General features: G+C 72.6%; 48 protein-coding genes. 27 read left to right on the top strand and 21 right to left on the bottom strand.

Annotated features, from left to right (window positions below; all coding sequences use genetic code 11):
• Positions 1-263: 263 nt before the first annotated feature.
• Positions 264-1,133 (top strand): alpha/beta fold hydrolase, encoded by an 870-nt coding sequence (locus tag IF55_RS29665; RefSeq protein WP_030888280.1) that lies wholly within the window; start codon positions 264-266, stop codon positions 1,131-1,133.
• Positions 1,134-1,158: 25 nt separating this feature from the next.
• On the opposite strand, the gene IF55_RS29660 is transcribed toward IF55_RS29665, so the two are convergent.
• On the bottom strand, positions 1,159-1,422 hold the full coding sequence (locus IF55_RS29660) for a hypothetical protein (protein ID WP_030888275.1): 264 nt from the start codon (positions 1,420-1,422) through the stop codon (positions 1,159-1,161).
• Positions 1,415-1,783, bottom strand: coding sequence for a hypothetical protein (locus IF55_RS29655; protein ID WP_030888273.1), 369 nt, complete (start codon positions 1,781-1,783; stop codon positions 1,415-1,417). Before IF55_RS29655 ends, IF55_RS29660 begins: the two co-directional genes overlap by 8 nt.
• 333 nt (positions 1,784-2,116) lie before the next feature.
• Between IF55_RS29655 and IF55_RS29650 the strand changes: the two genes are divergently transcribed.
• The 3 genes from IF55_RS29650 to IF55_RS29640 all read left to right on the top strand — a co-directional run bounded on the left by IF55_RS29650 (position 2,117) and on the right by IF55_RS29640 (position 5,818).
• Positions 2,117-3,643, top strand: coding sequence for an FAD-dependent monooxygenase (locus IF55_RS29650; protein WP_048832700.1), 1,527 nt, complete (start codon positions 2,117-2,119; stop codon positions 3,641-3,643).
• 145 nt (positions 3,644-3,788) lie between these two features.
• Entirely contained in the window at positions 3,789-4,514 is a 726-nt protein-coding gene (locus IF55_RS29645) for a hypothetical protein (protein ID WP_030888266.1), read from the top strand.
• Complete coding sequence (locus IF55_RS29640) at positions 4,511-5,818, top strand: ATP-binding protein (RefSeq protein ID WP_211270051.1); 1,308 nt, start codon at positions 4,511-4,513, stop codon at positions 5,816-5,818. Before IF55_RS29645 ends, IF55_RS29640 begins: the two co-directional genes overlap by 4 nt.
• Before the next feature lie 80 nt (positions 5,819-5,898).
• Here the strand turns inward: IF55_RS29640 and IF55_RS29635 are convergent, their stop codons facing one another.
• The 3 genes from IF55_RS29635 to IF55_RS29625 all read right to left on the bottom strand — a co-directional run bounded on the left by IF55_RS29635 (position 5,899) and on the right by IF55_RS29625 (position 9,202).
• Positions 5,899-7,530, bottom strand: coding sequence for a hypothetical protein (locus tag IF55_RS29635; RefSeq protein WP_030888260.1), 1,632 nt, complete (start codon positions 7,528-7,530; stop codon positions 5,899-5,901).
• Between the two features lie 14 nt (positions 7,531-7,544).
• Positions 7,545-8,408 (bottom strand): ABC transporter ATP-binding protein, encoded by an 864-nt coding sequence (locus tag IF55_RS29630; protein ID WP_030888258.1) that lies wholly within the window; start codon positions 8,406-8,408, stop codon positions 7,545-7,547.
• A 119-nt stretch (positions 8,409-8,527) separates the two neighbouring features.
• The gene (locus tag IF55_RS29625) at positions 8,528-9,202 is read right to left on the bottom strand and encodes a bifunctional DNA primase/polymerase (protein ID WP_030888255.1); all 675 of its coding nucleotides are present in this window, start codon (positions 9,200-9,202) and stop codon (positions 8,528-8,530) included.
• A gap of 452 nt (positions 9,203-9,654) precedes the next feature.
• Between IF55_RS29625 and IF55_RS29620 the strand changes: the two genes are divergently transcribed.
• The 4 genes from IF55_RS29620 to purU all read left to right on the top strand — a co-directional run bounded on the left by IF55_RS29620 (position 9,655) and on the right by purU (position 14,670).
• Positions 9,655-11,043: an NsdA family TPR-like regulatory protein gene (locus tag IF55_RS29620; RefSeq protein ID WP_030888253.1), complete on the top strand. Its 1,389-nt coding sequence runs from the start codon at positions 9,655-9,657 to the stop codon at positions 11,041-11,043.
• Positions 11,044-11,231: 188 nt separating this feature from the next.
• Positions 11,232-13,130 (top strand): hypothetical protein, encoded by a 1,899-nt coding sequence (locus IF55_RS29615; RefSeq protein WP_037966472.1) that lies wholly within the window; start codon positions 11,232-11,234, stop codon positions 13,128-13,130.
• 26 nt (positions 13,131-13,156) lie between these two features.
• Positions 13,157-13,657 carry an SCO4402 family protein gene (locus tag IF55_RS29610; protein ID WP_078645475.1) on the top strand — a complete coding sequence of 167 codons (501 nt, stop codon included), beginning with the start codon at positions 13,157-13,159 and terminating at the stop codon, positions 13,655-13,657.
• Positions 13,658-13,797: 140 nt separating this feature from the next.
• Positions 13,798-14,670, top strand: a complete 873-nt coding sequence (gene purU / locus IF55_RS29605; protein WP_030888242.1) for a formyltetrahydrofolate deformylase — start codon at positions 13,798-13,800, stop codon at positions 14,668-14,670.
• A 13-nt stretch (positions 14,671-14,683) separates the two neighbouring features.
• Here purU and IF55_RS29600 read toward each other — a convergent pair whose 3' ends face one another.
• Together IF55_RS29600 and IF55_RS29595 are read right to left on the bottom strand one after the other, a co-directional pair.
• Complete coding sequence (locus IF55_RS29600) at positions 14,684-16,147, bottom strand: maleylpyruvate isomerase N-terminal domain-containing protein (RefSeq protein ID WP_398244826.1); 1,464 nt, start codon at positions 16,145-16,147, stop codon at positions 14,684-14,686.
• Positions 16,144-16,707 (bottom strand): sigma-70 family RNA polymerase sigma factor, encoded by a 564-nt coding sequence (locus IF55_RS29595; RefSeq protein ID WP_030888237.1) that lies wholly within the window; start codon positions 16,705-16,707, stop codon positions 16,144-16,146. Before IF55_RS29595 ends, IF55_RS29600 begins: the two co-directional genes overlap by 4 nt.
• A 478-nt stretch (positions 16,708-17,185) precedes the next feature.
• Between IF55_RS29595 and IF55_RS29590 the strand changes: the two genes are divergently transcribed.
• On the top strand, positions 17,186-17,545 hold the full coding sequence (locus IF55_RS29590; protein ID WP_030888234.1) for an STAS domain-containing protein: 360 nt from the start codon (positions 17,186-17,188) through the stop codon (positions 17,543-17,545).
• Between the two features lie 107 nt (positions 17,546-17,652).
• On the opposite strand, the gene IF55_RS29585 is transcribed toward IF55_RS29590, so the two are convergent.
• Complete coding sequence (locus IF55_RS29585; RefSeq protein ID WP_078645471.1) at positions 17,653-18,834, bottom strand: sensor histidine kinase; 1,182 nt, start codon at positions 18,832-18,834, stop codon at positions 17,653-17,655.
• A 555-nt stretch (positions 18,835-19,389) separates the two neighbouring features.
• On the bottom strand, positions 19,390-20,076 hold the full coding sequence (locus IF55_RS29580) for a response regulator (protein WP_048832697.1): 687 nt from the start codon (positions 20,074-20,076) through the stop codon (positions 19,390-19,392).
• Between the two features lie 287 nt (positions 20,077-20,363).
• Here IF55_RS29580 and IF55_RS29575 point away from each other — a divergent pair, with 287 nt between their 5' ends.
• On the top strand, positions 20,364-21,239 hold the full coding sequence (locus IF55_RS29575; RefSeq protein ID WP_157854506.1) for a DUF4344 domain-containing metallopeptidase: 876 nt from the start codon (positions 20,364-20,366) through the stop codon (positions 21,237-21,239).
• Positions 21,240-21,356: 117 nt separating this feature from the next.
• On the opposite strand, the gene IF55_RS29570 is transcribed toward IF55_RS29575, so the two are convergent.
• Positions 21,357-22,679, bottom strand: a complete 1,323-nt coding sequence (locus IF55_RS29570; RefSeq protein WP_030888222.1) for a helix-turn-helix domain-containing protein — start codon at positions 22,677-22,679, stop codon at positions 21,357-21,359.
• 218 nt (positions 22,680-22,897) lie between these two features.
• Here IF55_RS29570 and IF55_RS29565 point away from each other — a divergent pair, with 218 nt between their 5' ends.
• Entirely contained in the window at positions 22,898-24,211 is a 1,314-nt protein-coding gene (locus IF55_RS29565; protein ID WP_030888219.1) for an alpha/beta fold hydrolase, read from the top strand.
• Between the two features lie 177 nt (positions 24,212-24,388).
• On the top strand, positions 24,389-25,741 hold the full coding sequence (locus IF55_RS29560) for a M64 family metallopeptidase (protein ID WP_030888216.1): 1,353 nt from the start codon (positions 24,389-24,391) through the stop codon (positions 25,739-25,741).
• Here IF55_RS29560 and IF55_RS29555 read toward each other — a convergent pair.
• Complete coding sequence (locus IF55_RS29555; protein WP_048832694.1) at positions 25,738-26,481, bottom strand: TetR/AcrR family transcriptional regulator; 744 nt, start codon at positions 26,479-26,481, stop codon at positions 25,738-25,740. The genes IF55_RS29560 and IF55_RS29555 overlap by 4 nt on opposite strands.
• A 107-nt stretch (positions 26,482-26,588) precedes the next feature.
• Between IF55_RS29555 and IF55_RS29550 the strand changes: the two genes are divergently transcribed.
• Complete coding sequence (locus IF55_RS29550; RefSeq protein ID WP_037966469.1) at positions 26,589-28,061, top strand: MFS transporter; 1,473 nt, start codon at positions 26,589-26,591, stop codon at positions 28,059-28,061.
• Positions 28,062-28,227: 166 nt separating this feature from the next.
• On the opposite strand, the gene IF55_RS29545 is transcribed toward IF55_RS29550, so the two are convergent.
• The 6 genes from IF55_RS29545 to IF55_RS29520 all read right to left on the bottom strand — a co-directional run bounded on the left by IF55_RS29545 (position 28,228) and on the right by IF55_RS29520 (position 34,858).
• On the bottom strand, positions 28,228-28,998 hold the full coding sequence (locus tag IF55_RS29545) for an SDR family oxidoreductase (protein WP_030888209.1): 771 nt from the start codon (positions 28,996-28,998) through the stop codon (positions 28,228-28,230).
• 1 nt (position 28,999) lies between these two features.
• The gene (locus IF55_RS29540) at positions 29,000-30,199 is read right to left on the bottom strand and encodes an MFS transporter (RefSeq protein WP_078645458.1); all 1,200 of its coding nucleotides are present in this window, start codon (positions 30,197-30,199) and stop codon (positions 29,000-29,002) included.
• A 70-nt stretch (positions 30,200-30,269) separates the two neighbouring features.
• Entirely contained in the window at positions 30,270-32,036 is a 1,767-nt protein-coding gene (locus IF55_RS29535) for a thiamine pyrophosphate-binding protein (RefSeq protein WP_030888204.1), read from the bottom strand.
• Positions 32,036-32,914: a phytanoyl-CoA dioxygenase family protein gene (locus IF55_RS29530; RefSeq protein WP_048832692.1), complete on the bottom strand. Its 879-nt coding sequence runs from the start codon at positions 32,912-32,914 to the stop codon at positions 32,036-32,038. Before IF55_RS29530 ends, IF55_RS29535 begins: the two co-directional genes overlap by 1 nt.
• Positions 32,915-32,941: 27 nt before the next feature.
• A complete protein-coding gene (locus tag IF55_RS29525; protein ID WP_051776213.1) occupies positions 32,942-33,814 on the bottom strand; it encodes a fumarylacetoacetate hydrolase family protein in 873 nt (290 codons plus the stop codon).
• Between the two features lie 3 nt (positions 33,815-33,817).
• Positions 33,818-34,858, bottom strand: coding sequence for a beta/alpha barrel domain-containing protein (locus tag IF55_RS29520; RefSeq protein ID WP_157854502.1), 1,041 nt, complete (start codon positions 34,856-34,858; stop codon positions 33,818-33,820).
• 1,098 nt (positions 34,859-35,956) lie between these two features.
• Here IF55_RS29520 and IF55_RS29515 point away from each other — a divergent pair.
• From IF55_RS29515 to IF55_RS29500, 4 genes are all read left to right on the top strand, one after another.
• Positions 35,957-36,379 (top strand): nuclear transport factor 2 family protein, encoded by a 423-nt coding sequence (locus IF55_RS29515; protein ID WP_030888191.1) that lies wholly within the window; start codon positions 35,957-35,959, stop codon positions 36,377-36,379.
• 145 nt (positions 36,380-36,524) lie between these two features.
• On the top strand, positions 36,525-38,282 hold the full coding sequence (locus tag IF55_RS29510; protein ID WP_030888188.1) for a serine/threonine-protein kinase: 1,758 nt from the start codon (positions 36,525-36,527) through the stop codon (positions 38,280-38,282).
• A 266-nt stretch (positions 38,283-38,548) separates the two neighbouring features.
• Positions 38,549-40,171: a succinic semialdehyde dehydrogenase gene (locus tag IF55_RS29505; RefSeq protein WP_030888185.1), complete on the top strand. Its 1,623-nt coding sequence runs from the start codon at positions 38,549-38,551 to the stop codon at positions 40,169-40,171.
• Between the two features lie 61 nt (positions 40,172-40,232).
• Complete coding sequence (locus IF55_RS29500) at positions 40,233-42,041, top strand: GMC oxidoreductase (RefSeq protein ID WP_037966459.1); 1,809 nt, start codon at positions 40,233-40,235, stop codon at positions 42,039-42,041.
• Between the two features lie 583 nt (positions 42,042-42,624).
• Here the strand turns inward: IF55_RS29500 and IF55_RS29495 are convergent.
• Positions 42,625-42,921: a chorismate mutase gene (locus IF55_RS29495; protein WP_030888179.1), complete on the bottom strand. Its 297-nt coding sequence runs from the start codon at positions 42,919-42,921 to the stop codon at positions 42,625-42,627.
• A gap of 274 nt (positions 42,922-43,195) precedes the next feature.
• On the opposite strand from IF55_RS29495, the gene guaA reads away from it, so the two are divergent.
• From guaA to IF55_RS29470, 5 genes are all read left to right on the top strand, one after another.
• Positions 43,196-44,782, top strand: coding sequence for a glutamine-hydrolyzing GMP synthase (gene guaA / locus IF55_RS29490; protein WP_030888175.1), 1,587 nt, complete (start codon positions 43,196-43,198; stop codon positions 44,780-44,782).
• Between the two features lie 117 nt (positions 44,783-44,899).
• A complete protein-coding gene (locus IF55_RS29485) occupies positions 44,900-45,496 on the top strand; it encodes a Uma2 family endonuclease (protein ID WP_030888171.1) in 597 nt (198 codons plus the stop codon).
• A 91-nt stretch (positions 45,497-45,587) separates the two neighbouring features.
• Complete coding sequence (locus IF55_RS29480) at positions 45,588-46,184, top strand: Uma2 family endonuclease (RefSeq protein ID WP_030888169.1); 597 nt, start codon at positions 45,588-45,590, stop codon at positions 46,182-46,184.
• An 87-nt stretch (positions 46,185-46,271) separates the two neighbouring features.
• Complete coding sequence (locus IF55_RS29475) at positions 46,272-47,060, top strand: class II aldolase/adducin family protein (protein WP_030888166.1); 789 nt, start codon at positions 46,272-46,274, stop codon at positions 47,058-47,060.
• A 224-nt stretch (positions 47,061-47,284) separates the two neighbouring features.
• Entirely contained in the window at positions 47,285-47,830 is a 546-nt protein-coding gene (locus tag IF55_RS29470) for a DoxX family protein (RefSeq protein WP_078645451.1), read from the top strand.
• Positions 47,831-47,915: 85 nt separating this feature from the next.
• Here the strand turns inward: IF55_RS29470 and IF55_RS29465 are convergent, their stop codons facing one another.
• Positions 47,916-48,137: a hypothetical protein gene (locus IF55_RS29465; RefSeq protein WP_030888160.1), complete on the bottom strand. Its 222-nt coding sequence runs from the start codon at positions 48,135-48,137 to the stop codon at positions 47,916-47,918.
• A 53-nt stretch (positions 48,138-48,190) separates the two neighbouring features.
• The gene (locus IF55_RS29460; protein ID WP_037966452.1) at positions 48,191-49,498 is read right to left on the bottom strand and encodes a PspC domain-containing protein; all 1,308 of its coding nucleotides are present in this window, start codon (positions 49,496-49,498) and stop codon (positions 48,191-48,193) included.
• 234 nt (positions 49,499-49,732) lie between these two features.
• Between IF55_RS29460 and IF55_RS29455 the strand changes: the two genes are divergently transcribed.
• The 4 genes from IF55_RS29455 to IF55_RS29440 all read left to right on the top strand — a co-directional run bounded on the left by IF55_RS29455 (position 49,733) and on the right by IF55_RS29440 (position 55,182).
• A complete protein-coding gene (locus IF55_RS29455) occupies positions 49,733-51,679 on the top strand; it encodes a protein kinase domain-containing protein (RefSeq protein ID WP_048832712.1) in 1,947 nt (648 codons plus the stop codon).
• Positions 51,680-51,791: 112 nt separating this feature from the next.
• Positions 51,792-53,066 carry an ATP-binding protein gene (locus tag IF55_RS29450; RefSeq protein WP_030888153.1) on the top strand — a complete coding sequence of 425 codons (1,275 nt, stop codon included), beginning with the start codon at positions 51,792-51,794 and terminating at the stop codon, positions 53,064-53,066.
• 122 nt (positions 53,067-53,188) lie between these two features.
• On the top strand, positions 53,189-53,908 hold the full coding sequence (locus IF55_RS29445) for a LuxR C-terminal-related transcriptional regulator (protein WP_030888150.1): 720 nt from the start codon (positions 53,189-53,191) through the stop codon (positions 53,906-53,908).
• A gap of 158 nt (positions 53,909-54,066) precedes the next feature.
• Positions 54,067-55,182, top strand: coding sequence for an alpha/beta hydrolase (locus tag IF55_RS29440; RefSeq protein WP_030888147.1), 1,116 nt, complete (start codon positions 54,067-54,069; stop codon positions 55,180-55,182).
• A gap of 96 nt (positions 55,183-55,278) precedes the next feature.
• Here the strand turns inward: IF55_RS29440 and IF55_RS29435 are convergent, their stop codons facing one another.
• The gene (locus IF55_RS29435) at positions 55,279-56,367 is read right to left on the bottom strand and encodes a C40 family peptidase (RefSeq protein WP_030888145.1); all 1,089 of its coding nucleotides are present in this window, start codon (positions 56,365-56,367) and stop codon (positions 55,279-55,281) included.
• Positions 56,368-56,796: 429 nt separating this feature from the next.
• On the opposite strand from IF55_RS29435, the gene IF55_RS29430 reads away from it, so the two are divergent.
• A complete protein-coding gene (locus IF55_RS29430) occupies positions 56,797-57,150 on the top strand; it encodes a hypothetical protein (RefSeq protein ID WP_030888141.1) in 354 nt (117 codons plus the stop codon).
• The last annotated feature ends 228 nt before the right edge of the window (positions 57,151-57,378 follow it).

Raw genomic sequence — 57,378 nt, 5'->3', positions numbered from 1 at the left:
GGCTGCCAGGGCCCCGCCTCCCCATGCTCCCCCGAGGCGACCCGGAGCCCCGAGCTCCCAGGGTCTCCCCTCGCGGACCCTCATCCCCGAGCGGTCCGCCTCCCGGACGTTGTCTCCCCTGAGAGGCGGCGGCCAATCCTGGTCTCCCGTCACTCGAACGAGGGGTGTTGCTCGATATAACAGTGCGTTCGAATAAAGGTTCGATAGTGTGGGGCCGTTCGCGGTTGGAGCTGCCCGGGGGATGAATGGGGGTGCCAGGACTGATGGCGCGGCGTATCGACGTGACAGGGGCGGGCGGTGTGCGCCTGGCCGCCTGGGAGTTCGCCGACCCGCCCAAGGCGGACGGCCGGGACGGGGAGGGCGGCCGGTCCTCGGTGCTGTTACTGCACGGACTGATGGGCCGGGCCTCGCATTGGGCGGAGACCGCGCGCTGGCTCTCCACGCGGTACCGCGCGGTGGCGCTGGACCAGCGCGGCCACGGCCGCAGCGAGAAGCCGTCGGACGGCCCGTACACCCGCGACGCGTACGTGTCCGACGTGGAGGCCGCCGTCGAGCAGCTCGGGCTCGCGCCGGCCGTCCTCATCGGCCACTCGATGGGCGCCCTCACCGCCTGGCAGTTCGCGGCCCGCCGCCCCGACCTCGTCCGGGCCCTGGTCATCAGCGACATGCGCGCCTCCGCGCTCGGGCCGGCCTCGCAGAAGGAGTGGTCCGCGTGGTTCACGTCCTGGCCGGTGCCGTTCGCGACGCTCGCGGACGTACGCAAGTGGTTCGGCGAGGACGACCCGACCCTGGAGCGCCCCAAGCCGGCGCGCGGCGACTACTACGCCGAGGTGATGGCCGAGCGCGCGGACGGCTGGCGCCCCGTCTTCTCCCGCCGCCAGATGCTGGCCTCCCGCATCACCTGGGTCCGCGATGCCCACTGGGACGACCTCGCCCTCGTCGAGTGCCCCACCCTCGTCGTCCGCGGCCTCGACGGCGAACTCGGCCGCGCCGAGGCCCAGGAAATGGTCCGCGTCCTCCCCCGCGGCCAATACGCGGAAATCCCCGACGCCGGCCACCTCATCCACTACGACCAGCCCGAAGCCTGGCGCCGAACGGTCGACCCGTTTCTGGCCACTGTCGCGCCGAGCTGACCCGAAACGCGGCGGGCCGCCGCGGTCACAGCGGCCAGGGGGTGACGTGGGTGATGTACAGGCGTTCCTGGCGGACGACGATCAGGTATTCGAACATCCCGCACGGCAGGATTTCCGTCCGCATGGAGGGAGACCGGCCTTGGAAGGACGGGCCGTCGAGGTAGAGCGCGGCCGCCGCGCGCAGCAGTTCATCGGCGCGTTCCTCGATCTGGGCGATGAAGGCGAGGTCGGGCGTGTCGCCGATGACGGAGCACGAGTCCGGGAGGTACTCCCAGGCCCACTCACTCATCGGTGGCGCCGGTGATCTCGGCGCGGGCGAGGTTCATGACGGCCTTGATCTCGTCCATGGCGGCCTGCCAGGCGGGGGCGTCCCGGGGGAGGTCCTGGGCCGTGCGCTCGGCCGAGTGCAGGCGGCGAGCCAGGTCGGGGCGGCGTTCGATCTCGATGATGGCGGCCCACTTGAGCTGGAACATGGCGATCGGCCCGAAGCTGTTGGACTGGGTTGCCATCGTGAAGACGGTGTCCCGCTCGGTCGTCATCTCGGCCAGCCGGGACGGGGCGACCCGGGCCAGGGCGGCACGCAGCGCCGGGAAGGTCGTGTCCGGTCTCGGGATCAACTCTCCGCCGTCGTGTACGGGTTGCGAGCTCATGTCTCCTCCAAGGGGTGCCCGGCCACCGTACGGCAGTCGGCGCGGGGCGGGCGGACGGTGAGCGTATGGGGCCGGCTCGGCGCCGAGGATGTTCGGTCGGGCGCGAGAAGGGCCGCATGGGGTGTGAATTCGGCCGAGATGTGGTGCCCGCGCGACCGGGAGCCGGGCTCCGACCAGCGGGTACGCGGGGGCCGGAGCCTGGGCACAGGAGGTATTCGGTCGACTGGGGCCGGATCAATTCAACGGGCGTTGACGTGGGGTTGCGGGTGGGTGTGGACTGGGAGTCAACAGGCGTTGGCCAACGAGTGTTGACCAGTGAGGCAGGGAGGCGTCATGTCGGATCTGAGTGCGCGCGCTGTTCGGGACGGGCGGGGCGCGGAGGTGGTTGTGGTGGGGGCCGGGCCGACCGGGCTGCTGCTCGCCGGGGATCTGGCGGCGGCCGGGGTCCGGGTCGTACTGCTGGAGCGCCGCTCGGGGGAGTCCAACCTCTCCCGCGCCATCGCCGTGCACGCCCGCACGCTGGAGGCGCTGGACATGCGCGGCATCGCCGAAGACCTTCTGGGGACCGGCGAGTTCCTGCCCACGCTGCGCCTCGTGGGCACCCCGCTGGAGCTGTTCCGGCTGCCCACGCGGTTCGCCGGGGTGCTGATGACGCCGCAGTACGAGACCGAGCGGGTCCTGGAGGAGCGCGCCGTCCGGTTCGGCGCCGACATCCGGTACGGCGCCGAGGTCATGGCGCTCCGGCAGCACGGCGACGGCGTCGACCTGGACGTACGCACCGACACCGGCACGGACACGCTGCGCGCCGGCTATGCCGTCGGCACCGACGGCATGCGCAGCGCCGTGCGGCAGTCCATCGGGCTGCCCTTCCCCGGCCGCTCCGTGCTCCGCTCCGTCATGCTGGCCGACGTCCGGCTGGAGACCGTCCCCCGCTACTCGCCCGCCGTCGCCTCGGCCCCCCAGGGCATCTCCTTCATCGCGTCGCTCGGCAAAGGCTGGTACCGCGTCATCGCCTGGGACCGCGACGCGCAGCCCCCGGCCGACGCGCCCGTCGGCCTGGACGAGATCCGCACCGTCACCCGCGACGCGTTCGGCACCGACTTCGGCATGCACGACGCCCGCTGGACCTCCCGCTTCCACAGCGACGAACGCCAGGCCCCGCACTACCGCGTCGGCCGCGTCTTCCTCGCCGGCGACGCCGCGCACGTCCACTCCCCGGCCGGCGGCATGGGCATGAACACCGGCCTCCAGGACGCCGCCAACCTCGGCTGGAAGCTCGCCGCCGCCGTACGGGGCCGGGCCGGCGCCACGCTCCTCGACAGCTACGAGGCGGAGCGGCACCCCGTCGGCAAGCTCGTCCTGCGGCTCAGCGGCTCGATCCTGCGCGGCGCCGTCATCCGCTCGCCCCTCCTGCGCGGCGCCCGCGCCGCAGCGATCAACCTCGCGATGCAGGCCCCGCCCGTGCGGCAGCGCGCCGCCATGGCCGTCTCCGGCCTCGGCATCGACTACCCCGCACCCTCCGGCGCCCACCCCCTCACCGGCCGTCGCGCCCCCGACCTGCCGCTCGCCCTGGACGCGGGGGAGGAGAAGGGGCCCTCCCGGCTGTACGAGGCGATGCGCGAGGGCGGGTTCGTACGCGTCGTGCCGCGTGGTGACAGTGCTGACAGTGGTGAGGCCGGCGCCGGGAGCGGTGCGCCGGAGGGCGTACGGGTCACCGTGCGCCGCGCCGACGCCGCGCCGACCACCCTCCTCATACGCCCCGACGGGCACGTGGCCTGGGCGAGCGACCGGCCCGACCCGGCCGGGCTGCGCGCGGCCCTCGCCGCCCTCACGGGGGTGGGCGAGGGGCCGCTGGACTGACGGGGCACCAGCCTGAAGGGCTCCGCCTGCCGACGCGCCCCCTCCCAACGGCGTCGGTAACGAGCCCTCGCCGCCGCCGCGCACCACAATGGGGAGGCGCCCGAAGTGCCCCTTTCATCCGCACCGTCGTCCGCCGGGAAGTGCCGTGCCGCCTCTCCTCACCGCGTTCCTCCGGCGCCCGGCCGCCCTCGCCGCCGCGGTGGCGACGGCGGCCGCGGCGACGGCGGCGGCCGGGTGCGGGGCCGGGGCCGGCGGGGAACCGGTCAGCGCCGGCGGCACCGCCCCGGCCGCCGCCCCCTCCCCGCTGTGGCCCAGCCGCTCACCGGCGGCCGTGCCCACCGCCGAAGAGCCGGGGAAGGTGCCCTCGACCGCCGTGCCCGGCTTCCGCAGGGTGCCCTCCGAGAACATCCGGGAGGTCGACCCGCTCGCCGTGATCAAGGCGGAGCTGGCCGCCCACCCGGGCGAGGCCACCGGCGCCGACGGGATGGACGCGACGACCGCGCGCCGGCTGGCCGCCTGCTCCGCCCGCGGCCCCGGCTGCCCGCTCCTCGCCCCCGTCCACCGGGACATCACCGGCAACGGCAAGGACGACCTGATCCTCGGCTTCGAGATGGCGGACGGGCTGCTGGGGCTGCGCTGCTACACGTTCGTGCGTGGGGTGCTCACCCGCGTCATGGCCACCGTCGTCCGCCCCACCACCGTGGAGGTCGCGGGCGGCGACCTCATCGTCTGGGAGCCCTCGCCGACCCCCAACTACGCCATCCGCTCCGTGTACTCCTGGGACGCGCACCGCGACTACATGGAGCTCCAGAGCGACGAGATCCGCCGGACCGACGCCTCCGGCCGGCCCACGACCCCGGCGCGCCGATGACCGCCCCCGGCCGGCCGGAGCCCGGCGCGCCGCGCCGCGGTCGGCCGAAGTGGTTGCGGCTCGCCCGGCCCGGGTCCCTCTACGCGAAGTTCACGCTCTTCCTCGCCGTCATGTGCTGCGTCGTCGCCGCCGTGCTCGGCACCCTCGTGCACGTCATCGTCACCCGGCAGACCGTCCACCAGGCCCGTTCCGAGGCCCTGTCCCGGCTCGACACCGCCGCCCGCTCCTACGAGGCGGGCGACCGGCTGCGCCCCGAAGCCGTCCTCGACTCGCCTCAACTCCCCGAGCCCCTGCGGCAGATGGCGCTGCGCGGCGAACGCGGCACCGCGCTCGGCTCGTTCGACGGCGACCCCGCCATGTGGGCGGCGGGCCCCGCCGACGGGAAGGCGCTGACCGTACGGGTCGGCTACCGGCGCAGCGCCGAGACGATCAGCGGACTCGACCGGGCCATCGTGGTCTCCTCGGCGCTCGCCATCGTCGGCACCCTCGTCGTCGGGGTGTTCGCCGTCTCCCGCGTCACCCGGCGGCTGCACCGCACCGCCGACGTGGCCCGCCGGATCAGCGCCGGCGACCTCGACGCCAGGGTCGCCGACCCGCGCACCACCGATCCCACCCGGCAGCAGGACGAGGTGGCGGCCGTGTCCGCCGCGCTGGACGCCATGGCCGGCACGCTCCAGGCGCGGCTCCAGAGCGAGCAGCGGTTCACCGCCGATGTCGCCCATGAACTGCGCACCCCGCTCGCCGGGTTGCAGGCCGCCTCGGACCTGCTGCCGCCGGGGCGCCCGACCGAGCTGGTACGGGACCGGGTGCGGGCGCTGCGCGGGCTCACCGAGGACCTGCTGGAGATCTCCCGGCTCGACTCGCTGACCGAGCGCGCCGACCTGGAGGCGCACTGGCTGGGGCGGCTCGCCGAGCGGGCCGTACGGGCGTCCGGGCTGCCGGCCGAGGTGCGCGTCGAGCGCGACGCGCGCGTGATGACGGACCGCCGGCGGCTGGAGCGGGTCCTCGGCAATCTGCTGTCCAACGCGCACCGGCACGGGCGGCCGCCGGTGGTGGTGACCGTGGACGGGCCCGCGATCACCGTCCGCGATCACGGGGCGGGGTATCCGGCGTACCTCCTGGACCACGGGCCGCAGCGCTTCCGCACCGAGCCGACGGCCGCGCGGGGCGGCCTGCCCAAGGGGCACGGGCTGGGGCTGACGATCGCCGTGGGGCAGGCGCGCATCATGGGCGCGGAGCTGTCGTTCGCCAACGCGAGCGGGGCCGACGGGGGCGGGGCCGTCACGACGCTGCGGCTGCCCTGACGGGCCGACCGAACGGACCGGGCCCGGGCCCCGCCGATGCGGCGGAGACCCGGGCCCGAGGTGTGGTGGGGCTACCAGCCTCAGCCCTTGCTCACCGCCGCCAGGATCTCCGGGAGGCGCTTGGCCACCTGGGGGGCGGCCAGGCGCAGGCCGGTGTAGGCGGCGGCGAGACCGTAGGCCGCGCCCACGGGGAGGACGAGCCACAGCAGGCCGTGCGCGTCCGCGACGTGGAGCCAGATGGTGAGCCCGAGGACGGGGGAGGTGAGCAGGGCGCCGGCGAGCATGCCGCCCATGATGCTGAGGGAGGCGATGCCGGTCTGGCCGGGCGCCACGTTCTTGTTGCCCTCGGCGGGGATGGAGTACGGGGCCAGGGCCGAGGAGAGGCCGCCGGTGCAGACGAGGGCGCCGAGGAGGGCGAGGGCGAGGCCGTACGCCTCCAGGAACTCGGACCACTGGTGCAGGGCGGTCGCCGCGCCGACGACGACCGCGGAGACGTACGGGACGGCGACCAGCGCGATGGTCAGCGCCCGGGCCCGCAGCTCGACGTACGCGTCGCGCGGGGTGGCGATGGTCGAGGCGACCATCCAGAAGGCGGAGGTGTCCTGCCCGAACTGGTTGTACATCTGCATGCCGAGGAGCCCCGCCGCCCAGCACGCGGTGTAGACGCTGCCGCCGCCCTGCACCGCCGTGACGATGGGCAGCAGCAGGCCGACGCCCAGGGCGGCGGCCCAGGACATCTTGGTCTTGGGGTCGCGCCAGGCGTAGCGCAGCGACCGGAGCATGACCGTGCCCGTGCGCCCGGCCGGCAGCAGCCGCAGCGGGCCGCGCTCCGCCGAGCGGCGCCTGGTGTCCTTCTCCATGGCCTGGAGGGTCGACGAGTCCGGGGCGGTCATCAGGGTGGTCAGGGTGCGCTGCCACCACCACAGCAGCAGCACGAGCGCCGCCGCGGTCACGGCCAGGCCGGCGGCGGCCCGCCCGTACGAGCCATCGCTCGCGGCGTCCACGGCCTGCAGCGAGGAGGCGGGCGGCAGCCAGCGCACCACGGTGGCGACGGGTTCCAGGACGCCGAGCCCGTCGGGGCCGGTGAGCTTCTGGACGCCGAGGTTCACGCCCTGCGCGCCGATCGCGATGATCAGGCCGCTCAGGACGGCCAGGTCGCGGCCGCGCCGGCTGGTGAGCAGCCGGACGTTGGCGGTGGCGACGGCGCGCGCCAGCGCCACGCAGACCAGCCCCGTCAGCAGCACGGCGAGGACGCCGACGACGGTGGCGGCGGCGCCGTGCGCGAGGGCGATCACCGAGCCGACGGCGACGGCGAGGGTGAAGACGGGGCCGATGCCGATCATCGAGGTGACCAGCAGCGCCACGATGAGCGGGCGCGGCCGCAGCGGCAGCATGGCCAGCCGGGTCGGGTCGAGCGTCTCGTCGCCGGACGGGAAGAACAGCGGCATCGCCGCCCAGCCCAGCGCGACGAGCGTCACGAGCAGGACGACGAGGGCCGCCGCGTGGTCGTTGCCGCGCAGCGCGACGAGGCCCAGGACGACCAGGGCCGCGAAGAGCAGCGTGAGGACGAGCGAGACGACGTAGACGGCGGTGCGGCCGGAGGACTGGCGCAGCCCGTTGCGGAGCAGCGACAGCTTCAGCCGTACGAAGACGGGGGTCAGGGGCGGGGCGCCGGCGGTGGCCGGGGCGGGGCGGGCGGGGGCGGTTGGCATGGTGGGCGCTGCGCTCATCGGTTGCCGCCGCCCAGCCAGTCCAGGTTCTGCGAGCCGGCCAGCCGCCGGTTCGCGCCGACGAGTTCCAGGAACGCGTTCTGCAGGCTGTCCGCGTCGCCCCGCACCTCGGCCGTGGGGCCCTGGGCGCGGATGCGGCCCGCGGCCATGACCGCGACCCACGAGCAGAGCGACTCCACCAGCTCCATGACGTGGCTGGAGAAGACGACGGTGGCGCCGGAGCCGGTGTAGCGCTCCAGCACGCCGCGGATGGTCTGCGCGGAGACCGGGTCGACGCCCTCGAAGGGCTCGTCGAGGAAGAGGACCTCGGGGTTGTGCAGCAGGGCGCAGGCGAGCCCGATCTTCTTGCGCATGCCGGTCGAGTAGTCGACGACGAGCTTGTGCTGGGCGCCGGCGAGGTCGAGTACGTCCAGGAGCTGGGTGGCGCGCGCGTCGACCTCGTCGCCGGGGAGGCCGCGCAGCCGGCCGGTGTAGGCGAGGAGTTCGCGGCCGGAGAGCCGTTCGAAGAGGCGCAGCCCCTCCGGCAGCACGCCGATCCGGGACTTGACCGCCACCGGGTCCCGCCACACGTCGTGGCCGCCGATCTCGACCTGGCCGGAGTCGGGCCGGAGCAGCCCGGTGACCATGGAGAGGGTGGTGGTCTTGCCGGCGCCATTGGGGCCGACGAGCCCGATGAACTGCCCGGCGGGCAGTTCCAGGTCGATGCCCGCGACGGCGACCTGTTCCCCGAACTTCTTCCACAGGCCGCTGATCCGTACGGCGGCCGGGCCGACCGCCGCCCCCGAGCCCGTACCGGTCCTGCCCCCGTCGGCCGTGGCCGTATCGGTCCTGCCCCCGCCGGCCGCCGCGTCCTGAACCACTGTGCTGTCCCCTCGTTCCCCGTTGACTGATCGCAGGGGCGAGCCCGCCCCCTAGGGACCAACCCTAGGCGGAAGGAGCACAGCGCGTCACCGCGCGCACGCGGCCGGGGACACGGGGCTCAGCGGCCGCGCGCCGCGGCGGCCTCGCGCCCGCAGGCGTAGGCGAGGGCGCTGATCAGCTCCTCGGTGTCCGGCAGCCAGCGGTTGGCGGCGGTGGGCTGGCGGGCCCACTGCACCGAGCCGCGCGAGCCGACGCGGGTCGGCGGCGCCGCCACGTAGTCGCCCTCGCCGCGCGCCACGAGGTCCAGCGCCGCGGGCGACCAGCCCAGTTGCCGTACCAGGTCGGGGACCTTCGGGGCGCCGCCCGGCAGGACGAGGAACAGCATCCGGCGGCCGGGCGTGCAGGCGACCGGGCCCAGCCCGACGTCCATCCGCTCCATCCGGGCCAGCGCCAGGCACCCGGCGGACTCCGATACGTCGAGGGCGTCGAAGGTGCGGCCGGTCGGCAGCAGCACGGAGGCGGTGGGCCGCTCGGCCCACAGCCGGCGGGCGCCGACCGCGCTGCCGGTGGTCTGCGCGGCCCAGTCGGGGCGGGCCGGGTGCGCCCCCGGAGCGGGGCAGTCCAGGTCGCGGCAGGAGCAGTTCTCGCGTCCGTCGGCCGCCTCCAGCCAGGTGCCCGCGAAGACGTCCCAGTGCCGTTCTTCCGTGTACCGCACCGCGGAGTCGAGCGGCTGTTCGCCGCGGTGCGCCGGGGTGTGCGGGGCCGTTACTCCGATGGTCTTTTCCACGTTCATCACAACTCCCCTTCTCACCAGGGGTTACGGCCCGTACGGGGCGCGGGGGAGGTGCATCGTTACGGCACGTGGGGCGCACGGGTGCATGGCCGGGGGCGCAGACGGGGCCGGGCGGCCGCGGCGGGGTAGCCACCTGCGAGACGTTCGTCCGCACGGCCATCGGATCCACCACCGCACAGCCATCGGCACGGGCCCGACCGCCGGGCCCGGCCGTCGGCCACGGTCATCGGACACGACCGTGGGGCGACGGCTGCGGGCATCGGATACGGATATCGGATACGGCAATCGGATACCGACATCGATCGCGGGTTTCACCCCGGATCACCAAGCGCGGTCATTACGGGCAAGTCCCGCATTCTCCGGACATCTTCGGGGCAGTGATCTCGCCATACGGACTTCACAGGTGCGCGGCGTCCACCGGGGACGCACGGCAGTCACAGGGGGTACACACCATGGCCGCACGGCCACTCGTGGCGCGACAGCCGAACGAACGGCTGCAGGCGCTCATCCAGGAAGCCGGCTGCTCCAACGCGGGCCTGGCCCGCCGCGTCAACATGTGCGGCGCCGAACACGGCCTCGATCTGCGGTACGACAAGACCTCCGTGGCCCGCTGGCTCCGCGGCCAGCAGCCGCGCGGCCGGGCCCCCGCGATCATCGCCGAGGCGCTGGGCCGCAAGCTGGGCCGCACGGTCACCATCGACGAGATCGGCATGGCCAACGGCAAGAACCTCGCCTCCGGCGTCGGCCTCCAGTTCTCGCCGACCGTCGTCGGCGCCATCGAGCAGGTCTGCGAGCTGTGGCGCAGCGACGTGGGGCGGCGCGACTTCCTCAGCGGCTCGTCCGTCGCCGCCTCCGCGCTTGTGGAGCCCAGCCGCGACTGGCTGATCACCGGCGCGGACAGCCAGGTCGCCCGGTCGGTCGGGGCGCGCGTCGGAACGGCCGACGTGCAGGCCGTACGGGCCACTACGGACGCCCTCGTGGAGCTGGACCACCGCTACGGCAGCGGGCATGTGCGGCCGGTGGTCGTCCACTACCTCAACAGCGTCGTCTCCGGGCTGCTCGGCGGCTCGTACCGGGAATCGGTGGGGCGCGAACTCTTCTCCGCCGTCGCCCGGTTGACGGAGCTGGCCGGGTACATGGCGGTCGACACCGGGCAGCCCGGCCTCGCCCAGCGCTACTACATCCAGGCGCTGCGCCTGTCCCAGGCCGCGGACGACCGCGGCTACGGCGGCTACGTACTGGCCGCCAGCATGAGCCACTTGGCCGCCTCGCTCGGCAACCCGCGGGAGATCGCCCAGCTCGCGCGCGCGGCCCAGGAGGGCACACGGGGCCATGCGACGCCCCGCGCGGAGGCGATGTTCCTGGCGGCCGAGGCGCGCGGGCACGCGCTGCTCGGCGACTCCCGCGCCTGCCAGGCCGTCGCGGGCCGGGCGCTGACCGCGCTGGAACGGGCGGAGAACCAGGGCGAGTCGGGCGACGACCCGGTCTGGATCCGCCACTTCGACCAGGCGTACCTGGCGGACGAACTCGCCCACTGCCACCGCGACCTCGGCCAGTCCGAGCCGGCCAAGCGGCGCGCGGAGGAGGCCCTGGCCGGGCATCCGGAGGGGCGGGTGCGCCGCCGTGCCATAGGGCTGCTGCTGCTGGCCACCGCGCATGTGCAGCAGCGCGAGATCGAAGAGGCGTGCCACGCGGGCACCCGCGCGGTGGAACTCCTCGGCAATCTGCGGTCCAACCGCGGCGCGGAGTACCTGGACGATTTCCAGCAGCGGCTGGAGCCGTACCGTGATGAATCCGTTGTACGGGAGTTCGGCGCCCGGCTGGAGGTGCAGGCGGCGTAGGCCCGTCCGGGGCCGGTCGGCGCGGGCCGTACGGGGCTGTTCGGGGCCGTACGGCGCGGGTCTCCGCGGCCGCTCGGGCAGGCGGTCGACGGGGACGAGACCGTTACGAGGTCAATGGTCGAGCGTTATCGTCACCCGGTAGCGTGAGCCGATGATTCCGTAAGTCCCGCACAGGTTGAGGAGCCCCGGTGACGCAGAGCGGACAGGGAAACGAGCCGCGGCGACCGGAGGCTCAGCCCACGCGGCCCGCGTACGAGGGCATCGTGCTGCCCGCCGACGGCGAACCCTTCGACCCCGCCGAACTGCGGTCCGCACCGCCCACCGGACGGCCCTGGGGCGACCCCTGGGGCCCGGACGCCCAAGCCGCGCCCGGCCGGGCCGGATACCCGGGCGGGCCGCCCGAGCCCGGCCAGGGCGCGCACCGCGCGGGCGGCGCCCACAGCGCGCCCGACCCCGGCCCGTACGGCGCTCCGGCCCCCGACGCGTACGGCGTCGGACAGCCCGGCGGCTACCCCGCGCCCGGCCACGGCGAGGGGCCCGGCGGCATGCCGCCCCCGTACGAGCCCCACGGGGCGTACCCCGCGCAGCCGCCCGCGCACAGCGCACCGCTCCCCCCGCAGGCCGGCGAACTCGCCCCCACCGGCTACGACTCGCCGCCCCAGCCCGGCTACCCGCCGCAGGGGCAGCCGCCCCAGGGCGGCGGCGGGCGGCGCAGGCGCGCCGCGCCCTCCGAACCGCTGCCGCCGCAGGCCGGCGAGGCCGCGCCCGGCGGATACGGGCACCAGCCGCCGCAGCACGCCGGCTACCCGGCGTCCGGACCGGCCGACGCGACCCAGATGCTGCCCCCGCAGCCGGCCGGGGAGTCCGAGGCGACGCAGCTCATCCCGCCCGTCGCGGGCGCCGCGCCCGGCGCGATGCCGCCGCTCTCGGCGGGGGCGTCCGACCCCACGCAGCTCATCCCGCCCGTCGGCGGCGGCTCCCTGCCGCCCGAACGGCCCGCGCACGGCGGCGGACCGCTGCCCCCGGCCTTCGGCCACGGCGCCCCGGACCCCGCCGCGGACTCCACGCGACTCCTGCCCCCGCAGGGCGGCGCCCCGCGGCCGGGCGACGGATTCGGCTCCGCGGCCACGGAGTTGATCCCGCCCGTCGGCGGCGGGGAGCCCGCGCGGCCCGGCGGGGCGGGCGAGCGCCAGCCGCCCGCCGAGTTCGACGGCCTCTTCCGCTCCGACGGCGCCCCGCCCCCGCCGGCGGCCCCGGCCCCGGCCCCGTACGGACAGGCTCCGTACGGCCAGGGGCCCGGCGCCCCGGGGCCCGGCGGCGGCCCCGGCCCGTACGGCCAAGGGCCCGGCGCTCCGGGACCGGGCGGACCCGGCCGGTTCGGCCAGACCGGCCAGGCCGCGTACGAGCCGCAGGGGCGGCCCGAGGGCGGCGGGCGCCGCCGCCGGATCACCCCGCTCGCCGCGATCGGCATCGTCGTCGCGTGCTGCGCCGTCGCGGGCCTCGGCGCGGGCGCGCTGCTCAGCGGCGGCGACGACGGCAAGGACAGCGGCAAGAAGAGCAGCGACCAGGCGGGGCAGAACCCGGCCCCGGGCGCCGACGGCAAGGCCGGGGACGGCGACAAGTCCGACGACCCGGCGCTGCCCCAGGCCAAGGCGCTGGACGCGCTGCTCAAGGACAGCAACAGCAGCCGCGACGCCGTGATCAACTCGGTGGAGTCCATCAAGTCCTGCAAGAACCTCGACAAGGCCGCCGCCGACCTGCACGGCGCGGCGGGCCAGCGCAACGCCCTCGTCGAGCGGCTGGACCGGATGCCGCTCGACAAGCTGCCCGGACAGGCGGCCCTCAAGGCCCAGTTGAAGAAGGCGTGGCAGTCCTCGGCGGCGGCCGACAACCACTACGCGGCCTGGGCGGGCAAGGTGGGCGACAAGCACGGCTGCCCCAAGGGCAAGGCGCGCACCACCCCCGAGCTGGGCCGCGCCAACAAGGCGAGCGGGGACGCCACGGGGGCGAAGCAGCAGGCCGCCACGTTGTGGAACGCGATCGCGACGAAGTACGGCCTGACGCCGCACCAGTACACCCAGCTCTGACGCCCGGGGCGGAGAACGTACGATCGATTACCGTGCAAGGTTCGGAGAAGTCTTCCCGTCGCGGCCGTCGCTCGACCACCATGGGCGGCATGCCGCTCAATGACATGCCGTGGTGGCGCTGGCGCGCGAACGTGCGCTCGGCGCTGCACATGCTCGCCGACCCGGTCTTCCAGCGGGAGTGCTGGCTCCCCGCCCTGGAGGGCTACGGAGACGTGACCGACGCCGTGTACCGGCTGGTCGAGGACACCTGGCTGGACAACTGGTCCGCCGAGAAATACGTCGGAACGATCTTCCGCGACCCGACCGAGGCCGCCCTCGTCGACGCCGCCGTGCTGCGCGTCCTGCGGATCATGCACCAGATCGGCGCCGACGCCCCCGTCTCCGCCTACCTGGAGCACGAGGCGTGGCCGGAGGCCGTACAGGCGGCGCGGGAGGCGCACGTGCGGCTCGCGGTCAACGACGGGGACGACCCGGACGCGCCGCCGCGCTCGCTGGACGTCCTGGCGATCGTGACGCGCGTGGTGTGACGTTCGGCGCGGCTCGGGGACGCGGCAGGGCCGGCGTGGTCCGGGCGTCGGACGGCGCTGGTGTGATCCTCGACGCTCGGTGCCGCCGCCGTGCTGCGAGCGGCCCGGCGGCCCCGCCGGGTATGCGACGCTATTGGGCTATGAGTGATTCGCAGCCCGTCGCCCCCGAGCAGTACGTCCTGACGCTGTCCTGCCCCGACAAGCAGGGCATCGTGCACGCCGTCTCCAGCTATCTGTTCATGACCGGCTGCAACATCGAGGACAGCCAGCAGTTCGGCGACCACGACACCGGGCTCTTCTTCATGCGGGTGCACTTCAGCGCCGAGCAGCCCGTGACGCTGGAGAAGCTGCGCGCCAGCTTCGCGGCCGTCGGCGACTCCTTCCAGATGGACTGGCAGCTCCACCGGGCCGACGCGCGGATGCGCGTCGTCCTGATGGTCTCCAAGTTCGGCCACTGCCTCAACGACCTGCTCTTCCGCTCCCGGATCGGCGCGCTGCCCGTCGAGATCGCGGCCGTCGTCTCCAACCACACGGAGTTCGCGGAGCTGACCCGCTCGTACGGCATCCCCTTCCACCACATCCCGGTGACCAAGGACACCAAGGCCGCCGCCGAGGCCGAGCTGCTGGAGCTGGTCCGCGCCGAGAACGTCGAGCTCGTGGTGCTCGCCCGCTATATGCAGGTGCTCTCCGACGACCTCTGCAAGGCGCTGTCGGGCCGCATCATCAACATCCACCACTCCTTCCTGCCGAGCTTCAAGGGCGCCAAGCCCTACCACCAGGCGCACGCCCGCGGCGTGAAGCTCATCGGCGCGACCGCCCACTACGTGACGGCCGACCTGGACGAGGGCCCGATCATCGAGCAGGAGGTGGAGCGCGTCGGCCACGACGTGACCCCGGACCAGCTCGTGGCGATCGGCCGCGACGTGGAGTGCCAGGCGCTGGCGCGCGCCGTGAAGTGGCACAGCGAGCACCGCGTGCTGCTCAACGGCCGGCGCACGGTCGTCTTCGCGTAGCTCCGGGGGCGCCCTAGAGACGGGAGAGCGACGCCGCGGCGAAGAGCACGTCCCGGATCGCCTCGCGGTCGCCGTCCTGGCCCGCCGCGGCCTCCTCCGGCGCGATGTGGCCCGCCGCCAGCCGGCAGAACTCGACGCCGTCCAGGGCGACGTGGGCCACCGACTCGGCGGGCGTGCCGAGGGCGGCGGGGGAGTCCAGCGCGATGTACCAGTCGCCGCCGCCGCTGCCCTCGATCTCCAGATGGAGCGTACGGCCGGGCGCGCCCACCAGGACCGGGCCGCGGGCGGGGGACGCCAGGCCCGCACGGCGGCGCTGGGCCAGCGCGCCGGGCAGCAGCCGGGCCGCGAGGTCGATCATGCGGTTGAGGTGGGCGGAGGACGGCGGGTCGTACGGATAGTCGACGGCGTCGGCGATGTCCCCGGCGTGCACCCAGCACTCGAAGGCGCGGTCGAGGAACGAGTCGCGCAGCGGCAGCGTGAACCGCCCGTACGACACGTCGAGCCCGGCGGCACCGCGCCCGGCGAACGACACCGTCCGTAACAGCGAGTGCCCCTGGTCGCGCCAGGCCGTGCGCAGCTCCGCCGCCGGCCCCGGCTCCCCGGCGGCGACCGCCGGCTCCGCCGCCCAGTACGCCTCCGTACGGGCCGTGGGGGAGCCCTCCTCGCCGCCCGGCAGCGGGTCGGCGAGGCCCAGCGAGGCGGCGACGAGCCCGTCGACGGTCATCAAGTGGCCGATGACCCCGGCGACCGTGGTGTCGCGGCGCGCCGCCCCGCGCCCCTCGAACCACCGCAGGCTCACCGGCGCCCGCCACTCCGCCTCGCCCATGTCCCGCAGCAGCGCGTCGAGCCGGGCCGCCTCGGCGTCGTACGGGGCGGCCCAGTCGGGCACCGGAATACGGGCCGGGCGGCGGCCGAGGCACCCTTCGAGCACGCGGGAGCGGAGCATCGGATCGAGGTCGAGATTCTCCTCGGGGTGCAGCAGGCCCACCGCGTCGCGCAGCCGCACGGCCTCCTCCGCGCAGGCCGCGCACTCGGTGAGGTGCGCCTCGACCTCCAGGGTCTCCTCGGCGGAGCAGGCGCTCAGGGCCCACGCCCCGAGCAGCGACGTGAGCACCTTGTGCGACCGGGGGCCGGAGGGGGCGGGGGCCTCGGCGCGCGGGTCCGCCGACGGCGGTTCCTGGGGCGGCGGTTTCTGTGCGTGTGGTTCCTGTGCCTGCTGGGGCCGCATGGTGTCCGGGGCCGGGGCGGAGGGCTGCGTGGGGTACGGCCAGCGGTCGCCGTCCTCGGGGGCGGCGCGCGGCGTCGGTATGCGCGGCGGCTGGGCGGGGCCGGGGGAGGCGCGCGTGCCGTCGCCGGGCGTGCCGCCGTCCCGGCCGTCGCTCCGGCTGTCGCGCGCCCCCGGCCCCGTACCGCCCTGGTCGTGGTCCCAGGGGCCGTCGTCGGGCTCCCACGGGCCGGGTCCGCACCGCTCGTTCACAGCGCCCTCCCGTAGCCGGGCGGCGGGGTGGAGCGGGAGGAGTGGTGGGCGGTGGAGAGCAGTTGCAGGCCCAGGCGGAGCCGGCGGCGGGCCTCGTCCTCCGTGACGCCGAGGTCGGCGGCGGCCTGGCGGTAGTCGAGGCGGCGGAAGTAGGCGAGTTCGAGGGCGGCGCGCAGCGGGGCGGGCATGGAGGTGACGATGTAGTCGGCGCGGGCGGCGGCGGACGCCTCGCGGACCTTCTCCTCGATCTCCTCGGGGGTGCCCTCGCCGCGCGTCTCGTCCTGGCGCAGCCGCCGCACGGAGTGCCGGTGGGTGATCTTGGCGATCCAGGAGCGCAGGGAGCCCTGCTTCGGGTCGTACGCGTCCGGATTCTCCCAGACGTAGCCGAAGACCTCGCGGGTGATGCGGTCGGCGGCCGCGTCGTCGTCGAGCACTCGGTGGGCGAGGCTGTGCACGAGCGAGGCGAAGCGGTCGTAGAGCTCCCCGAGCGCGGCCGCCTCGCCCCGCGCGAGCCGCTGCTGCATCATGCGGTCCCAGCGGGGTGGTGCGTCATTCGTCATGCGGCCCCCATCCGTTCACCTCTGGCTACCCGTCCCGCGCCGCGCTACCCATGGGTACGGGGCGGTCTCGCGGCAGCCGTTCCGCCGTCCCGGCAGCTCGCGGGCAGTTTGTGCGCACGCTCACATACTCTTCGAATGTAGTGCGAGCCGGCGATGACGCGCGTCGATTTGCGGCAAAGTACGCGCCTGGGCGGCTGCGGATGGTATAAGTCCGGTCACTTTGGGTGGGTTGTCGCTGATCGACCGGGATCGTTCCTGCCTGAATAGGCCGATGAGTTATGCGGGTGTGACCGGATCTTTGGGGTTTCTGCCCCCAAGGTGGGCATAGGCTCGTCACGAGCCCTTTACTCCGCGCGGTGTTTCATAAGGAAGCGGCCGGGCAGCCGCAGTCGTGGAAGGGCCCGTTCCGGACAGCCGCCGGACAGCGAGCGACAGGGCGACCGAGCGAAGGGGCTTCGAGCGCGTGACGTTGAAAGTGATGGAGGGCGAACAGGGCCACTGGGCCGTGCTGCAAGTCTCCGGCGAGATGGACCTGGTGACGTCGCCGGCCGTGCGCCAGCACGTCCACGACGCGGTCGCCGAGGGCCGCCGCAGCCTGGTGCTCGACCTCGGAGAGGTCCGCTTCTGCGACTCCAGCGGCGTCGGCGTGCTCATCGCCGCCCGCCGCCTGATGCGCTCCTGCCAGGGGCGGCTGCGCCTCATCCTGCCCGCCCAGGGAGCCGTCGACGGCTCCCACGTCAACCGCGTGCTCTCCGCGCTGGGCGTCCGCCGCCTCTTCGAGGTCTACCCCGACCTGGCCAGCGCCACGGACGAGGCCGCGAACCCGCTCTCGGCGTAGCCGAGCCGTCCGCCCGCGGCGGGCCGTTCGCCTGCGGCGGGCGCCGATTCGCGCGCTACGGACCGGGCGCCGATTCGCGCGTTACGGACCGGGGCCCGGCTCGCGCGCTACGGGCCCGGGCGCTCCGCCGCCCCCGCCGCTCCCGGGCGCTCCGCGGCCCCCGCCGCTCCCGGCGCCCCCGTCGAAGCGGCGCCCGCGGAGCCCGGGAACTCCGCCCGTACGACGAAGCCGCCCTCGTCCGTCGTACGCGCCTCGAAGGTTCCGCCGAGGCTCTGGGCGCGTTCGCGCAGCCCCATCAGGCCGTGGCCGCCGCCCGGCAGCCACGGGGCGGGGGCCGCCGTGTCCGGGGGGCCGTTGCGGACCTCGACCAGCAGCCGCGCCCCGTCCGGCTCGGCGACCCGGACGCGTACGCGAGCGCCCGGAGCGTGCTTGCGCACGTTCGTCAGCGCCTCCTGCACCGTGCGGAAGGCCGCCCGTTCCACCGCCTCGGGGTAGCGGCCGGGCCGCACCACGGCGTTCGTCGCCTCCTCGTACGCCACGTCGAGCCCGCTGACCCCGATCAGCCGCGGCAGGTCGGCGAGGCGCGGCCGGGGGGCCGGTTCCTCGGCGTCGCCGCCGGCCGCGCGCAGGATGCCGACCAGGTGGCGCAGCTCGTCCAGGGTCCGTACGCACAGCTCGCGGATCGTACGGGCGCCGTCCCGCGCCGCCGGGTCCGCCGTGCTGATCTGCACGGCGCCGGCCTGGAGGCTGATGAGGCTCACCTGGTGGGCGACGACATCGTGCATCTCGCGGGCGAGGCGGGCGCGCTCGGTGGCCACCGCCCGGTCCGCCAGCAGCCGGTCCTCGCGGGCGCGGCTGCGGGTCAGCTCGGCGAGTCGGGCGGCGAGCTCGCGGCGGGTGCGGGTGAGGAGGCCGAGGGCGACGGGCGCGGCGGCGGTGACGCACGCGTCCACCGCCGAGAGGGCCGCCTCGCGGGGCCCGTCCCAGGCCGGTTCGGAGAGCGGGTACGGCACGAAGTGCGCGAGCGCCAGCAGCGCCCCGGCGGCGGCCAGCAGCCGCCGGTCGGTACGGCGGGCGGCCACGGTGTAGAGGGCGATCATCGGCGCGAACCAGATGTACCCGATGTAGATCCCCGGCAGCGTCGCCGCGAACACCGCCACCGGAAACCGCCGCCGCCACAGCAGCACCACCGCCGCCACGAGCGACACCGCGAGCTCCAGGCCGGGGGCCACCCCGTTGACGAGCACGGCATCGGCGCCCCCGAGCAGCCCCGGCACCACGACGGCCATGCGGCCCGCCCACCGCCCGCCCCGCCCGCGGCGGCTCTCCTTCACCACGCGCGTCGCCTCGGGATGGACGAGCTGAAGACTTCGGGCGCCGCCCCCGCCCGTACGGCTCGCGCCGCCGGCCTCGCTGCCCCGGCGGCCCGTCGCCCCGCCGGGAGTATGGCGCGTGCCGTCGCGTCCGTCCGTACTGCCCGGACCGCGGCGGTCGCTCGCGGTCTCGGGGCCCCGGCGTCCGCCGACCCGGCAGGGACAGCGACGGCTCGCGCCCCCGCGTGCGCTCGCGCGGCCCGCACCGCGGGACTTCCCGGGACCGCCCGCGCGACCAGGGCCTCGGCGAGTGCGGCACGTACCGCTGCGGCGGCCCGCGCGGCGCCCTCCCGCACCGCTCGCGCCCCCGCGTGCGCTCGCGCCGACCGCCGTATCGCCGGCGCCCCCGGGCCCTCCCGACCGGGCCGGGCCCCGGGGATCGCCCGTACAGCCGGGGTGGTGTCCGTACGTATCACTCTCGTCCCCGCCCTGTGCGTGCGGCCGTGGTGGCGGCTTGTGTGGTGTGGGTGGTCACGCCGGCGGCGTGGTCGTTCCGCGGCCGTGGGGCGGGGGTTCGGCGGGGACGAGGCCGGCGCGGTCGGCGAGGATGGCGGCCTGGACGCGGTTGAGGCCACCGAGTTTGCCGAGGACGGCGCGTACGTGGTCCTTGACGGTGCTGGGGGCGAGGCTCATGCGGTCGGCGATGCGGGCGTTGGGCAGGCCCGCGCCGACGTGGGCGAGGACTTCGCGCTCGCGCGGGGTGAGCCGGCGGACGGCATCGGCGGCGCGGGTCTCCGCGCCCGCCGCCAGGTAGCCGCCGATGACGGCGGGGGTGACGCCGGGGTCCAGGACGCTGCCGCCCGCGGCGAGGGTCCGTACGGACCGTACGAGCTGTTCCGGGTCGGTGTCCTTGAGGAGGAAGCCGGCGGCTCCGGCGCGCAGCGCCGCCGCGAGGTATTCGTCGGCGTCGAAGGTGGTGAGCATCGCCACGACCGGCGGCCGCTGTGCCGCGCGGAGCCGGCGCAGCACGGTGAGGCCGTCCACGTCCGGCATCCGTATGTCGAGGAGGACGACGTCGGGCGCGTGGCCCAGCACGGTGTCCACGGCCGCGCCGCCGCCGCACTCCGCGACCACCTCGATGTCCGGGGCCGTGCCCAGGATCATCCGCAGCCCGGACCGGACGAGCTGTTCGTCGTCCACCACCGCTACCCGGATCACCGCCCGTTACCTCTTCTCTGCCCCGCCCCGTGGCGTGCCCCGCGTCGCTCTCGGTGGCCCGTTCCTTCTGTCGTACGTGTCGTATATGTCGTATGTATCGGCCTGCCGTCAAGCCCGCCGCACCCGCCCACGCGGCGGCACCGGCCCCGGCGCGCCCCGCGCAGCGGCCCGGCACCGGCCTCGACACGCCCCGCGCAGCGGCCCGGCGCACCCCCGCCCATCGGCGGGGGTGATCCAAGACCCGCGGCGGATTCCGTACCAGGGAACCCTCCGGCAGAGTGCTGTCCATGCTGCACCATGCCGGAGGCCGCTCCGGGCCGGCCGGCCGGCGGCGCCGTCGCGCTCTCGGGCGCGCCATGGCGGCCCTGGCGGTCGTGGGCGTCTGCGCCGGGGCCACCGCGGCATGCGTCGGCGACGAGTCGCAGGCCGCCGCGTCCCCCACAAGCGGCGGCCTGTCCGTCTCGTACGAGCCCGCGAAGGGCGACGGCGCCAAGGGGCGGGCCTTCCTCATGGAGCGCCGCATCGCGGAGCGCGTCGCGCGGGCCGCCGGCGAACGCGTGCGGCTGCCCTCGGACATCAAGATCGTGGCCAAGTCCTGCGGCGACTCCGAACAGGACGTGTACGACGCCGAGACCGGCCACATCGTCATCTGCTACGGCACCGTCACCGAGCTCCACGGCATGTTCGCGGAGGCGCACAGCGGCGGCGCCGACGACGCGAACGGCCGCCGCGCCGTCGACGCCAAGACCGACGGAGTGCTCACGGAGACCCTTTACCACGAGATCGCACACGCCCTGAAGGACAAGCTCCGGCTGCCGGTCACGGGCCGCGAGGAGGACGTCGCCGACCAGTTCGCCGCGTACAGCCTCATCCCGCGGGGCCCGGCCGGCGTCGCGGCGGTCCTGGACGCCGCCGAGAGCTACTCCCTCTACGCCCGCGACACCTCCCCCGAGGACATCGACTTCTCCGACGAGCACTCCCCGGACGCCGTACGCGCCGCCAACTACCGCTGCTACGTCTACGGCTCCGCCCCGGCCCGCCACAAGAAGCTCGTCGACGGCGAGACGCTCACCAAGGAGCGCGCGGAGCTGTGCGAGGGCGAGTACCAGGACCTGCGGCGCGGCTGGGACGCGCTGCTGGAGCCGTACCGTACGCACCGCTGACCGCGCGGCCCCGCATCGGCGGCCCCGTCGGCTGCGTACCGTACGCGCCGCTGACCGCGCGGCCCCGCACCGGCGATTCAGCCTGCTCCGCGCCGTACGCACCGGTGACCGCCGGCCCTATACCGGCGGCTCCGCCGGCGCCGGGCCCAGCGTCGTCGTGCCGGGGGCCGCCCGGTGCCCCAGCCCCGTGCGGTACGCGTCCAGGGCCGCCTCCACCCGCCCCGTACGGCGCAGCAGATCGCCCAGCAGCCGGCACAGGTCCGCCAGGTCGCCCGCCGCGCCGGTCCGTTCCAGCAGCGAGAGCGCCGCGCAGTAGTGCTCCTCGGCGCGCTCCGTGTCCCCGCGGTCCTCGGCGATGAGGCCGAGCAGCCGGTGCGCGCCGCCCGCGTGCACCGCGCCCCGGTCGGCGTTCAGCTCCGCCACCTCCAGGAGCGGCAGCAGCAGCGCCTCCGCCGCGCCCGGCCGCCCGCGCCGCCGCAGCACGTCGGCCAGCTCCACCTCGACCTGCACCACGAACAGCGCCGCCCGCTTGGAGGCCAGCATCGAGCGCGCGGTGCGCAGTTCGCGTTCGGCGCGCTCCAGGTCGCCGTCCTGCGCGTGCACGTACCCCAGCATCCAGTGGCAGTGCGCGAGGTCCGTGCGGATCTGCAACTGCTGGTACAGCTCCCGCGCCTTGGCCAGGGAGGCGTCGGCCTCCGCCGTGCGCCCCTCGGCGAGCAGCGTACGGGCCACCCCGCGGTGCATCCCGGCGACCAGCGCCGGGTCGCGGACGCGCGGGGCGAGGGCGAGGGCGAGTTCGGCGGCGTGGGCCGCGCGGGCGTGCGCGCCCATGTCCATGTAGGGGGCGATCGAGGCGGTGTAGAGGAGCAGCAGGGCGTCCGGGTCGTGCAGCCCGCCGGCGTTCAGCTCGTCGATCGCGGTCTCCAGCAGGTAGCAGGCGTACCGCAGTTCGCCCGCCAGGAGGTGCGCGGTGGCTCGGCCGCGGATCGCGGGCGCGCGCCGGGGGAGGGGTTCGTCGGCGAGCAGCCGCTCGGCGTCGGCGAAGTGGTCGCGGGCGTCGGTGAGGTGGCCGGTCTCCAGCGCGCAGTCGCCGAGGCCGAGCAGGGCCGCCGCCTCCTCCGGTACGAGCGCGAGCGCGGCGGCCTCGGCGCGCAGCGGCCGGAACAGGGCGCGGGCGTCCTCGGCGGCGCCGGTGGCCAGCGCCCGGCGGGCGTCGGTCAGCCGCAGCCGCAGTTCGGTCGCCAGGTGCGCGGGACGGCCGGTGGCCAGTTCCTCGTAGCCCACGCCGAGCCGGTCGGCGAGGTAGCGCAGGGCGGTCTCGGAGGGCCGTACCTTTCCGGCTTCGAGGGTGGAGACGTAGGCGGCGGTGTAGGCGGGTTCGGCGAGCCGGCGCTGGGTGAGGCCGCGTTCGGTGCGCAGCCGCAGGACGCGGCGCCCTATGGCGGCCGGTCCGTCGGCCCGTCCCGCGGCGGCCGGTCCGTCGGCCCCTCCCGCGACGGCCGGTCCGTCGTCCCGTCCGCCGTCGCCGTCGTCGTTCTTCTGAGCCACCGCTCCCCCACTCGGTAGGTTAAGCCTTTAGGAAAGTCGGGTTATCGAACCCATTACGTGCTGTTGTGCTCCGTGCTGCCATGCGCCCCGCCGAAGTGAGGATGGAACAGATGCCGAAGGCCGCCGCCGGGAAAACCTCTGTCCGCCAGCCCGGTCTCGTTCTCACCGACCACGTCTTCGACGTGCCGCTCGACCATAAGGCCCCGGACGGCGAACGGATCCAGCTCTACGCCCGCGAGGCCGTCGCCACCTCCCGCGCCGGGGACGACCTGCCCTGGCTGGTGTTCCTCCAGGGCGGCCCCGGCAGCGCCGCGCCCCGCCCCGTCGGCCGCGCCCACTGGCTCGACCGGGTCCTCGACGACTACCGCGTCCTCCTCCTCGACCAGCGCGGCACCGGCCGCTCCACCCCCGCCACCCGGCAGACCCTGCCGCTCCGCGGCACCCCCGAGGAACAGGCCGACTACCTCGCCCACTTCCGCGCCGACGCCATCGTCCGCGACTGCGAACTCGTCCGCGCCCAGGTGACCGGCGGCCGGCCCTGGAGCGTACTCGGCCAGAGCTTCGGCGGGTTCTGCGCGGTCAGCTACCTCTCGTACGCGCCCGAAGGGCTCGCCGAGGTGCTGATCACCGGCGGGCTGCCCGGACTCGACGCCGACGCCGAGACCGTCTACCGCGCCGCCTACCCCCGCATGGAACGCAAGACCCTCGCCCACTACGAGCGCTACCCGCGGGACGAGGCTGCCGCCCGCCGCATCGCCGAACACCTTGCGGACCGCGAGGAGGTGCTGGCCGACGGCACCCTCCTCACCCCCGAGGCGTTCCAGCAGCTCGGCATCCTCCTCGGCACGGGCGACGGCTCGCACCGGCTGCACTACCTCCTGGAGTCCGCCTTCGTGCCGACCGCCGCCGGGCCGCGGCTGTCCGACGCGTTCGGGGAACAGGCCGCCGCGGTGCTCTCGCACGCCGCCAACCCGCTCTACGCGCTGCTCCATGAGGCCACTTATGCCCAGGACGGACGCGCCACGCACTGGGCCGCCGAACGCGTCAGGAGCGAATTCCCGCAATTCGACCGGCATTTCGAGACCGGCGAACCCTTTCTCTTCACGGGCGAGACCGTGCACCCGTGGATGCTGCGCACCCACCCCGCCCTGCGCCCGCTGCGCCGCACCGCCGAACTCCTCGCCGAGCGCGAGGGCTGGGGCCCGCTCTACGACCCGGCCCAGCTCGCCCGCAACGAGGTGCCGGTGGCCGCCGCGATCTACCACGACGACCTCTACGTCGACACCGCCGACTCGCTGCGCACCGCCCGCGCGATCCGGGGGCTGCGCACCTGGGTCACCGACGAGTTCGAGCACGACGGCGTACGGACCGGGGGCGGCGCCGTCGCGGACCGGCTGCTGAGGCTCGTACGGGACGAGGCGTGAGCCTTTTACGTGGCCAGGCCGCGAGCCGGTACGGCGCGCGGTGGTGGCCGTAACCCGCCGCGCCGGCGCCGCAACTTCCGCCCCGGACATTGTCGGCCGTCCCGAGAGCCCCTACGTTGAGCCGCGCCTAAATCCGGCTCAGCCCGCCGCCCAGGCGGTCGGCTTCGGGAGGACACCATGCGCAGACGCAGATCCAGCGGCCCCAGCAGATCCCTTCGCGGCGCGATAGCGGCCGGCGTCGCCGTCACGGCGGCACTGGCCGCGGCCACGACGGCCACTGCGAGCGCCGCCGGCCCCGGCCCCGGCCCCGGCTCCGGCCCGGCGGCGGCGCCGGGCCCGCGCCCCGTCGACCGGGTCGAGTACTTCACCGGCCCGGGCGGCCACCCGCTGCACACCACCGTCCCCGCCGCGAAGCCGCTCTCCCCGGGGGAGCGGTCGACGATCGCCGCCGACGGCGACGTCACCTCGATCGTGCGCAACGGGCCCGTGGGCAGCAAGCTCGACGTCGTCTTCATCGGCGACGGCTACACCGCCGCGCAGCAGGGCGACTTCCACGCGGACGTCCGCGCCAAGTGGGCGAAGATCTCCGCCGTCGAGCCCTACGCCTCGTACAAGAACCTCTTCAACGTCTGGGCCGTCGACGCCGTCTCCCGGCAGTCCGGGGTCTCCGGCGACCCGGTGCAGAGCGTGGTCAAGGACACCGCGCTCGGCTCCAACTTCTTCTGCGGCGGCACCGAGCGGCTGCTGTGCGTCAACACCCGCAAGGTCGAGTCGTACGCCGCCAAGGCCCCGGCCGCCGATCTGGTCGTGGTGCTCGCCAACTCCACCAAGTACGGCGGCGCGGGCTACAACGACGTCAGCTCCCAAGTCGGCTACGACGGCATCGCCACCGCCTCCTCCGACCACGCCCAGTCCGACCAGATCGCCGTCCACGAGACGGGCCACTCGCTGGGCAAGCTCGCCGACGAGTACGACTACGGGCAGCCCGGCACGTACACCGGGCCGGAGCCCGCCCAGGCCAACATCAGCAAGCTCACGGCCGGCCCGATGGGCGCGCAGCGCAAGAAGTGGTACCGCTGGCTCGGCCAGACCTCGCCGGACGGCGGGACGGTCGGCGCGTACGAGGGCGCCGGCTACTACCAGCACGGGCTCTACCGGCCGACCCAGAACTCGATCATGCGGACGCTCGGCCGGCAGTTCAACCTGCCCGGCCGCGAGGCGATGATCGCGGGCTTCCACCGCCACGCGTCCGTACTGAGCAGCGCCGCACCGGCCAGCGGGACACTCGCCCGTACGAGCGCCATCACCGTCCAGGCCCCGGCGTCGGCACGCGTGCGCTGGTACGTCGACGGGCGCGAGGCCGCGTCCGCGCGCGGCGCGACGACCCGCACGCCGGGCGCGCTCGGCGTGCCCGCCGACGGCCGCCCGCACACCGTGACGGCCCGCGCCGAGGACCGTACGGACGCGGTCCGGGACCCGGCGCTGCGGGCGCTGCTCACGGGGTCGCTGAGCTGGCGGGTCGCGGGCTAGGAGGCGGGCTGGGACGAGGCGCTTTCGCGGGCGCGGGCCGCGCTGGTGCACAGGTCCAGCAGTCCGGTGCCGGCGTACGCGCGGGTGAGCCGGTCGAAGCCCCGGTCGAGGACGTCGTGGACCTCCTCGCGGACGCGGTCGGCCGGCTCGCCCGCCGTGAGCTCGCTGTGCAGGACGCCGAAGGCGGTGGTGCCCACCGAGATGACGAACGCCGCGAAGATCGTCAACTCCTGCCGGTGCACGGGGTCCGCGCCCGCCGCGCCGGCCCGTTCGATGAGGTGCTCGGTCAGCAGCAGCCTGCGCTGCTCCAGCAGCGGCAGGAAGCTGCGGCGCAGCGCGGGGCTCCCCAGCAGGATGCGGGCGAAGACGCGGCCCCTGTCGATCCAGTCGTCGCTCAGCACGAGTTCGAAGGACTCGATGTAGTAGTCCCGGAGCTGTGCCAGGAGTTCGGCTTCGGTGGGGGCATCCGCGACGGCGCCGGGGAGCTTGGCGATGAACTCCTGGCGGCGGCTGAAGAAGATGTCCTCCTTCGACGCGAAGTGCGTGAAGACGGTGGCGGGGGCGACATCGGCCTCGGCGGCGATGCGGGTGAGGGTGACGGAGTCGAAGCCCTGCTCGGCGAAGAGCCGGAAGGCGGCGTCGTAGATGGCGCCGCGGGTGCGCTCCCGCTTGCGGGGGCGGATTCCGGTCCCCGCTCCGCTTTTGGCGTCGGGGTCGGCGGTGGGTGTGTGCTCCGTCATAGGGCCAGGGTAGCTCGCTCTCGAAAGAAAAATATAGGTGCTACATTTTTAGAGCTGCTCTAGTTTCATCCGGAGCAGTATCACTCAGCACCACTTGGAGCCCCGCCATGCCAACCGCGTCCGCCTCGTCCGCCGCGAGTACCGAAACCGGCCGTCCGCCCGCCCCGAAGCGGCTGCCGACCACGGCGATCCTCGTCATCGCGTGCGCGGCGCAGTTCATGGTCATCCTCGATGTCTCGATCGTGAACGTCGCCCTCCCCTCGATGCGCGACACCCTGCACCTGGCCCCCGCCGGCATGCAGTGGATCGTCAACGCCTACACCCTCGGCTTCGCCGGCCTGCTGCTCCTCGGCGGCCGCGCCGCCGACCTCGTCGGCACGAAGAAGGCCCTGCTCACCGGGCTCGGCGTGTTCACCCTCGCCTCGCTCGTCTGCGGCGTCGCCACCAGCGGCGGGGCCCTCATCGCGGCCCGCGCGGTCCAAGGCGTCGGCGGCGCGGTCCTCGCGCCCGCCACCCTCACCCTGATCATGACGACGTTCACCGAGCCCCAGGCCCGTACCCGCGCCATGGGCGCCTGGAGCGCCGTCATGGCGGCCGGCGGCGCCACGGGTGCCGTCATCGGCGGCGTCCTCACCGAATACGCGGGCTGGCGCTGGGTCTTCTTCGTCAACGTCCCGCTCGGCGCGGCCCTGATCGCCGCCGCCATCGCGTACGTACCGGCCGCCGCCGGCGTCCGGGGCGGCCTGCGCCGCCTCGACATACCCGGCGCGGTCTCCGTCACCGCGGGGCTCACCGCCCTGGTCTACGGCATCATCTCGACCGAGAGCCACGACTGGAGCGCCCCCGAGGTCTGGGCCTCGCTCGGCGGCGCCGTGCTGCTGCTCGCCGCCTTCGTCCTCATCGAGTCCAAGGTCGCCCACCCGCTGGTGCCGCTCGCGATCCTGCGCCGCCGCACCCTGGCCACCTCCAACATCGTGGTGCTCTTCATGGGCGCGGCCATGTTCTCGATGTGGTTCCTGCTCTCCCTCTACCACCAGCAGGTCCTCGGCTTCAGCGCGATCGAGGCCGGGCTCAGCTTCCTGCCGGGCTCCTTCTCGGTCATCGTGGGCGCGCAGCTCGCCACCCGGCTCATCGGCCGCACGGGACCGCGCCCGCTGCTGATCGGCGGCATGGCCCTGAGCACCGCCGGGTTCGCCTGGCTGTCCTTCATCGACGCGCACGGCAGCTACGCCACGGACGTGCTCGTGCCGCTGATGCTCTGCGCGCTCGGCATGGGCCTGTCGATGATGCCCGCCACCGTCGCCGCCACCACCGGCACCGCCCGCGCCGAGTCGGGCCTGGCCTCCGGCCTCGTCAACACCTCGCGCCAGGTGGGCGGCGCGATCGGCCTCGCCGTACTGGCCACCATCGCGTCCCACGTGACCGCCTCGCACCTGGGGTCCCACCCGCACGACGCGGCCGCCGCCCTCACCGCCGGATACGGGCGCGCCCTGCTCGTCGCCGGCGCGTTCACCGCGTGCGCGGCCATCGGCAGCCTCCTGCTGCCGGGCCGCAAGGAGCGCCGGGCGGCTGAGGCGTAGGGGCGCGTATGAATGCCGTGAGGCTCCCCGGGCCCGTGGGGCGGGCGCCGGGGAGCTTCCGGCTTTTCTCACGGCGTGAACTTCACGGCTTTTCTTAAGGCGTGAAGTTCACCGCTTTTCTCATGGCGTGAGGTTCAGGGCTTTTCTCACGGCGTGAACCTCGGTCTCACAGCGCGGCGATCATGCCTCCGTCGCAGCGGTACGCCGAGCCGGTCAGGTAGCCCGCGCCGTCCGAGCACAAGAAGGCCGCCAACTCGCCCATGTCCGCCGGGGTTCCGTACCGCCCGACCGGGATGGCACCCTCCGCGCTCGCCCGGACCTCGTCAGGGGCTACCCCCCGGTCGCCGGCGCGCGCCGCGTCGACCGCCCGCACCCGAGGGGTGTCGATGCGGCCGGGGACGAGGGAGTTCACGGTGATCCCGTCGCCCGCGAGGTCGTTCGCCAGCAGCTTCAGATAAGAATGCATCGCGGCGCGGACGACCGAGGAGACGGCGAGTTCCCCGATCGGAGCGACGACCGAACTCGACGAGACGTACAGCAGCCGGCCCCACTGGTTCTCCCGCATTCCGCCGACGACCGATTCGACCACCTGCCGCAAAGACAGGAACATCGAACTGTAGGCCCGTGTGAAATCGTCCGCGGTGGCCCCGGTGACCCGGCCCGGCCGGTATCCCGGACCGTTGAGCACGGCGATGTCGAATCGCTCGCCATACCGGCCCAGGGAATCCGCGACGCCCTCCGGCTCGGAAAGGTCGAGGCCGATTCCCGAGGCGGCGGGGGAGCCGGCCGGAGCCGGAAGGTCCGCCGCCGTCTTCTCGGCCCGTTCCGCGTCGCGGCCCGCGACGGTCACCTCGACGCCCCGCGCGGCGAGACTCCGGGCGATTCCCAGGCCGATACCCGAGGTACCGCCCAGGACCAGGGCCTTCCTGTAAGGCACGTTACGCACTGACCTTCTCCTTTCGATTCGCGGCCGTGGTGAAGACGTGCAGGGCCAGCAGTACGGCCGCGAACCCGAGGAAGATCAGCACAATGGTGGTGAAACCGGTGATGAGCACGGTGTCGAAGACCAGCAGCAGCACCCCGGTGAAGAACATCTTGATGGCGCCCTGGAGCGCGCTGGCCGCGCCGCGCGACTTCTCCACCATGGTCATGCTCAGGGTCAGCGTCAGCGGAGCCACCACACCGCAGGTGAAACCCAGCGCGACCGAGAACACGCCGATCTTCCACAGACTGCTGTCGAGGTCCGCGAAGGCCGAGACCACGAATATCACCAAGTAGGCGATGAGGCCCCGCAGATATGTGTCCCTCGGCGTCCACTTGATCCAACTGTTGAAGAAGGACCCGCAGATGATCGACGCCGAATACAGGATGTAGAAGAGGCTGTTGCCCAGCGGGCTGACCCCCAGCGCGTCGAACGCGAAGGGCGCCGTGGCGTAGAACGCGATGGTGAAGGAGAAGATCAGCGCCGAAGCGATGCTGTACGACGTGAAGTTGACGTTCTTGAGGACGCTCGTGTACGCCTCCAGCTTGCCCTGCTGCTTCTGGCCGCCCGCCGGCGCCGGATGGGTCTCCGGCATCAGCGTGGCGATCATCACCAGCCCGGCGATCACGGCCAGCGCGAACAGCAGGAACTGCACGTGCCAGCCGAAGTGCACCCCGATGAAGCTGCCGATCAGCGGGGCGAGCGACGGCGAGAGCTGGCTCGCCATCGAGAAGTAGGAGAACGCCTTGCGCAGCTTTCCGGGCTCCTGCAAGGTGTCCACGATCAATGCTCGGGAAATCACGGTGCACGATGCCGTACCGAGCGCGGTCAGCACGCGGGAGATGTCCAGCACGATGATGTTCTGGGCCAGATAGCCCAGGAGCAGACCCACTGCGGCGACGCCGAGTCCCGACGTCAGGGCTATCTTGCGGCCCTTGGCGTCGGAGAGACTCCCGTAGAAGAACTGGGCCAGACCGAGCACGATCATGTAGAACACGATGAGGTTCTTCATGGTGCCCTGCCCGACGTCCAGGTCCTTCTGGATGGTCGGGAGAGACGGGTTGAAAAAATCTACTGCCATCAGACCGATGACAACACTGAAAAAAGCGAAGCAAAGTACGCGCACTTCGTTGCTCGTAAACTTCGCACCAGACATCTCTGCCGCCTACCTCTGTGTTATTTCTGTGGTGCGCACCTCGGCGCCGGGCCGGGCCGGCCCCGCCGAGTCATGCATGGCTTTCACTCTTCGACCGCGCGAAGGACTTCAGGTTCTCCTGGTACGACCGCGCTGGAGTGGCGGCGTCGCGGTCGACGGCTATGTGCAGTACCTGAACACCGCCGTTGCCCTTGATCTTCTGTACGACGGTGTCCAGCTCTTCGAGCGTCGTCACCCGGAATCCCTCCGCCCCGAGGGACTCGGCGAACTTCACCCAGTCGTGGTCCGGTAGCACGCTCAGCTCGGCGAGGTTCTGCCGGTTGTTCATATGCGTCGCGCCGTAGGCGGAGTTGTCGAATATCGCGAAGATGATGTTCCTGCGATATCGCACGGCGGTCTGGATCTCCGCGCCGCTCATGAGGGCACAGCCGTCCCCCGTGATGACGAGGCAGGGTTCCTCGCGGGCGAAGGAGACGCCGATGGCCGCGCCGAACGCCCAGCCCATCACGCCCATGGTGGTACTGGAGTAGAAACCGGCGTCGATACGCGTCTTCCAGTAGTGCGTGGCGAAGGACCGGTGGTTTCCGGAATCGGCGACGCAGGCCCGGTCGCCCAGCCACTTGTTCAGCACCTCCACGGCCCGCCCCGGGTGCAGGGCGCCGGAATCCTCGTCGGGCAGCGGCACGTACAGCGGAATGCGCTCCGTACGTTCCCGGAGCCCCGCATTCCACGGGAACCGCCGGCCGCCGTTCCCGCCCTGGGCTTCCTTGCCGCCCTTGGCGTCCTCGTCGTTCTTGTCGCCTTCCTTCGCCAGGGATTCCTCCCAGTGGCGCAGGAAGAGCAGTTCGTCGCAGAGCAGCGTCCGGGAGCCCGGCGAGAAATTGCCGATGTCCTCCACCGCCGATGTCACCTCGATGACGTTCTTGGCGCGGGAGAGACGGACGTCGTACGCGTTGGTGTTCCACTGCGTGGGCCGGCACCCCAGCAGCAGCACCGTCTCCGGGGCCTGTTCCGTGAAGAGTTCGGTGGCCCGCAGATTTCCCGAGTACCCGAACACGCCGACACTGTTCGGGTGGGACTCGGTGAACGCGCCCTTGGCGTCCACGGTGCAGCCGACGAGGATGTCGTGCGATTCGGACAGCCGGGTCAGCAGTTGCCGCCCATCCCTTTTGTTGGCGTGCGACCCCACCAATACGGCGATGCTCGCGGAGGAGTTGACCGTTTCGAGCACGCTCTCCAGTTCCCGCTCGTCGCATTGGACGCGCGCGTTCGCGAGGGAGCGCATGCTGATGGCGGACTCGTCCGTCTCCGCGGCGAGCACGTCCGCCGCGTACGAGAGATACACCGGCCGGGTCGGGCATTCGACCAGTTTTCTCAGCGTGATGTTCCAGTAGCGGATGGGGTGGCCTGCGCTGCGGACCTGGAGCGCGGAGCTGGTGACGGGCGTGAGCATCGCCGCCACGTCGAGGCCGGTGGGGGTCACGTCCTGGAGGGCGTCGTGGGCGTCGAAGCCGCGCGGTACGTGCCCCGACAGCAGGGTGACGGGCGAGCGGTCCGCGTTGGCGTTGACCAGGCCCGCGACGGCGTTGGCCACCCCCGGCCCGTCCAGCGCGATCACGACGCCGGTGCCCTCCGAGGCCCTGGCGTAGCCGTCGGCCATGGCCGCGGCCCCGCCCTCGGCGGCGGCGATCACCGGCGCGATCCGGGGGTGGCCCGCCGGGTCCGCCGCCCGGTAGTTCGACATGAACGCGTTGATCATCTTCCCCGGGACCATGAAGAAGGCCGAAACCCCTTCGTCCCAGAGGGAATCGAGGATCACGCGGGACACGTTCGGCATCAGCGGGATTCCTGTTCCCCGGTGCCGGACGCCCCGGTGCCGGACGCCCCGGTGCCGGCGGTGGCGGATTCCACGATGTCGGACAGGCCGCGGTAGCCGATCCCGTCGGTGAATACGGCCCTGCCGCACCGCTCCTCGATCAGCTCGCGGGAGATGTTGGGCAGGTCGGCGAAGAAATTGTTCGCCTTGTGGTTGGTGAAATCCGAGATGTGCAGCTTCTCCGTCAGCCGGGCCCGCAGATACCGCAGGTAGTCCTGGGTGACCGCGTCGCCGACGGAGAAGGTCCACTGCAGGGCAAGGCGCTCGACATCGCTCTCCACCTGCGGCTGGGTGCCGCGGTGCACCGCGCGGTAATCGAAGATCACCAAGTCGCCGGCCTTGTTCATGACCGTGTTGTGCCGGGTGTATTCGTGATGGCGGACCAGGTCCTCGCGCTCCTCGCGGGAGCGCAGCGGGCTCGACTGGACGATGTCCATGCCGCCGCCCTTGAGCGGGTCGTTGTCCTGGAGGTAGATGTTGAACATCAGGATCGCGGGAAAGTCGCCGGGCTTGTTGACGGGCACCGACAGCATGCGGTCGTCGATGTGCCAGCCCACCACCAGGCCCTTGCGGATGGTGAAGTTCGGGTAGAGCAGGAGCGGGCCGACCTTGTTGTTGAGGTCGGCCACCATCTCGTAGAACTTCTCGGAGAAGAGCGCGGCCTTGAGTTCGGGGCTCTCCAGGAAAAGGCTCGGCGGCATCGTGCCGCCGACGCCCTGCCAGAGGATCTTCTCGGACACGCTGCGCAGGCTCCGTACGGTGTCCGGGGCGAGGTAGTTCTCGATGACGCAGTAACCCTCTTCGGCGAGCTGATCGAAGTGCGCGGCCTCGAATACCATTTCTGATCCTTCCTCGGGGGTCTGCGACTACGCGGCTTCGACGGGGTGTTCCAGCACGCCGACGCCGGCGACCTCGGCGCGTACGGTGTCGCCGGGCGAGATCACCGCGGCGCCGGGCGTTCCGGTGGCGATGACGGTGCCGGCCGGGAGCGTGCGGCCGGCGGAGAAGTACTCCAGAATCCGCGCCGGGTCGTGCTTCATATTGCTCGCGGTATTACGCGCCACGACCTCGTCGTTCAGGTAGGTGGTGATGCGGATGTCGTCGAGATCCTTGCTCTGTTCCTGTTCCCGCAGCACCAGGCTCGGGCCGATGCTGGCGAAGGTGTCGAAGCCCTTGCTCCACGGGATGTACCGAAGGTTTTCGCGGATGGCGTCCTCGGCCGTCATATCGAGGACGACCGTGAAGCCGAGGATGTAGTCGAAGGCGTATTCCGCGGGAACGTTCTTGGCGTCCTTGCCCAGGACGATTCCCAGTTCCGCCTCGGCGGTGACGCGCTGGGACTGCGCGGGGATCTTGATGGCGTCGCCGTTGGCGATGACACAGCTGTACGGCCGCAGATACGAGCCCGGGAAGGCCGGCTGGGTGGCCTCCAGGTCCTTGGCGTGGGCCACGAAGTTGAGCCCCAGGCCCCAGATCTGCGGAATGGACGACAGCAGCAGGGAATCCCGGAGGGAGACCTGTCCGACGGCTATGCCCGGGTGGCCGGCGGCGCGCTGCTCACGGAACGCTTCGGCAAGCCGCTCCATCTTCTGCCCCGAGATGAGCTGGGCGACATCGATCGGCAGCGTCTCGCCGAGTGAGTCCGCCAGTTGCCGGGCCGAAGCCTGATATCCGTCGTGATCCTCCAGGACGATGTCCTGCCGGCCGTCGACGATGTGCGGGTAGACCTTGACGTTCAATTCCTACTCCGTCTCCATGAAGGACTTCGCGATGGCTTCGATATCGGTGCGACCGAGATCCTGCTGGTAGGCGAGCGGCTTCACCGCGTCCATCAGCGTGGTGCGGCTGATCGAGTACTTCTCGGCCATGTCGGAGATGGCGGGGAAGTTCTTGGAGTGCAGCCCGTAGAGCGCGCCGAGCACCTGGAGTTCGCGGTCGGTCTTGAGGGTCTCCAGCCGGGAGACGCAGTACTCACTGGTGTAGGCGAGCGCGTCCGTGTTGTAGATGCGCTTGTTCTCGCGCAGTTCCAGGGCGGCGGCCATCTGCTCCAGCACGGCGTTGCCGGCGTCCCGGCCGAGCCCCGCCAGGGTGCAGTCGACGATCGACGCGCCGTTCTCGGCGGCGGCCATGGAATTCGCGTTGGCGAGGCCCAGGTTGTTGTGGCCGTGGAACCCCAGCGGCGTCCTCAACTGCCGGGAGGCCGTACCGAACAGCTCCGCTGTGCGCTCGGGCAGGAATTGCCCCACCGAGTCCACGAAGTACAGGCCGTCGAGGTCGCAGGCGTTCTCGATGCGGCTGCCGATCCGTACGGCTTCCTCGGTATCGCATACGTGCGACTTCATGAGGTTGACGAACACCGTCAGGCCGAGCTCCTTGGCCCGCTCGACGTAGTCGAAGACCAGCTCGTACGCCTTCATGTCGGCCCCGATGCGGGTGAACTTCATCCCGGCGTCGGCCAGCGGCGCCAAATCCTCCACGGAGGCGACCGCGGCCTGCGCGAACATGCCCCAACTGGCGTCCGCGGGCAGGAAGCGGGCGGCGAGGTCGCACCACTCGCGGTCCGAGATATTCGACTCGGCGATCGTATTTCCGTTGATGCCGAGGCCGTGTCCGACCTCGATCCATTCCAGCCCCGACGAGCTGACTGCGGCCAGGATGGTCTCAATCGTCTGCATGTCGAACTGGAAATTGACCGAGTAGGCGCCGTCGCGGACCGTGCAGTCCATGATGGTGTGCCGGGGCGGCTTCGGGAGCAAGGGCGTGCGTTGCTTGAGCACTGGCATGACGTTCCTCCTGTTGATTTCCCAGTGATGACGTATTGCGCGCATCGAGCAGGTGCTGAACAGGGGTGACGCAGTGTGGAGCAGGCAGCGGGAATTGACCGCGGCGGCGCGGACGGAATGCGTGGGCGGGCGACGTCGACAGCCTGATTCCGTCGGCCGATACGGCGGCCGGGTGAAAGGAGAACATTCCTCGAAGGTGAATAAAGCTGACATCGCGCAGCGATGGCTACATCGATTTCGAGGACGGAGCAGAGGGGCGGCTATTCACTATGACAACCTATACCGACCCGTATTCTGATTCCGTGGGAACGGAGCCCAGGGCAAGGCTCCGGTGCAGGGCTTGCGGCATGCTCACAGCAGTCTTCCCCCGACTGTCATGGTGCTGATGAAGCGCGCGGACCGTGCCGGCCGGCCATCGCGTGACCAACCTCGATGCATACTGAATCAAGGTGCCCGTGTAGGCCGCAACCACTTTCAGGTTTCTTGAGGCGTTCTTTACGTACCGTGCCCTCTCCAGCACCCCTCGCGCCGACCGAAGTTCACCCCCGCCCCGGCCCGTAACCCGCCCGTTCTCCAGCAAACTCGGCCCCCGCGCACGGAGTTGTCGCACACCCCTTCCCGATTAGCGTGACGCAGACCACTCCGAAAACATCAGCCTGCCCGTTTCGATCGAACAAAATTAGCGCCCACGCCGCAATTGGCCCGTCAACGCGCCGTCTGTCTGATGTCGTCTGATTCGCCAAGACCGCCCCGCTGGTGGGGGTTTCGGGTGGGCCTTGACGCGACCGGACCCGTTGCCCGTCGTCGCGATGCGAAGAAGGTTGATGGCCCGTCAAACTACCGCTCCGCGGGTTTCGCTTCGGTCCGGATTTCAACAGGTCCGATTTTCCCTTCATTTGCCCCGCGAAGGATCTCCTCGGCCGATGGTTTATCGATGCGTCGCTTGCGTGGGAACGTCCCCGCGAGAACGCCGTAAATCGGTTGCGCGCATGTTCGGTTCCGGTGAGGGTGGTGGGCTCTCCGCGTCGGCGGAACGCGGTCTCCAGAACGGATGGTTCAGCCTTGTCCTCAGCCCCGTCACCCACCACCACGCGCGCTGTGGTGGAGAACCTTCTGCGCCGGATCGGCGAGGGGGACCCCGAGCGCATCGCGGAGCTGTACGCCGAGCGGGGCGACTGGAAGCTGGACTGGCCGGAGGCCGAGCACGGCCGCGCGGCCACCCCGTGGATCCGCCACCGCTCCAGCCGCGCCGACGCCGTCGCGCACTACCGCGAACTCGCCGAACACCACGTGCCCGGACGCGCCGCGACCGAGATCGAGCGCATCCTCGTCGACGGCGACGACGCGGTCGTGCTCGGCGAGATCCGTCAGACCGCGCGCTCCACCGGACGCGCGTACCGCGCACGCTTCGCCCTGCACCTCACCGTCGAGCACAGCCTGATCGTCCGGCACCACGTCTACGAGGACAGCCTCGCCGTCGCCCAGGCATTCGACACGGGTGAGGTGCCTGAGGGTGAATGAGCGGCTTGCGAACTCCGCTTTTCTCACGCCCTGTTGACAAGTGCGCCCAGTCCGGAGCCCTGCCGAGCGCTCTCCACCCCGACCCGCCGTCGGCGGGCCGGTACGGTACCCGCGGCCGGGCTGATGGGTGGGGCAAGATGAGGCCATGGGGACCTTCGGTGGAGGCGGTCGGCTGCTGGCCGGGCGTTACCGGCTCGGGGAGCGGCTCGGGCGGGGCGGTATGGGGACGGTCTGGCGGGCCACCGATGAGTTGCTCGGGCGCGAGGTCGCGGTCAAGGAACTGCACCTGACCGACGCCCTGTCCGCGGCGCAGGCGGACGCGCAGCGGCAGCGGACGCTGCGGGAGGCCCGTACGGTCGCGCAGCTCAAGCACCCGAACGTGATCGTCCTGCACGACGTGGTCGAGGAGGACGAACGCCCGTGGATCGTCATGGAGTTGGTCGACGGCCGGTCCCTGGCCGACGCGCTCGCCGCCGACGGCCCCGTCGCGGCGCGGGAGGCGGCGCGCATCGGCGTGGCGATCCTGGGGGCGCTGCGCGTCGCGCACGCGCGCGGCGTGCTGCACCGCGACATCAAACCCCCCAATGTGCTGCTCGAAGCCGCCACCGGCCGCGTCGTCCTCACGGACTTCGGCATCGCGCAGGTCGAGGGCGCCACGACCATCACCGAGACCGGCGCCTTCGTCGGCTCCCCGGAGTACACCGCCCCCGAGCGGATGTCCGGCCGCACGACCGGCCCCGAGTCCGACCTCTGGTCGCTCGGCGTGCTGCTGTGCGCCGCGCTGAGCGGCGAATCCCCCTTCCGGCGCGACTCGTTGGGCGGCATCCTGCACGCCGTCGTCTACGACGAGATCCGGCCCCCCGTCGCCGCGGGCGAGCTGCTGCCCGTCGTCCGGGGCCTGTTGGAGCGGGACCCGGCGCGAAGAATGGGGGCGGCCGAGGCGGAGGGGCGGCTGCGCGCGTATCTGCGTACGGGCCGGATGCCGGTGCTCGGACGGCCGTACGCGCCGACGCAGGCGAGCGTCCCCGTGCCCGCCGCCCCCTCCGCCGTAGCGTCCTCCTCCGCCGCCACCCGCATCCGGCGCTCGTTCCCGCGCCCCTCGGACGCCCCCGACGCCCCGTCGCCGGACGCCGCGCAGGCGGCGCGCGCCAACCGGGCCCGGATCGCGCTGATGGCCGCCGTCGCGGTCGTCGCGCTCGCGGGCGTGAGCGCGGGGTTCGCGGCGCTCACGCTCGGCGGCGGCGAGGGCGACGGCGGCCCCGGAACCACCTCGGGCACCCCCACCGGCAGCGCCTCGACGCGCCCCTCCCAACGCCCCACGGACGCCGACCGTACGGCCCCGGCCTCCGCCACCACGCAAGCCCCCGCCCCGGGAGCCCCCGCCCCGAAGACCCCGAAGACCCCCGGCCCGCAGGGCGCGCCGGGCTCGGCCGCGCGCGGCACCGCCCCCGCCGGCTACCACCTCGTCCGCGACCCGGCCGGCTTCACCCTCGCCGTGCCCGACGGCTTCACCCGCTCCTTCGAGCCGCCGCGCGTCTTCTACTACGCGCCGGGCAAGACGTTCCGGCTCGGCGTCCACATCCAGGACCAGCGCCCGGACGGCCCGCTCGGCGCGATGCGCGCCTCGCACGCGCAGGGCGCGGTCCACTACCCCGGCTACCGCTCGGGCCGCGTCGAACGGCTCTCGCGCGCCGGACGCCCGGCGGCGCTGTGGGAGTTCACGTGGAACGGCTTCGACGCGGCGGCGGGCCCCCGCCATACGTACGACCTGACGTGGAACGAGGGCGACAAGATGTACGACGTGTGGGTCTCCTCCCCGCTCGGCGAGGCGGCCACGGGGCGCCGCCACTTCGACACCGCGCTGGGGACGTTCGTACGGACCGCCCCGGAATCGGCCCCCTGAGCCCCCGCGTCTCCAAGCCCCCGCCCTGAGCCCCCGCGTCCCCGAGCCGCCGCCCTGAGCCCCCGCGTCTCCAAGCCGCCGCCCTGAGCCCCCGCGTCCTGAGCCGCTGCCGCCCCGCCCCGAGCAGGCTCACCGGCCCCGCCCACACCCCCTGACCTGCCCCTTCGCCCCTCCCCGCCAGCAATCGCTGGCGCAATTGTGAGTGACCGGTGAAAACCGGCTACTGGCGGGTACCCAAAGCGCCCGCCCCGTCATACGCTCGCCGCATGACGGACTCGCAGGGCAGCCCACAGGACCGTTCGACCCCGGCCGGCGGCAACCCCGCCGCCGCCCCCGGCGGGCGCACCGCCGCCGACGTGGTCACCCCCGACCTCGTGGCCCGCCTGACCCACGGCGTGGCCGGCACCGGCACCACGGCCAACCACACCCCCTTCACCGGGGAGAAACTGGCCGACCTGCCCGAGGCCACCCCGGACGACGTCGCCGCCGCCTTCGAGCGGGCCCGCGAGGCGCAGCGCGGCTGGGCCGCCACGCCCGTACAGCGGCGCGCCGCGATCCTCCTGCGCTTCCACGACCTCCTGCTGCGCCGCCAGTCCGAGGTCCTGGACCTCATCCAGTTGGAGACCGGCAAGACGCGGCTGCACGCGCACGAGGAGGTGCAGAGCGTCGCCGTCGCCGCCCGCCACTACGGCCGCCGCGCCCACGCCTATCTGCGGCCGAAGGCGCACACCGGGGTCGTACCGACGCTGACCAAGGTCACCGAACTGCGCCAGCCGCGCGGCGTCATAGGGCAGATAGCCCCCTGGAACTACCCCCTCGAACTCTCCGTCAGCGACGCCCTCCCCGCCTTCGTCGCGGGCAACGCCGTCGTCATGAAGCCCGACACGGAGACCGCCCTCACCGCCCTGTGGGCCCGCGACCTGCTCATCGAGGCCGGGCTGCCGGCCGCCGTCTGGCAGGTCGTCCTCGGCGAGGGCCCCGTCGTCGGCCCCGCCGTCGTCGCCCACGCCGACTACGTCTCCTTCACCGGCTCCACCCGTACGGGCCGCGAGGTCGCCCAGGGCGCCGCCGCCCGCCTCGTCGGCGCCTCCCTCGAACTCGGCGGCAAGAACGCCATGCTGGTCCTCGCCGACGCCGACCTCGACAAGGCCGCCGCGGGCGCCGTCCGCGGCTGCTTCTCCTCCGCCGGGCAGCTCTGCATCTCCATAGAGCGGCTGTACGTCCACGACTCCATAGCCGACGCGTTCCTGGAGCGCTTCGCCGCCCGTACGAAGGCGCTGCGGCTCGGCACGGCCCTCGCCTACGGCGCGGACATGGGATCGCTCGTCGGCGAGCGGCAGTTGGAGACCGTCAGCCGGCACGTCGAGGAGGCCGTCGCCAAGGGCGCCCGGCTCGTCGCGGGCGGCAGGCCCCGCCCCGACATAGGCCCCCTCTTCTACGAGCCGACGATCCTCGACGGCGTCGAGCCCCCCATGGCCGTGTGCACGGAGGAGACCTTCGGGCCCGTCGTCTCCGTCTACCGCTTCACGGACGAGAAGGAGGCCGTACGGCGCGCCAACGCCACCCCGTACGGGCTCAACGCCAGCGTCTGGTCCAAGGACGGCCGGCGCGGCCGGGCCGTCGCCGCCCGGCTGCGGGCCGGCACCGTCAACGTCAACGAGGCGTACGCCGCCGCGTACGGCAGCGTCCAGTCGCCGATGGGCGGCATGGGCGACTCCGGGCTGGGCCGCCGCCACGGCTCCGAGGGCATCCTCAAGTACACGGAGGCGCAGACCGTCGCCCAGCAGCGGATCGCGCCGCTGGCCCCCGCCTTCGGCCTCGACGACGAGAAGTACGCGCGGCTGATGACGCGCAGCCTGCGCGCGCTCAAGGCGCTCCGCTTCCGCTGACCGCCGGCCCGCCGCCCTTATCCGCAGAGCGGAGCGGTCCCACCGATCTCAAGGAGAGCCAGTGCCAGGGGAGAAGCGCGTTCACGACTACGACGTGATCGTCGTCGGCTCGGGGTTCGGCGGGGCGGTGGCCGCCCTGCGCCTGACCGAGAAGGGCTACCGGGTCGGCGTCCTGGAGGCGGGCCGCCGCTTCACCCGCGACACCCTCCCCAAGAACTCCTGGGACCTGCGCAACTACCTGTGGGCGCCGGCCCTCGGCCTGTACGGCATCCAGCGCGTCCACCTCCTCGGCAAGGTGATGGTCCTCGCCGGGGCCGGCGTCGGCGGCGGCTCTCTCAACTATGCCAACACCCTCTACGTACCGCCGAAGCCCTTCTTCGACGACCCGCAGTGGGCCCGCATCACCGACTGGCAGCAGGAGCTGGCGCCCTACTACGACCAGGCGCGGCGCATGCTCGGCGCCCGCCTCAACACGACCATGACCCCCTCCGACGTCCACCTCAAGGCGGCCGCCGAGAAGATGGGCGTGGGCGACACCTTCCACATGGCGCCGGTCGGGGTGTTCTTCGGCGACGGCGACGACGCGGGCGGCGAGGTGCGGGCCGCGCCCGGGGACGAGGCCCCCGACCCGTACTTCGGCGGCGCGGGCCCCTCCCGCAGGGCGTGCACCGAGTGCGGCGAGTGCATGACCGGCTGCCGCCACGGCGCGAAGAACACCCTCACCGAGAACTACCTCCACCTCGCGGAGCGGGCCGGTGCCGTCATCCACCCCATGACGTCCGTCGTCGCCGTCCGCGAGGACCCCGCCGGCGGCTACCAGGTCGCCGCCCGCCCCACCGACGACCGGCGTACGGGCCGCGCCACGGTCTTCCGCGCCGCGCAGGTCGTCATCGCCGCCGGCACGTACGGCACCCAGACCCTGCTGCACACCATGCGCGACAAGGGGCTGCTGCCGGGCATCTCGCCGCGCCTCGGCCACCTCACCCGCACCAACTCCGAGGCCCTGGTCGGCGCGCAGACCGACGACCGCCGCTACCGCAAGGCACACGGCGCGCCCCGGGTCGACTTCACCCAGGGCGTCGCCATCACCTCCTCCGTGCACCCGGACGAGCACACGCACATCGAGCCCGTGCGGTACGGCAAGGGGTCCAACTCGATGGGCGCGCTCACCATCCTCCAGGTCCCGCACGAGGGCCGCGCCCCCCGAGCCCTGGCCTACGCCGCCCGGTGCGCCCGCCACCCCCTGCTGCTGCTCCGCTCCCTGTCCAACCACCGCTGGTCCGAGCGGACCATCATCGGCCTGGTCATGCAGTCCCTCGACAATTCGCTGACCACCTACCGCAAGCCCAAGGGGATCGGCAAGGGGCTCCTCACCGCCCGCCAGGGCCACGGCGCGCCCAACCCGGACCACATCCCCACCGCGACCCGCGCCGCGTCCCTGCTCGCCGAGGAGATCGGCGGCTTCGCCGGCAGCAACGTCGGGGAGCTGATGGGCACCCCGCTGACCGCGCACTTCCTCGGCGGCTGCCCGATCGGCGCCGACGCGGAGCACGGCGTCATCGACCCGTACCACCGGCTGTACGGGCACCCGGGCATCCACGTCGTCGACGGCTCGGCCGTCTCCGCGAACCTCGGCGTCAACCCGTCCCTGACGATCACCGCCCAAGCGGAACGAGCCATGTCGTTCTGGCCGAACAAGGGCGACCCGGACACCCGCCCGGCGCAGGGAGCGGCGTACGAGCGGCTGCCCGCCGTCGAGCCGCGCAGCCCGGCCGTGCCGAAGCACGCCTACGCGGCGCTGAACCTGCCGTTCCTGCCGGTGCCCGCCGTGCCCCCGAAGCCCGCCCGGCCGTACGACGAGGGGGAGTGAGCGAAGGGCCCCGGGAGGCCGCTCGCGGGGGCGGGGCGGCCTGCCTCGGGGCCCTAGGCTGTCGGCTCCGGCGTCAGGGCAGCGCCGGTGCCGAAGGGGCGGCGCCGGGGGGAGCGCCGCTGGCTATGGGGTGCGTACAAGCTGTGACCGGCCCGGTGGTCAGGACCATTGGCGGTGCGCCGCGACGGGGTGTGCCGCTCTGCGCGCCTTGGGTGCATCGTCCTGGATGCGCCGCGCCGCACGCAACCGTTTCGACCGGATACGGTCGGTCCCGGGCGTCCCCAGAACCGACCGTCCAGTGTGTGGTGACCGGGCTGCTGTCCCCTGCTGACCGGTCACCGGACCACCGGAGCGAGGTCCCACGACGTACGCGCTCGTACGTCACACGCTCCGGCGGCTCCGCCCTGTCGTGAAGGGCGCCCAGAGAACAGGGGCGGAAACCACGCGTGGATCAAGTGGGCCGCTCCTGGCTGGCGCGGACACCCGGTCCAACGAGGGGCGCGGGCGGCCGGTCACGCGCCGTACGGGTGACGGGCCCCGAACACAGGGCCGCGGGGACGGGGCGGGGGCGCGGCCAGGCCGCTCAGACCCGGCCCCGGCACAGCTCCAGCAGCGTCATCGCCAGCGCCGTGCCGGGCTTGCCGAGCTGGTCGCTGTAGTGGCCGATGATCTCCATCTCGCGGGAGAGGTTCACACGGCGGCCGCCGGAGGCGATGCGCTCGCGCTGGATGACGGCCGAGGCGGCCATCCGTTCCTGGACGAGCCCGATGATGCGTCCGTCCAGATCGTCGATCCGCTCCCGGGCCCCGACGATCACGGCGGCGGCCTCGTCGGTACGGGCTCCGGTGTCGACGGCGGGGGCGGTGGGGGTGCTGCTCATGTCCGTATCTCCTGGGGTTGGGGACCCCGGAACCGACGATCGATCAGTGTGATCCGACCCGGTGCTCTCGGCGAGCGAAGAACGCGGAACGCCCCGGGCCTGTCGGCCCGGGGCGCCTGGGAAGTCGCTTGTCGATCAAGCAGCACGACCATGGCAGCCGGACGGGCCGGTGCCATAGGTAAAGACGAAGGTCACGTGCTTGAACATGGCGCCCAGTATGAGCCCGTTAGAATCGAAAGTCCAACCCCTGTTCCACCGCCGGAAGGCCGCCGAAGTGCCCTCAGCGTCCCCTGCAGCCGCCCCCGACACCGTTCTGGTCGTCGACTTCGGCGCGCAGTATGCCCAGCTCATCGCCCGTCGCGTCCGTGAGGCCCGGGTCTACAGCGAGATCGTCCCCTCCACCATGCCGGTGGCCGAGATGCTCGCCAAGAAGCCGAAGGCGATCATCCTCTCCGGCGGCCCGTCGTCGGTCTACGCCGAGGGCGCCCCGATCGTCGACCGCTCGCTCTTCGAGGCCGGGGTCCCGGTCTTCGGCATGTGCTACGGCTTCCAGCTCATGGCCACGGCGCTCGGCGGCACCGTCGACAACACCGGGGCCCGCGAGTACGGCCGTACGCCGCTGACGGTCTCCCGGCCCGGCTCCACCCTCTTCGAGGGCACCCCCGCCGAGCAGCCCGTGTGGATGTCGCACGGCGACGCCTGCTCGGCCGCGCCCGAGGGCTTCACGGTCACCGCCTCGACGGACGTCGTGCCGGTCGCCGCGTTCGAGAACGACGAGCTGAAGCTGTACGGCGTGCAGTACCACCCCGAGGTCATGCACTCCACCCACGGTCAGCAGGTCCTGGAGCACTTCCTCTACCGCGGCGCGGGCATCGAGCCCACCTGGACGACCGCCAACGTCGTCGACGAGCAGGTCGCCGCCATCCGCGAGCAGGTCGGGTCGAAGCGGGCGATCTGCGCGCTGTCCGGCGGCGTCGACTCCTCGGTCGCCGCGGCGCTCGTCCAGCGGGCCATCGGCTCCCAGCTGACCTGCGTGTACGTCGACCACGGGCTTCAGCGCAAGGGCGAGACGGAGCAGGTCGAGAAGGACTTCGTGGCCGCCACGGGCGTACAGCTCAAGGTCGTCGACGCCGAGGAGCGGTTCCTGACCGCGCTCGCCGGGGTCAGCGACCCCGAGCAGAAGCGGAAGATCATCGGCCGCGAGTTCATCCGGGTCTTCGAGCAGGCCCAGGCCGAGCTGGTCGCCGAGGCGGGCGCGGCCGGCGAGGACGTCGCCTTCCTCGTCCAGGGCACGCTCTACCCGGACGTCGTCGAGTCCGGCGGCGGCACCGGCACCGCCAACATCAAGTCCCACCACAACGTGGGCGGCCTCCCCGAGGACCTGGAGTTCCAGCTCGTCGAGCCGCTGCGGCAGCTCTTCAAGGACGAGGTCCGCATGGTCGGCACGGAGCTGGGCCTGCCGGACGCCATCGTCCAGCGCCAGCCCTTCCCCGGCCCCGGCCTCGGCATCCGCATCGTCGGCGAGGTCACCAAGGAGCGCCTGGACCTGCTCCGCGAGGCCGACGCCATCGCCCGCGAGGAGCTGTCGGCGGCCGGCCTGGACCGCGAGATCTGGCAGTGCCCCGTCGTCCTCCTCGCCGACGTCCGCTCCGTCGGCGTCCAGGGCGACGGCCGCACCTACGGCCACCCCATCGTGCTGCGCCCCGTCTCCTCCGAGGACGCCATGACGGCCGACTGGTCCCGCCTCCCCTACGACGTGCTCAGCCGCATCTCCACCCGCATCACCAACGAGGTCGACGAGGTCAACCGCGTCGTCCTCGACATCACCAGCAAGCCCCCCGGCACCATCGAATGGGAGTGACCCCCCACCCCTGAAGGTCAACGCCGACGCCGTCGCTCATTCGTTTGGGTGGCGGCGTCGTCGTATCCGCTGGGTACGCTGCCCGTACAGGCGAGACTCTGCCGCATGGGAGCAACCATGAGCGCCGCACGTGAGTACGGGCCGGACGCCCAGCACGAATGGCCGCGCCCGCCCCAGGGCGGCTGGACGGCGGACGACCTCGACCGGCTTCCGAACCTCCCTCCGCACACGGAGCTGATCGACGGGAACCTGGTCCTGATGAGCGCGCAGACCCGATTCCACTCCCGCACCCTGCGCCTCCTGGACAACGCACTGCTCGCCCAGGCCCCGGACCATCTGGACGTCGACCGCGAGATGACGGTCCGCCTGGACGACCAGAACCGCCCGGAGCCCGACATCGTGGTCTTCCGAGCCGAAGCCGCCACGGCCTCCGACCAGACCTGGTACGCGCCCGAGGACGTTGTCCTCACCGTCGAGGTCGTCTCACCCGACTCCAGGGCCCGCGACCGCGAGGTGAAACCCCGCAAATACGCCGCCGCCGGCGTCCCGCACTTCTGGCGCGTGGAGAAGAGCAACGACCTCCCCGTCGTGTACGTGTACGAGCTGGACCCCGCCACCAGGTCGTACGCGCCCGTAGGCATCTACCACAACCGCCTCAAGCTGTCCGCGCCCTTCCCCATCGACATCGACCTCACCGCGAACGGCAGGCGATAGCCGTCAACGCCGACGCCGTCGCTCATTCGTTTGAGCGGCGGCGTCGTCGTATCTGCTGGGTACGCTGGGTTTACGGCCCAGAATCCCGTCCATGGGAGGAATCATGACCGCTGAGATCGCGCACCACTGGCCGGTGCCGCCGCAGGACGGTTACACCGTGGACGACCTGCTTACGCTGCCCGACCTCCCGCCGCACACTGAGTTGATCGACGGGAGTCTGGTTTTCGTGAGTCCGCAGCGGGATTTCCACAGCATCGTGATCGATATGTTGGTGGCTGGTCTGCGCCGTACGGCACCGCTCGAAATGAAGGTCCGACGCGAGATGACCGTTGTGCTCGACAAACGCAACGGGCCGGAGCCGGATGTCGTGGTCGTGCAGGCCGATGCGGTGAGGAGCCGTAACCAGACCTGCTTCCAGGCCGGGGACGTGCTGCTCGCCGTCGAGGTGGTCTCGCCGGAATCCGAGGCCCGTGACCACGACACCAAGCCCCACAAGTATGCCGCTGCGGGCATCCCGCACTTCTGGCTCGTCGAGATGGCCGGCTTCGATCACGCACCGGTCGTGCATGCCTTCGAGCTCGACAAGACGAAGCGTGCGTATACGCCCGTCGGCACCTACCGTGACACCCTCAAGCTGACCGCCCCCTTCGATGTCGACATCGACCTCACCGAGATCGACAACCTCTGACGGCCCGCCCCTGTTCTCCGGCGGTACCGGGCGGTAGCTTCCGTCCCGTACGGACATTCCCGCGCGCTATCGCCGGAGGAGAGCGTCATGTCGCAGGCACCGGAGCCCATACCCACTGATCAGCTTCATTTCGCGCTGCCGCCGAAGCACGAGAGCGTCGCGGAGGAGCGGCGGTACCGCAAGGAGCGGCTGGCGGCCGCGTTGCGGTTGTTCGGGCGGTTCGGGTTCGAGGAGGGGGTGGCGGGGCACATCACGGCGCGGGACCCGGAGTTCACGGACTGTTTCTGGGTGAACCCGTTCGGGATGTCGTTCAAGCACATCACGGTCGACGACCTCATCCTCGTCAATCACGCCGGGCAGGTCGTCGAGGGGCGCTACCACGTCAACCAGGCCGCGTTCGCGATCCACTCCCAGGTCCACCAGGCCCGTCCCGACGTGATCGCCGCTGCGCACAGCCACTCCACGTACGGGCGCGCCCTGTCCTGTCTCGGGGAGCTGCTGGACCCGATCACGCAGGACGTCTGCGCCTTCTACGAGGATCACGCTCTCTTCGACGACTACACCGGGGTGGTCGTGGACGAGGAGGAGGGGCGGCGGATCGCCAGTGCGCTCGGGTCGCACAAGGCCGTCATCCTGCGCAACCACGGGCTGCTGACGGTCGGGGACTCGGTGGACGCGGCGGCCTGGTGGTTCATCACCATGGAGCGCTCCTGCCAGGTGCAGCTCGCCGCGAAGGCGGCCGGGAAGCCCGTGCTCATCGACCACAAGAGCGCCGTGCACACCCGCGAGCAGCTCGGCAACGACCTCGTCGCATGGATCAACTACCAGCCCCTGTACCAGCAGATCACGCGCAGCGAGCCGGAACTGCTCGGCTGATCCGTACCCGCGCCTGGCTCAGCGGACACCGCTGCACAACCGCGAACTCCGGGCCGCCGCCGGTACGTTGACCCCCACCGCGCCGGCCTCCGCTACCGCCGCCCGCCGTGACTGTCGCCGCCGCGGCCGTTGCGGTCTGAGACCGCGGCCCCAGCCGTACGTATGGTCGTGGGCGAGGGCTCAACCGGTGTCCGACGGACGGTGACAGAGAGGCGGCGGGTGTCATGGCACATGTGGACCGGACGATGGGGCCGGGGCTCGGCAGAGGCGGCGGGCCCGGCGGGCCAGGGGGGCTGCGGGCGGCGGCGGCCCGCTACGCGCTGCTGCCGCTGCGCGTCTTCCTCGGCGTCACCTTCATCTACGCGGGGCTCGACAAACTCACCGACGCGGCCTTCATGTCGGACAGCGGCGAGGGCTCCATCGGCGACCTGATGCGCGGCGTGCACGGCAGTTCGGCCGTACCCGCCTTCATCGACCTGGCGCTCAAGAGCCCCGTCGGCTTCGGCTACGCCATCGCCTTCGGTGAACTGGCCGTGGGCATCGGCGTTCTCCTGGGCATCCTCGGGCGGCTCGCGGCGCTCGGCGGCGCGTTGATCTCGCTCTCCCTGTGGCTGACGGTGAGCTGGGCCACGGAGCCGTACTACTACGGCAACGACCTCGCGTATCTGATGGCCTGGCTGCCGCTGATCCTGGCGGGCACACCGGTGTTCTCGGTCGACGCGGAGTGGGCGCGGCGCCGCCGACGACACGGCCAGCGCCTCTTCGGCTGAGCCGGGCGCCTCTTCGGCCGAGCGGGGGCGGGGGAGCGGCGGGCGAAGAGGCCGTGGCCCGCCGCGGACGCCGGCGCGGGCCCGGCTATCCCTCCTCCGGGCCCCCGCCCCGCCCGCCGCGCCGGCGCATGCCGAAGGCCAGCGCGGAGACGAGGCCCGCCGCGATGAAGCCCATGCCCATCGCGGGCAGCAGCGCGTAGGCGGGGAAATGCCAGAGCCCGGCCGCCATCGCCAGATACATCGCGCACCCGCCGAGGAACATCAGACCCACGACGATCTTGCCCGGCTCGAACTCATGCCGTCGCACGGCGTACCTCCGATGGGGAGTGGCGGCAGCGGACGCTGTCCCGCCATTCTCGTTCATGGCCTCTCACGGATCACCTCGGCCTGTCCCAGCCCCACCTTGAGCGAGAGCTCCAGCGTGCCGCGCGAGGGCTTGCCGTTGACCGGCTTCAGCGTCGTCTCGCGGTGCTGGCCGGGCTTGATGTCGATGTCGCCGGGCGTCTCGCCGGGCAGTTGGACGTCGCCGACGCCGATCCGTACGTCCGCCTCGACCGTGACGTCGTCGGGCACCGTCACCGTGAGCCGCCCCGCGCCGACCTCGGCCCGCGTCGCGACCGTCCGGTTACCGCGCCAGTCGACGCCGGTCAGGTCGAGGGTGCCGACGCCGCTGCCGATCCGGTAGTCGGGGCGTACGTCCGAGGCGTTCGCGGGGGCCCAGGTCTTGCGTGACCAGTCGGCCGTCACGGACTTGGGCAGCGCCGCGGCCCCCGTCAGCAGCAGGGCGGTCACGATGGCCGCGACGAGGGTGCCGCCGCCCGTACGCCCGTACAGCGAACTGACCGTGATGCCGAGGCCGAAGACGCCGAGCGCGCACGCGAAGCCGATCTCCAGGCTGGTGCCCAGTGGTTGGTGGCGCCAGGTCACGCCGATGGCCAGGCCCGCGGCGGCGAGCGCCCACAGGAAGACCCAGCCGCCCAGCGGACGGCCGCGCTTGGCGGACCGCCGGGCCACGCGCTCCGCCGCCTTCCGGCCGCGCGTCGCGGAGGGGCGCTCTTCCGGGCCGTAGTCGGGACCCCACAAATAGCCCGTGCCGGCCGAGGAATGGCCCGTCGCGCCGTCCTTGACGATCGGGTCGCGCCACCAGGACGGCGCGCCGGGCGCGGGCGGCGCCTTGGTCTCCGGCGGCGCGTCCTTCTGCGTGGTCGCGGCGCTGGTGGCGGCGGTCTCGCCGGCGCCGTCGGCGGACTGCCGGCGCTGCTGCGACCAGTACGTGGCACCGGCCATGGCGCAGATGAGCAGCAGTGAGAAGGAGACGACGCCGCCGTTGTTGAGCATCGACAGGAACAGTCCGCTGCCGACGAGCGCGCAGAGCACCGCCGTCAGCGCGGGCCCCTCGACCCGGCCGGACAGCAGCCGCCGCCCCTCGTTCTCCTCCTCGCCCTCCAACGGCACCAGCAGCCACGCGAAGCCGTACGCGATGAGGCCGAGGCCGCCCGCGACGGACAGGATGCCCAGCACCACCCGGAAGATGACGGGGTCGAGGTCGAAGCAGCGGCCGAGCCCGCCGCACACTCCGGCGACCACCTTGTGCTCGCGGCTGCGCCGCAGGGGCGGCCTGGCGCCCGGAGCGCTGTCCGCCGTTTCGGCGGTGGGTGCGTCGGTCATACGTACATGGTGTCAACCCATGGGCGGGTGAGGCATCCGCGGCAACCCTGGCCGTTCCCTGAGAACGTCCCTTAGGCAATGGCCGCTATCGTGATCCATCGAACATGAAGCGGGGAACCAGAGGGGAGCACGGTGTCGGAGTCGGTGACGGGCGGGGAGCCGGGGACGCGGTCCGATGAGCAGCGGCTGGTCGCCGGACGGTACCGGCTTCTCGAACGGATAGGCCGCGGCGGCATGGGCACGGTGTGGCGCGCCGAGGACGAGCTGCTGGGCCGCCAGGTGGCCCTGAAGCAGATCCACATCTCCCCGTATCTGGAGGACGACGAGCTCGCGACGCTCTACGAGCGGACCCGCCGCGAGGCGCGCAGCGCGGCCCGGATCGCGCACCCGAACGTGGTGGTCGTCCACGATGTGGTCGAGGACCGCGGCCGGCCGTGCATCGTGATGGAGTACGTGCCGTCGACGACCCTCGGCGACGTGCTCAAGGAGTACGGCACCATCTCGCCGGAGGAGACGGCCCGGATCGGGCGCGGCATGATCGCGGCGCTGCGGGCGGCCCACGCGGCCGGGGTGCTGCACCGCGACGTGAAGCCCGGCAACGTACTCCTCGGCGCCGAGGGCCGCGTCGTGCTCACCGACTTCGGCATCGCGCAGTCCAGTGGCACGTCGACGCTGACCAAGACCGGCGAGATGGTCGGCTCCATCGACTACATCGCGCCCGAGCGGGTCAAGGGCGGCAGTCCGGGGCCCGCCTCCGACCTGTGGGCGCTCGGGGCCACGCTCTACCAGGCGCTGGAGGGCCGGCCGCCGTTCCGCAAGGACACGCCGGTGGAGACGGCCTACTCGATCGCCGTGGACCCCTTCGAACCGCCGCGCCGGGCGGGCCCGCTGGCGAAGCTGGTCGAGACGCTGCTGGCGAAGGAGCCGGAGTTCCGGCCGCCGGCCGAGCTGGTGGAGCAGATACTGCGCGAGCCGATGGCGGAGGCCGAGACCGCGTACATCGACGCGATGGTCAAGCCGGCCGGGGCGGTTGGCGTGGCTGGGGCGGCCGGCTCTGTTGGTTCGGCTGGGGCGGCCGGGACGGTTGGTTCGGTTGGCGCGGCTGGTTCGGGCGTGGGGAGCGGCGGTACGGCGGCGGGCGGTACGGCCGCGGGGGCCGCGAGCGCTACTGGGGTCACGGCGGCCCCGCCTCCGGGGTTCGGCCCGGCCATGGCCATGGATACGGACACGGGCCCGGGTACGAGCACCGGGCGGGGCTACGGGCCGGGCGCGACCAACGGCGCCGGTACGGGCACGGGCACCCGGGAGGGCTACGGGCCGGGCGCGGGTACGGGCCCGACCGCCGTCGGCGCGGACCCGGCCGCCGGCTTCGGCACCGGCCCTACGGCCCAGGCGCCCTCCCACGCGGCGTCCTACGAGGCTTCCTACGCGGCGGCGGGACCGGGCTTCGGCGCCGCGTCCCCGGCCGAGGCGGGCCCCGGACCGTCATCGCCCTCGCCGGGCAAGGGCTCCTCGGACAAGCGCCGCGGCCGCGGCCGTACGGTCCTGTGGACCGCGATGGCCATGGTGGCCGTCATAGCCGCGGCCGGCGGCACGTACTACTACGTCACGGAGAAGAGCGGCTCGGGCGACTCCACCGCCTCGGCCGGTGTCTCCGGCGGGCAGGACGCCAAGCCCTCCGCGACGCGGTCGGCGAAGCCCACGCCCGGCAAGTCCAAAATGCCCGCCCCGCCGCCGGTACCGGGCGGCTACCGGAAGGTGACGGAGCATGAGCTGGGTGTCAGCTTCCCCGTACCGGACGGCTGGACCCGGCAGGAGAAGAACTCCACCGAGGTCAACTACATCGACCCCAGCGGCCTCGCGCGCATCCAGGTGAACGTCCTCGACTTCGCCAGCCCCGACCACCTCGCGCACTGGAAGGAGGTGGAGTCGCAGGTGAAGACGGAGCAGCGCGGCTACAAGCTCGGGCGGATGCAGAGGACGGAGTTCCTCGGGGAGCCGGCCGCCGTGTGGGAGTTCACGTTCCAGGGCAAGGCCCGGGAGTTCCGCGCCATCGACCTCGGCTTCGGGCACGAGGGTGGCGACGAGTACGCCATCTACCTCTCGGCGCCCTCGACCATGTGGGACGAGTTCCGGCCGGTCTTCGAGAACGTGCGTCAGGGCTTCCGCCCCCTGAAGTGACGCCGGGGGCGGCGGCGCCGGGCGGTCCCAGGGGCGGCGTGGCGCGGCTCTGCGGGTCCCCTCAGGGGTGACCCTGATGCCCGGGTCCCCGCTGACATGTGACGATCGTGGCATGACCGCCGCCTACACCGCGCCCCCCGACCCGGACGCCGCCCCGCCGCTGCGCAAGCTCTACCGCAGCGCGGAGGGGCGGATGCTGGGCGGCGTGGCGCGGGGGCTCGCGGGGCACCTGGGGCTGCCGGTGTCGTGGGTGCGCGTCGTGTTCGCCGCGCTGCTCATGTCGCAGGGGCTGGGCGCGGTCCTGTACGCGGTGTTCTGGTTCGTCGTGCCGCTCGGCGTCGGCGGCGTCGAGGCGCGGCGCGCGCCGGTCGAGACGCTCCCGGACGGCAGGCGCCGGCTGCTCATCCGCAAGCCCGACCGCGGCCAGATCTTCGCGCTGATCGCCCTCGTCATCGGGGCCGCGATCTTCCTCGACAACCTCCACCTCGGCCGCGCCAACGCCTACATCTGGCCCGTACTCCTCATCGGCGCGGGCGTCGCCCTGGTCTGGCGGCAGGCCGACAACGCCCGCCGCGCGCACTGGATGGAGGTCGGCCGGGCCAAGGGGGTGCTGCCGCTGGCGCGCGGCGCGACGGGCGTCGCCCTGGTCGGCGTGGGCGTCACGGGCATCGTGGTGCTCCAGGGGTCGGCCCGGCACCTCGGTACGGTCCTCCAGGCGTCGCTGGCCGTACTGGTCGGCATCGCGCTGCTGGCCGGGCCCTATCTCGTACGCATGACGCAGGACCTCACCGAGGAACGCACGATGCGCATCCGCGCGCAGGAGCGCGCCGAGGTCGCCGCCCACGTCCACGACTCGGTCCTGCACACCCTCACCCTGATCCAGCGCAACGCGGAGGACTCGCGCGAGGTCTCGCGCCTCGCGCGCGCCCAGGAGCGGGAGCTGCGGGCCTGGCTGCACCGGCCGGAGGGGCGCGGCAAGGACGAGGCGCAGGCGCCGCAGACGCTGGCGGAGGCCGTGAAGGCGGCGGCGGCCGAGGTCGAGGACCACCACGGCGTGCCGATCGAGGTCGTCGTGGTCGGCGACTGCCCGCTGGACGACAAACTGGGCGCACAGATGCAGGCCGCGCGGGAAGCGATGGTCAACGCGGCCAAGTACGGTGGCGAGGGCGGGGCGGTCCAGGTCTTCGCGGAGGTCGAGGGGCGCACGGTCTTCGTCTCCGTACGGGACCGGGGGCCGGGCTTCGACCTGGACGCCGTGCCGGGCGACCGGATGGGCGTACGGGAGTCGATCATCGGCAGAATGCAGCGCAACGGCGGCACGGCGCGCCTGCGGTCCGCGCCGGACGGCGGTACCGAGGTGGAACTGGAGATGGAGCGGTCGGAGTGAGCCGCGGAGCGAACCGCGGAGTGGGTTGTCGTGGTGGGGGGCGGCTGGGCTGAGTGGGTTTGTGCGGGTCGGCTGAGCTGAGTGGGCTGAGGGACGAGCGGGACGAGCGATGAGGGATGGCGATGAGTGAGGGCAACGAGGTAGCGGGCGCGGCGGGCGGTACCGGCGGCGCGGGCGGCGGTCGTACGGTGCGGGTGGTGCTGGTGGACGACCACCGGATGTTCCGTACGGGCGTACAGGCCGAGATCGGCGAGACGGACCGTACGGGCGTCGAGGTCGTCGGCGAGGCCGCCGACGTGGACCAGGCCGTCACCGTCATCACCGCGACCCGCCCCGAGGTCGTCCTCCTCGACGTGCACCTGCCCGGCGGCGGCGGCGTGGAAGTGCTGCGCCGCTGCGCCGCGTTGGCGGCCGCCCCCGAGCAGCCGGTGCGCTTCCTCGCGCTGTCCGTCTCCGACGCCGCCGAGGACGTCATCGGCGTCATCCGCGGCGGCGCGCGCGGCTACGTCACCAAGACCATCACGGGTACGGACCTGGTCGACGCCGTCTTCCGGGTCAAGGACGGCGACGCGGTCTTCTCCCCGCGGCTGGCCGGCTTCGTCCTCGACGCCTTCGCGTCGACCGACGCGCCCCCGGTCGACGAGGACATGGACCGGCTCACCCAGCGTGAGCGCGAGGTCCTGCGCCTGATCGCCCGCGGCTACGCGTACAAGGAGATCGCCAAGCAGCTCTTCATCTCGGTGAAGACCGTCGAGTCGCACGTCTCCGCCGTGCTGCGCAAGCTCCAGCTCTCCAACCGGCACGAGCTCACGCGGTGGGCCACCGCCCGGCGGCTGGTCTGAGGTCCGAGGTTCCACCTCCGCCCCGGGCGCTATATGACGCTCTCGTCACAAGCGGAACCTTGACGGTGCGTTCGCCATCTCATCCGGTCGAGAGGCCCTACGGGGCCGTTGGCAGCTCTGCCCCCTGCGGCTGCCCTTGATCCGGAAACGAGAGCTTGATGAGCCTGACGGGGACGCCTTTCTTCCTCACGTCGATTGTGCTGGTGATCGCCGCCCTGGCGGTGCCGCTGCTGCTGTGGAGCCGAATAGGCGGGCCGCGGCCCGTACGGGCGGTGACGCGGTTCGTCATGCTGCTCTTCGCGCAGACCACGGCGGTCGTCATGGTCTTCGTGATCGTGAACAACTCCAACGGGCTCTTCGACAACTGGGACGACCTGCTCGGCACCGGCGACCACGTCAACGCGGCGGCGGACCTCGGCGCCGACGGCACGGGCGGCAAGTCGGTGAAGCACGAACCCAAGGTCAAGCAGGACTTCAAGCCGGCCGGCGACCCCCGGATGGGGCCGGGGGTACGGGTCACCCAGCTCAAGGGGCGGATCTCCGGGGTGGAGGGCGAGGTGTACGTCTGGCTGCCGCCGCAGTACGACGACCCCGCCTACCGCGACCGCACCTTCCCCGTGGTCGAGGTGCTGCCGGGCTTCCCCGGCTCGGCCAAGGCGTGGTTCGGGTCGCTGAGCGTCAACACGCAGCTCAAGCCGCTGATGGAGAAGGGCGAGGTGGCGCCGTTCATCATCGTCGCGCCCCGCACCACCCTCCTCGGGGACACCGACACCGGCTGCGCCAACGTTCCCGGCAAGGTCAACGCCGACACCTGGCTGAGCGTCGACGTCCGCAAGATGGTCACGGACAACTTCCGGGCCGCGGAGAAGCCCGACGGCTGGGCCGTCGCCGGATACTCGGCCGGCGCGCACTGCGCCGCCAAGCTCGCCGTGGAGCACCCGGACCGCTACCGGGCGGGAGTGAGCCTGTCCGGCTACAACGACCCGGCTGCCGAGCCCGTCGCGCTGACCGCCAAGGACCCGGTGCTGCGGGAGAAGAACAACCCGTGGAAGATCCTCCAGCACGCGGTGACGCCGCCGCGGACCGCCCTGTTCGTCTCGGGCGCGGACGGCGACGGCTACCAGGCCGGTATGGCCCTCCAGCAGGCGGCCAAGGCCCCGACCACCGTGCACGTGGAGAAGATCCCGAAGGGCGCCGGCGGGCACGGCACGGTCGTGTGGCGGAAGCAGGTGCCGGAGGTCTTCAAGTGGCTGACCCATCAGCTCAAGGGGTGAGTTTTTGAGGTGTGCTTTCTCGCGGTGTGCTTTCTCACGGTGTGAGTTAAGGCTTGAGGTAAGGCGCGGGGTGCGGCCTGGGTGTGGGGTCTGGGTTTACGCCGGGCGCGTCGCGCCCGCGAACGGCATCTGGTCGATCGGCGCCACCCGCACCGGCGCCCCCGGGCGCGGCGCGTGGATCATCTTGCCGTCCCCGACATAGATGCCGACATGGCTGACGCCCGAGTAGAAGAACACCAGGTCGCCGGGGGCCAATTGGGAGCGGGCGACCTTCGATCCCGCGTTGATCTGGGTGTACGTCGTGCGCGGCAGCGACACCCCCGCCGCTCGCCAGGCCGCCTGCGTCAGGCCCGAGCAGTCGTACGCGGACGGGCCGGTCGCCCCCCACACGTACGGCTTGCCCAGCGCCGAGTACGCGAAGGACACCGCGCGGGCGGCCCGTTCCGTGGGGGCCTGGGTGGTGCCATTGCCGCTAGCCGCTCGTGTCGCCGAGCGGGATGCCGCTTGTAGCGCCGTGTCTCGGGTGGTGTTCGCGCTTGAATCTTCGTTCTGTGTGTCCGTGGTTTTTTTCGGCGGCAGTTCCTTCAGCAGGCGCTTCGCCGCGTCCAGTTTGGCCTCGGCGGATCGTTTGTGCGCCGCCAGTTCGCTCTGCGACTCCTTGAGGCGGGCCAGCTCCGCGTCGGCGGCGGTCCGTACCTGCCGTACCCCCTCCAGCTCGCGTTCCACGCGCTTCAGGGCGGCGGTCTGCCGCCCCGCCATGTGGTCGGCGCGTGAGGCCCGGTCCAGGTACTGCTCGGGGGAGGCGGAGAGCGCCAGCCGCACCGCCGGGGACAGGCCGCCCTCGCGGTACTGCGCCGTGGCGTACGCCCCCAGCGCGTTACGGGCCGCGTTGAGCCTTTCCGTTTTTCGCGCCGCCTCGTCGCGCAGCTCGTCCAGGGAGTCCTGCGCCGCGCGCTCCTTCTCCCGTGCGCCGTTGTACCGCTCGGCTGCCGCCTCCGCTTCCTGGTAGTAGCGGTCCACCTGGGTCTTGACCTGGGCCGGAGTGGGCTGGGGAGCGGCGTGCCCGGTGCCTTCGAGTGCGGTGCCGGTGGCCGCGCCGGCGAGGGCGAGGGTCGCGGCGGTGCGTGCCGTGCTGCCGGTGAGCGTGTACGGCCTGGGCCGTTTGGGCTTGCGGTGCGAGGCCACGGGGGCCGTCACTTCCTTTCGGTGCTCTTGCCTTTTGCCTTTTGCTTTTCTGTTTTTTGTCTTTGCTTATTGCCTCTTGCCGGGGGCGGGCGGCCCGGCGGTGGCCCGTATAGGGGGGCGGACCGCCGCCGGGCTTTCTCTGCGCAGTGGCCGACAGTCGCCGTTCGGGCGCGGTACGGACCCTGGCGGGGGCCGCTCGCCCTGACGGCGGCCGTGGGGAGCCGGTCACCTGGGGCAGGACGCTAGGCCCGTACGTCACGGGGATGCGCGGGCATGACCGGTATTGGATGAAACCGTGGGGATTGTGACTGGGTGTGATCGGTGGACTCGCGTCCGTACGGAAAGATTTCGGCCGCCACTGATCGAAGCGGCGAATGAGGCTGACCTGGCTGCTGGGGGGTGGTATGGCCCCGGCTACTGTCGGGCCTCATGGACGTACTGATTCACGCCGTCGTCGGCTTGCACATCATCGGCATCGCGGCTCTGCTCGGCGGCTTTCTCACCCAGATGAAGGCGATGGGCAAGGGCGAGGCGCGCATGGTGCCGGCGATGCTGCACGGTGCGCTGACGATGTTGGTGACGGGCGTGGCGCTGGTGGGGCTCAACCAGGCCGAGGACTACTCGGTGAACACCGTCAAGATCGGGGTCAAGCTGGCGTTGCTGGTGGTGATCTTGGGGCTGGTCTATGTGAAGCGGGACGACGACAAGGTGGAGGCGCCGGTTTTCGGGGTTGTGGGTGGTTTGACGGTGGTCAATATCTTCATCGCGTTGCTCTGGACGTGACGTTGGTTCCGGGTGCGGGTGTTGTGGGTGTTGTGGGTGGGTGCGGGGCCGGGCTCTCCGGGGTGGGGGTCCGGGACCGTATATTTACGGGCCGCTCACCCGGCATCCTGAAGGAACCCGGAACTCCGGCCCACAAATACACGTCAGCGTCCCGGACCCCCACCCCTCCGAACCCGGCCCCTCCCGTTCGTTCGGCCGCGGACCCCGGTGGGTGGGGGAGGGTGGGTG

The organism is Streptomyces varsoviensis (assembly GCF_000718635.1).
GTDB classification, from domain to species: Bacteria; Actinomycetota; Actinomycetes; order Streptomycetales; family Streptomycetaceae; genus Streptomyces; species Streptomyces varsoviensis.
This window is presented reverse-complemented; position numbering and strand designations above follow the sequence as displayed.

What these genes read in the sequence shown, in the direction of transcription:
- IF55_RS29625 (WP_030888255.1), bottom strand. Translation starts at nt 9,202, where the DNA reads ATGAACGTGGAAAAGACCATCGGAGTAACGGCCCCGCACACCCCGGCG.
- IF55_RS29550 (WP_037966469.1), top strand. Translation starts at nt 26,589, where the DNA reads ATGCCAACCGCGTCCGCCTCGTCCGCCGCGAGTACCGAAACCGGCCGT.
- IF55_RS29620 (WP_030888253.1), top strand. Translation starts at nt 9,655, where the DNA reads ATGGCCGCACGGCCACTCGTGGCGCGACAGCCGAACGAACGGCTGCAG.
- IF55_RS29505 (WP_030888185.1), top strand. Translation starts at nt 38,549, where the DNA reads ATGACGGACTCGCAGGGCAGCCCACAGGACCGTTCGACCCCGGCCGGC.
- IF55_RS29590 (WP_030888234.1), top strand. Translation starts at nt 17,186, where the DNA reads ATGGAGGGCGAACAGGGCCACTGGGCCGTGCTGCAAGTCTCCGGCGAG.
- IF55_RS29540 (WP_078645458.1), bottom strand. Translation starts at nt 30,199, where the DNA reads ATGTCTGGTGCGAAGTTTACGAGCAACGAAGTGCGCGTACTTTGCTTC.
- IF55_RS29650 (WP_048832700.1), top strand. Translation starts at nt 2,117, where the DNA reads ATGTCGGATCTGAGTGCGCGCGCTGTTCGGGACGGGCGGGGCGCGGAG.
- IF55_RS29585 (WP_078645471.1), bottom strand. Translation starts at nt 18,834, where the DNA reads ATGGCCGTCGTGGTGCCGGGGCTGCTCGGGGGCGCCGATGCCGTGCTC.
- IF55_RS29535 (WP_030888204.1), bottom strand. Translation starts at nt 32,036, where the DNA reads ATGCCGAACGTGTCCCGCGTGATCCTCGATTCCCTCTGGGACGAAGGG.
- IF55_RS29595 (WP_030888237.1), bottom strand. Translation starts at nt 16,707, where the DNA reads ATGACGAATGACGCACCACCCCGCTGGGACCGCATGATGCAGCAGCGG.
- IF55_RS29665 (WP_030888280.1), top strand. Translation starts at nt 264, where the DNA reads ATGGCGCGGCGTATCGACGTGACAGGGGCGGGCGGTGTGCGCCTGGCC.
- IF55_RS29635 (WP_030888260.1), bottom strand. Translation starts at nt 7,530, where the DNA reads ATGCCAACCGCCCCCGCCCGCCCCGCCCCGGCCACCGCCGGCGCCCCG.
- IF55_RS29575 (WP_157854506.1), top strand. Translation starts at nt 20,364, where the DNA reads ATGCTGCACCATGCCGGAGGCCGCTCCGGGCCGGCCGGCCGGCGGCGC.
- IF55_RS29655 (WP_030888273.1), bottom strand. Translation starts at nt 1,783, where the DNA reads ATGAGCTCGCAACCCGTACACGACGGCGGAGAGTTGATCCCGAGACCG.
- IF55_RS29510 (WP_030888188.1), top strand. Translation starts at nt 36,525, where the DNA reads ATGGGGACCTTCGGTGGAGGCGGTCGGCTGCTGGCCGGGCGTTACCGG.
- IF55_RS29520 (WP_157854502.1), bottom strand. Translation starts at nt 34,858, where the DNA reads ATGCCAGTGCTCAAGCAACGCACGCCCTTGCTCCCGAAGCCGCCCCGG.
- IF55_RS29560 (WP_030888216.1), top strand. Translation starts at nt 24,389, where the DNA reads ATGCGCAGACGCAGATCCAGCGGCCCCAGCAGATCCCTTCGCGGCGCG.
- IF55_RS29485 (WP_030888171.1), top strand. Translation starts at nt 44,900, where the DNA reads ATGAGCGCCGCACGTGAGTACGGGCCGGACGCCCAGCACGAATGGCCG.
- IF55_RS29460 (WP_037966452.1), bottom strand. Translation starts at nt 49,498, where the DNA reads ATGACCGACGCACCCACCGCCGAAACGGCGGACAGCGCTCCGGGCGCC.
- IF55_RS29475 (WP_030888166.1), top strand. Translation starts at nt 46,272, where the DNA reads ATGTCGCAGGCACCGGAGCCCATACCCACTGATCAGCTTCATTTCGCG.
- purU (WP_030888242.1), top strand. Translation starts at nt 13,798, where the DNA reads ATGAGTGATTCGCAGCCCGTCGCCCCCGAGCAGTACGTCCTGACGCTG.
- IF55_RS29440 (WP_030888147.1), top strand. Translation starts at nt 54,067, where the DNA reads ATGAGCCTGACGGGGACGCCTTTCTTCCTCACGTCGATTGTGCTGGTG.
- IF55_RS29470 (WP_078645451.1), top strand. Translation starts at nt 47,285, where the DNA reads ATGGCACATGTGGACCGGACGATGGGGCCGGGGCTCGGCAGAGGCGGC.
- IF55_RS29455 (WP_048832712.1), top strand. Translation starts at nt 49,733, where the DNA reads ATGGGCACGGTGTGGCGCGCCGAGGACGAGCTGCTGGGCCGCCAGGTG.
- IF55_RS29660 (WP_030888275.1), bottom strand. Translation starts at nt 1,422, where the DNA reads ATGAGTGAGTGGGCCTGGGAGTACCTCCCGGACTCGTGCTCCGTCATC.
- IF55_RS29495 (WP_030888179.1), bottom strand. Translation starts at nt 42,921, where the DNA reads ATGAGCAGCACCCCCACCGCCCCCGCCGTCGACACCGGAGCCCGTACC.
- IF55_RS29430 (WP_030888141.1), top strand. Translation starts at nt 56,797, where the DNA reads ATGGACGTACTGATTCACGCCGTCGTCGGCTTGCACATCATCGGCATC.
- IF55_RS29565 (WP_030888219.1), top strand. Translation starts at nt 22,898, where the DNA reads ATGCCGAAGGCCGCCGCCGGGAAAACCTCTGTCCGCCAGCCCGGTCTC.
- IF55_RS29445 (WP_030888150.1), top strand. Translation starts at nt 53,189, where the DNA reads ATGAGTGAGGGCAACGAGGTAGCGGGCGCGGCGGGCGGTACCGGCGGC.
- IF55_RS29530 (WP_048832692.1), bottom strand. Translation starts at nt 32,914, where the DNA reads ATGGTATTCGAGGCCGCGCACTTCGATCAGCTCGCCGAAGAGGGTTAC.
- IF55_RS29555 (WP_048832694.1), bottom strand. Translation starts at nt 26,481, where the DNA reads ATGACGGAGCACACACCCACCGCCGACCCCGACGCCAAAAGCGGAGCG.
- IF55_RS29640 (WP_211270051.1), top strand. Translation starts at nt 4,511, where the DNA reads ATGACCGCCCCCGGCCGGCCGGAGCCCGGCGCGCCGCGCCGCGGTCGG.
- IF55_RS29480 (WP_030888169.1), top strand. Translation starts at nt 45,588, where the DNA reads ATGGGAGGAATCATGACCGCTGAGATCGCGCACCACTGGCCGGTGCCG.
- IF55_RS29450 (WP_030888153.1), top strand. Translation starts at nt 51,792, where the DNA reads ATGACCGCCGCCTACACCGCGCCCCCCGACCCGGACGCCGCCCCGCCG.